We start from the raw sequence: 57,671 nt of genomic DNA, 5'->3' as shown, positions 1-57,671 counted from the left end.
AGACAGAGTGCGCGATTGGTTTGGCAAAAATGCGACAGAGCCCGCCAGCATCCAATACCGCGCCGTCAAAATTAAATTGGGCAATCCCGAAGGAATTGAAGCCGACAAAGCTATGTTAATCGCAGTGTTAGACGAAGCCCCAGCTAACATTCAAATCAGTGTTGATGCTAACGGTGGCTGGAGTTTAAAGGGCGCGATCGAAATGTGTCGCTGGCTGGAAAAATATAACATAAATTATGTCGAACAGCCGCTGTCACCAGTAGCAGATTTGGCTGAATTCGCAGAACTTTACCGTCAATCACCGCTGCCAATTTTTGCTGATGAAAGTTGTTTTAATAGTTCGGATATACCGAAGTTAGCACAATGCGTCCACGGCATCAATATCAAAATGATGAAATCCGGCGGATTGAGCGAAGCTATGCGGATGATTCACGCAGCAAAAGCCTGCAATTTGCAAGTGATGTTCGGCTGCTATTCCGATAGTGCGATCGCCAATACCGCAGCCGCACAACTTTCGCCCCTCGCTGATTACTTGGATTTGGACAGTCACTTAAATTTAATCGACGATCCTTTCACGGGTGCAAGCATAGAAAATGGGTGTTTGGTGCCAAACGGGCGATCGGGATTGGGAGTGCGGCGAATTGACATTGTAGAATAGAAGTATCGTTAAACAGTTGACAGTTGACAGTTGACAGTTGACAGTTGACAGTTGACAGTTGACAGATAAAAATAAATCTGGAGATAGTATGATACCAGTAGAATCAATTGGACAGGGAATCGATCGAGAAGCCAAGCTTTTCTTTGAAGAACACAAGCCGCCGACTGATTTAATTTTTGATGATGGTGCAGAAATGGAAAGCAACCGCCACCGTATAGCAATGACTGTTTTAATCCGTTCCTTAGAACAAGGTTTAGCTCACCGGAACGATTTTTTTGTCGGTGGTAATATGTTTATTTATTACAGCGTTAAACAGGTTCGGAATCAGGATTTTAGAGGGCCGGATTTTTTCGCTGTATTGGGTGTTGACGGCAATACTTCCCGACAAGGTTGGGTAGTCTGGGAAGAAAACGGACGTTACCCGGATGTCATTGTGGAACTGCTGTCGCCGTCAACGGCTAATCAGGATACAGGCAAAAAAAAGGATATTTACGAGCAGGTTTTTAGAACGCCTGATTACTTTGTATTCGATCCTTTCGATCCGAATTCTTTGCAGGGATGGCGTTTAGATGCCAACCTGCGCTATCAGCCGTTAGTGCCCGACGAGCGGGGTTGGCTGTGGTGCGAAACCCTAGGTTTTTGGTTGGGTACTTGGGAAGGAATTGTCGATCGAGAAACAGCAGTCTGGGCGCGTTTCTACGACGAGTCTGGCAATCTAATTCTGTTACCGGAGGAAGCTGCTCAACAGCAAGCGGAAGCTGCTCAACAGCAAGCGGAAGCTGCTCAACAGCGAGCCTCGCGATTAGAGGCCAGATTGCGAGAATTGGGAGAAGATCCGAATGCTTTAAACCAGTAATCGCAAATCATACATAGCGAATAATCAATTGTAGATTGTAGATTTAATCTACAATCTACAATCCCCGATCTTAAAAGTGAACCAATGACTCAAAACTATCCTATCAAAAATGGCAAAGTTGCTATCTTGCTGCACGAGGGAATTCTCGGCCATTCCGGCAAAACAGGCTTAGCCTTTTTACGCTACAGCGAAGCACAAATTGTAGCAGTAATTGACCGCCAATGTACAGGAAAATCTTTGTCTGAATTAACTGGCATTCCTCAACAAGTACCGATTGTTGCTTCCGTTGCAGAAGCACTGCAATTTGTGCCGGATATTCTGCTAATTGGTATCGCTCCATCTGGCGGTGTTTTGCCGCCGCAATGGTTGCCAGAAATTAATCAAGCGGTAGCAGCAGGCTTGTCGGTTGTCAACGGTTTGCACGCGAAACTTGCACCTTTGATAACGGTTCCGTTAACCGAAAATCAATGGATTTGGGACGTGCGTCAGGAACCGGAAAATATCGGGGCGATCGCCTCTGCGGCCGCTGCTAAATTAAGCTGTCGCCGCGTGTTAACTGTCGGTACAGATATGAGCGTTGGCAAAATGTCAACCAGTTTGGAACTCAATCGCACTTGTTTGCAGCGGGGTTTGCGTTCCAAATTTTTAGCAACTGGACAAACGGGTTTAATGATTGGAAATGAAGGCATTGCTTTGGATGCAGTGCGAGTTGATTTTGCCGCCGGTGCAGTGGAACAAGCGGTGATAAAATTGGGTTCTGAATGCGATATTCTGCACGTAGAAGGGCAAGGTTCGCTACTGCATCCGGGTTCGACGGCGACTCTGCCGCTGTTGCGTGGTACGCAGCCAACTCACTTAATTTTAGCGCACCGAGCCGGACAAATTCACCTTCGCCATCACCCGCACGTATCGATTCCGAGTTTGTCGAAAGTGGTTGAATTGTACGAAATGGTGGCTGCGGCTGCGGGTGCTTTTGTTGGGGCCAAAGTGAGCGCGATCGCCCTTAACACTCATCACTTAAATGAGGCAGATGCGCTGTTAGCAATAGCTGAAATTCAAGCACAAACGCGATTGCCTTGTACCGATCCGGTGCGGTTTGGCGCGGAGGTGTTGCTGGGGGCGATCGACAATTGATATGCTACAATAAGTTACAAATAGCTAAGAGCTACTGAAAATTATGACACAAACCGTTCAAGCAAAAACACTGACACTGGGTGATGTTCAAACTAAATTTAATCTACAGTTGTCTGAAGACGAGCAATTCTTTCGAGAATGGATTGATGATTTGCCTGAAATAGCAGACGCAGAAAAGCGATCACTCGACAAAGTAAAAGCAGGCTATATCAACAGTACCTCATTCCCTTTCCTAGAAGATACTGTAAAAATGGTGGTACTAGCTCCTTTGCTATTTGTAGCAGATTTTTTCCTGACTCCCTTTCACATAGAATGTGAAAAATCTGTTGAACTGATTGTCGAAGATGAAGATATAATTGTTAGGGGCAGCATAGATGTCCTATTATTGCTGCAATCTTTTTGGATCGTGGCGATCGAAGCCAAGCGATCGCAATATTCCGTTGAAGCTGGACTTCCTCAATTACTATCTTATATGCTGAATGACCCAAATTCAGAACAACCAACGTTTGGGCTTCTGACCAATGGCAGCAGTTTCCGATTCATCAAAGTGACTAAACAAGATACACCGCAGTATGCTTTATCTAAGTTGTTTGATATTCGGAACCCCGGAAACGAACTTTACGAAGTTTTTCGCATTTTCAAACGAATCGCTGCTGTAGTTTCCAGCTATAACTCATGATTGCAAGTTCTGTTTCTTTACCGTCAGAATGCGTTCTACGCCAAGCGTCGGAGCAAGATATCAAATCAATTAGAAAGTTAGTCTGGAGTGCCAAACTCGATCCTACTCAGTTGCGCTGGGAGCAATTCTGGGTCATCGAATGTGAGGGAAAGTTGGCTGCTTGCGGACAGTTGCGGAACTTTACGGGCGCGCAAGAGTTGGGTAGTTTGGTGGTGGCGAAGGATTGGCGCGATCGCGGTTTGGGCATTTATCTCACAAAACATTTAATTCAACAGGCTACAAAACCACTATACTTAGAATGTTTGGGGACGCGACTCGCAGCATTTTATACTCGCTTTGGTTTTGTAGAAGTTTCCGTGCAAGATTTGCCGCAGTCGCTTAAATTTAAGTTCGGTTTGTCTCAGTTAGCTAAAATTTTATTCAGAATTCCTGTAACAATTATGCAGTATCGAGAAAATTTTCTCTAATTATGACTTTTATGAATTTAAGATTCTGAATTTATGAATTGATTTTAAGTTCGACTTGTTCAATAATTGCGATTATAGGGTGCGATCGAGCTACATGGATCAAAAAATCCTACCGCTTCGTGATATCTGCGTCAGTCTCAGCGGGCATTTTCTAGGGCTAACTACCTCAGATTCCTCTGTAGTCAGGATATTCAGTCCTCATCAGACTCGATCGCACTTGCATTCGTCACTACAAACCCATAACGGGTACTTTACTGGAGATGGTGTCAGTGATGGACTAGATATATATGGATCTTCCTGATGGGGCTACAGAGATTGCGTAAGTTCAGAGTTCACAGCCTGCGGTAGTCCACTTTGCTAAATTGGCACAACCACCAGCCAAAATATTAGCCTCAAACTATTGATTAATCGTTGTTTTGCCGTTGCTTACTGTCCTGTGCCAGTACCAGAGACGGAAAGTGTCAGACCGATCGCACCACATACCTTCGACTTTTTATAAATTAGTAAGTGTAAAGCAAGCGAGTCACAACCGATTCAAAAAATCATCAAACCCAAAAATAAAACATTTTCACAGCAGCAGCAATGCGGAATCAGCCAAGCGCTAATGTAGCTAACAAAATCTACCAGTGAGACAAATTCCAGCAACTAAGCGACAGCTAAATCCTTAATTCAATACCTCGGAATTACTCAATTTAGACTCCCCGCAACCGCCGCTCAAATCCCCCAAAAAAATCAAAAAGTTTTGGTTTTTGATCCGGATGGAAGCACCCCAGACAAGAACAATGAAATATCTGGGAAATTAATCAATCTCAACCAGGAAATGCAGCCTCTCAAATAGCATAAACAGACAATTACACATCCATATATTTTAACACAACAGGAGTAAATATCATGTTCAACGTACTAAAAGCTTTCGGCTCGATCTTCTCTACTCAAGGATACAACACCGCCAACAATATGTTAATCAAAAATTACGTCAACACCAATTTCCACTATTTCAACGAAGAAGCCGTCGTCGATGAATCGATTTACCCGAATCAAACAGGTCGCGTCCGCTTCCAAGGTAGCTGGTGGCCCGCACGGTGCGATCGCCAAATCACTCTTACACCCGGAGACACCGTTTATGTCATCGGCGTTGACAGCATCACTCTGTTAGTTTCCCTCGCTCCAGCCGACTAATTCACAGCATCAAAAACCAGGAAATGCAGCCTTTCAAATAGCAGAAATAGCATCTAAAAATTCCATATATTTTAACACAAAAGGAGTCAATAAAATGTTCAATTTAGCAAAAGCTTTCGGTTCTATTTTTTCTATTCACACCTACAGCACAGCAAATAATATGTTAATCGACAACTACATCAACACCAATTTTCACTACTTCAACGAAGAAGCCGTCGTCGATGAATCGATTTACCCAAATCAAACAGGTCGCGTCCGCTTTCAAGGTAGCTGGTGGCCCGCACGGTGCGATCGCCAAATCACCCTCACACCGGGAGACACTGTTTATGTCATCGGCGTTGACAGCATCACTCTGTTAGTTTCCCTCACTCCCGCCGACTAAACTAGAAAGTAATCTCAACTTTTTCACTGTCTGAGCCCCGACTTCTTGAAAAAATCGGGGCTCAGACTATTCTGTTTTTTAGAAATTAGGAGACGGCAGTGCCGTGTCCCTACAATATTATCGAATATCGCGCTACAATAAAATGGCATTTTTGAGAGCTTGTTTGTTGAGGCGATCGCCAATTTGAGATTCACTACTTTCTCCGCTGACTGCTGCTTTTTCTGATGTTTTAGCCGGCGGTAGTGGTTCGAGCAGTTTGGCTTGAGCTTCCTGAATTGAAGGGTAATTTTCACCCCAGGATAAAATCGCTTCTGCAAGAACATCGCTGTCATCAGATAAAGGTTCAATTAGCTGCGCTAGTTCGGTTAATTGTTCGGCCCCGAAGAGCGATCGCTGCTGAGTTAATAGTTCGATCAATGAGTCGATATTTTGTTCGGAGACTGACATTGATTCGCGTTGGATTTTGTGAATTGTTTGCCGCACAAATTCTACTGACAAATCTAATAATTGCGCGATCGTCTCTAAATTCATTCCAAACGCGATCATCCGACGAATGGCTTCTAACTTCGCCTGCTGCTCACCTTGTTCGAGTCCTTCTTCTAAACCTTCTTGCTTGACTTCTTGATAAAATCTGGTTTGTCTGAGTTCGCTTAAATTCAACATGGCGGCAATTTCCTCGCGGCTTTTTTGGGGGAGTTTGTAGACAATAATTGTTTCGATGAGGCTGATTAAATCGCGTAGAACGGTTGGATCGGACAACTGTTGTCGGGCCATTGCGATCGACTGCCGTGCTTGTTCTGCCACTGTCTCTGCTGGCTCGATTACCAGTTTAACAACTTTCACTCAAGCGCGATCGATCTGCGGCTTCTGGCAATTCATCAAGGTAAATCCGTTGCACCCGCTGACTGGTTAATAGTTCCTGAAATTGCAGCATCTGTTCGTGTTCGATGCGGCGGCTGGGATAGATGACAACGACGCGCCAAGGATTGAGGGGTTTGTATTGTCGCAGATAGAGAAAGAGTTCGCCGAAGATGCGGTAGTACAAGTCGGCATCGGGTTGAAACTGAACTTCAGCTAAGTAAAATGGTTTTTCCGGTTCTTCGGTTGTGGGCAGAAATAACCCATCGATGCGGAATGCGAGTTGTTTGATTTCGCGGGAGGTGAATTCATAGGCGGCGGCTTCGTCTGGAGGGCGATCGATTAGTTCAAAGAAGAAGCTGGGGAATTCTTGAAACAGGCTGTAGAAAATGGTGTCTGTTTTCATGAGTTGTCGATGGGAATCGAAGATGGGTACTATACCATGCCAAGAGAGGAACAACCATGACACAAGAACCGATTTTTGAAGAAAGCAGTGGCAACGTATTCGCTGACCTCGGTCTGAAGGATGCAGATGAACTTTTTATGCGGGGTAAAATAGGGATTCAAGTAATCCGTATCCTGAAACAACGCAACTTGAAACAACGCGAAGTTAGTCAACTTTTTGGCATTCCACAGCCAGAAGTATCTCATTTAATGAACGGAGAGTTTCAACGCTTGGGCGAGGGAAAACTACTGCTTTTCCTCCAGCAACTCGATACGGAAATTACATGATATCATCTACCAGTACCGTTCCTCCTTCACAAAAATCAATACTAAGGTGATAGTCTTCTAGAAGTGCTGTCCCGATGAGAGGACGACGACCCATTGCTAAAACTGGAATCACTCGCTGCACTCCATTCCAAAGAATCGTGCCTTGATGAACGTTGGTTACAATGCTGGAGTTGTCAGCCAAATTTGCATTAATTGGTGCAACGTAAGGTAACTGAAGTTCTGCAACTACAGTAGGTGGCAAAGTTAAGAACCCTTCAAAACCTGTATCAATAACACATTCGATTTCTATTTCTGCACATCCCGGAGGGTAGAGAATAATTCCCATGCGTGCTTGCAGCCCAACAACTATTCCATTCATCACAATGCCGTCCTAACTAATGTCCCACCTATTGCGTATACAGCATCATAACCGATGCGCTCTGCCCAAGTGATGGTATTAGGCTGTTTAGCTTGCAGGCGATGACAAGCTGCTAGCAAGTCTTTGTCAATTTCATATTCACCAGTATTGAGATCGATGGCGATGATTTTACCGATATTCTCTGTTGTTTCAATATGGGTACGGATGCGCTGTTGGTAGATATCTTTGCCACGCTGAGCGATTTGTTCGCGGCTAAGGGCGGGATGAGTCATAAAAGTAAGTTCCTAGTTAAAGTTTCTCGGCTGCTTTATCCATCGTAGTGCAAAATCGAAATTCTGAAGCAGCTTTAGCATCAAAATGAAAATTTCTTTGATTATAAACGGGCGATCGCTCGATAGTTTGAGGAGCGATCGCACGTACAAATCGCGAGACTAACTTAACTTTTCCTGCTTGGTGGATTTAACTAGAGTATGAGGAAGCGATCGTGAGGCGGTTGCTGCCTCTCGATCGGATCGTTGGCGATCGCGCAAACACCTGGTTATTCGTTTTTCCTTTTCTGTTTCACTTTCCTCGTCTTTCTGCAACGCAGTCAGAATTTGAAAGCACAGCTTGAGCAGAAACAGCAGAAATCCTGCGTGGGGATTGAGGCAAGTGGCAATACCCACCACAGCAAACTCGGTTACTTTGAGCCATTTTTTCTTATTTGAAATCTTCATGTTGGTCATCTTTGTTGAAACTCTCAACAATCTGCCAAATGCAAGATAGGAGGCTGGTTTTAGATACGATCGCCTACCGCTCAGGTTATGTACAAGTTTGTCCAAGTTACGATCGCGTCGCTATAATTGGAGAAACCTGAAACCACTACATGACGGAACCTAGCGGACGATCTCTCAGACTATCGCCACCTCAACTGAAAAACGCGGACATCGCATTAGCAAAATTTGGTAGCAAATCAGATTTGGCTGCTGAATTAAAGATGTCGCGTACCACCATCAGCAATTTTTTTAAAGGTGAACCTGTTCAGCGCAAGCAGTTTCTTTGCATCTGCAAAAAGCTCAAACTGAAATGGGAACCTGACGATGAACAGGTTCAGGACAAAGGTAAACCAACGAATTCACCTTTAGATCCCCCTCTGGAGATCCTGAAAGATGATATCGATGCGTTAGTTCAGCAGGTACGATCGCGCCTCCACGATGACATCCAGCGCTTGCACGGCACCATGCCGCTTTGGGGGGTCGATCGTTGCGTGCCGTTGGGTGACTTGTTTGTGGATGTCAATCTTCTGGAGGAACTCAGTAGTAGTCGTAAATCCGAATTGGATGACTTGTGGCAGCACTTCAGCCAAAATCCCAGCTACCGCAGTTTGGATCGCATTGGTTTGGGCAAACACCTAAAACGGGTATCAGGTTTAGAGGTGCTGGCAAAGAATGCGAACCTGATGGTGGTGGGCAAACCGGGTTCGGGAAAGACTACGTATTTGCAGCGAGTGGTGATGGAGTGCATTGCTGAGAATTTACAAGCGCACCGGATTCCGGTTTTGATTAAACTGCGAGATTTTGTCGAGGATGGGCGTGAGGTTGCCTACTCGCTAGACGATTATCTAGAGGGATGCTGGCGGTTATCGGATGCCGAAACTCAATTGGTACTAGATCGAGGTCGGGCGCTGGTGCTGCTGGATGGGTTGGATGAGGTGACGGGAGAAGATGGGAAGAACATTGCGAAGGAAATCAAGCGGTTTGCTCGCACTTATCCGCAGGTGCAGGTAATTGTAACTTGTCGAACGCAGAGTCAGGAATCGCGGTTTGAGCGGTTTGATTATGTGGAGGTGGCGGATTTTAATGAAACGCAGGCGCGGGCTTTTGCCCAACATTGGTATAAGGCGGTGATGGGGGATGAGTCGGGGGGACTGGCAAAAGCCGAGGAGTTTCTGCGGCTGCTCTTTTTGGAGGAGAATAAGTCGATTCGGGAGTTAGCAATTACGCCGATTTTGCTGAGTTTGACTTGTGCGGTGTTTCACCACAAGGGAAAGTTTTACTCGAAGCGTTCCAAGCTTTATGAAGAGGGGTTGGAGTTGCTGCTGGAGCAGTGGGACAAGTCGCGGGAGATTGAGCGGGATGAGATTTATCGCGATTTGTCAGTGGAGCGAAAGCTAGAACTATTGAGCTTTCTGGCAGTGAAGAAGTTTGAAAAAGAGCAATATGTGCTATTTGAGCAGGCAGAAATAGAGGAGTATATTGCAGAGTTTTTGGGGATTGGGCAGCGGGATAGTCGGGCGGTGTTGAGGGCGATGGAAGCGCAGCATGAATTGTTGATTGAGCGATCGCAAAAAATATGGTCTTTTTCGCATCTAACTTTTCAAGAATATTTAGTCGCTCTCAACTTTAGCTGCAAAGACAAGCGAGGAGTAGGATTGATCGGGTATCTTTATGAAAAAAAATGGGAGCAAGTTATCCTACTGTTTTCTGAAAAGATATTGAATATCGATTATTTTACTCTCTTACTCAAGTTTAGGATTGATAAATCGATCTTCTGTCATGAAAGATTACAGCTTATTCTGAGGTGGGTATATCGAAAGGCTTCAAATACTTCTAGTTGCTATTCAAGAACAACTCTTCGTTGCTTTTATGTCAGCCTACTAACACTTATCAACACCATTGATGAATTAGAATTATTTTGCGATCCACTCTGGTTAATAGATGATTTGTGCCATCTCTTATCAAAATTGGATGACAGGATTGAGCTCTCTGTTTATCACAACTCTGGACAGGGATTGTCGCTGGGTAATTTCTTTGGTTCTCTAGAAGGGGAACCAGCCTTCGATCGAGACCTCTGCCATGCTCGTGCTCATGCTTCGCTCTTAGGGCGTGCTTTACGTTTAGATGACGTTAGGTATGCAGCAGAAAAGAATGACTGGATGTTGAACAAAAATGAGGAGGAGTTTGAGTTTTTTAATCGTCTTGATGATACAAACTTCTACGAACTTGCAGAATCTCTATATAGAGCGATAGAGTTTTGCAATAACAATGGCTGGGAAAACTTAAGCTTGGAGCTATCTCAGCTCTACGAGCAACTTCCTCAAGGTGTTTACAATTGTTGGGAACAATATCAACAATGGCGTAGGTATGAGAGTGAAGCTTGGGCAGAAAAACTAAGGAAATTTTCCCAAAAATATCGCAATATTGACTATCAATGGGAGCTGACAGAGCACGACTTTGGTGAACTTTTTGCCTACATTTATGCAAATCGAATTTTAATTGATTGTCTTCAAGGTAACTCTGAAAAAATTAGTAAGCCGGTTGAACAATTTATTATGGAAACTCTTTTGATTCCCTACTCGGAACTTGAAGCTATTATAGCTGATGCGACAAAGGCAATCGCTTAAATCGAATAAAAACGCAAACATGAAAAAGCGGAGTAGGTAATTTGCTGGCAAATAATTATAACGAGTGCGAGTATAAACGTTAATGCAAATTATCCTGGAATTCCCGATCGCCTCGGCGAAAAACTGCACGCATTGGGCGATCGCCTTTTTGATATACTAAGCTTGTTGATGAAGGGAGTGCAATCAAAAATGACGACTTGAGAATCAATGCTAAAAAAACGTGCGATCGTTGTCACTAAAACGACCCTAAAATCTTCTATGTCTGACGTAGCTTATTGGCGGAGTCGTCCCTATGCAGCGCGACTGGCAGCTTGAGAAACTATTCGTCGCGAGTTTAATCAAGGGAAGTATCATGCTGAACCAAGATTTCAAATAGTTTATACAATTTTTAAACGAGTATGAAGTTGGCTTCTTATCTAATTTCGGCCGGGTGTATTTGAATAAACCCTGCCTTGAGTATGCTTAAATAAGTTTAGACACCTACTAGCCATATTTAAACCAGTGAACTTTCAATCAATCATTGCCACCTTAAACAAATTCTGGAGCGATCGAGGCTGCCTGATCGCCCAATCCTACGACACAGAAAAAGGTGCAGGAACCATGAATCCCCACACCTTTCTCAGAGCAATTGGCCCTGAACCTTGGTCAGTAGCCTACGTAGAACCCTGTCGCCGCCCCACTGACGGACGTTATGGCGAAAATCCTAACCGCTTCCAACATTACTATCAATATCAAGTCCTGATTAAACCTTCTCCTCCCAACATTCAAGAAGTTTATTTAGACTCCCTGAGAGCATTAGGAATTCGCCCGGAAGACCATGACATTAGGTTTGTAGAAGATAACTGGGAATCCCCCACTCTCGGAGCTTGGGGTGTGGGCTGGGAAGTCTGGCTCGATGGCATGGAAATTACCCAATTTACCTATTTTCAACAGTGCGGTAGCATTGATTGTCGCCCCGTCTCCATTGAAATTACCTACGGGCTAGAACGCCTCGCAATGTATCTTCAAGAAGTTGATGCGATGACAAAAATTCAGTGGAAAGATGGTATAACTTACGGTGATGTTTTCCTGCAAGGGGAAATAGAACAATGTACTTATAATTTTGAAGCTTCTAATCCTGAATTGTTGTTTACTTTGTTTGGTTTGTACGAGCAAGAAGCTGAACAATTAACACAAAAAGGTTTGGTTTTGCCGAGTCTAGATTATGTGTTAAAATGTTCTCATACTTTTAATTTGCTCGATGCTAGAGGTGTGATTTCGGTGACGGAAAGAACTCGCTATATTACCAAGATTCGGAATTTGGCGCGCCGGGTTGCTCAGCTTTATTTGGAACAGCGCGAACATTTGGGTTTTCCTTTGGATAAAGCTGTGAAGGTTTGACAAAGAAGTTCGGTAACGGATTCTTTAATAGAGGGCGGGTTTTGCCTTGATACAGTCGATTGTTTCATAAATTATGAGCCACTACAAGCGTTGGGCGGGGGCGGGTTTTGCCTTGATACAGTCGATTGTTTCATAAATTATGAGCTAAACCCGCCCCTACAACAGACCAATAGTCATACCATATTTTAAATTAATTCAATGCCTAATTATTCACAAAATAATACAGAAACAATTCCTCAATTGCGTGTTGATAATGTAAGTTTGAAAACACCGATCGCCTCTAGCTACTTATTAGACAATATCTCGTTTGATTTGCACAAGGGCGATCGCATCGCAATTGTCGGCCCTTCGGGGGCTGGGAAAACAACGCTGTTGCGACTGCTAAATCGGCTCAGCAGCCCCACCAGCGGCTCGATTTATCTGGAAAATACAGAATACCGGCAAATTCCGGCGATCGATCTTCGCAGACAAATCACCCTGATTTTACAAGAATCCAAGCTTTTGGGGATGTCGGTGCGGGAGGCGTTGGCTTATCCTTTGAAGTTGCGGGGTGTGACTGCATCAAACATTGCTGAGAGAATTAGCGGGGCGATCGCAGAATTACACATACCTCAAGAATGGCTCACACGCACCGAATTTCAGCTTTCCACAGGCCAAAAACAGTTAGTGGCGATCGCCCGCGGCATCATTCTGGAACCGAAAATATTGCTTTTAGACGAACCAACATCCGCCCTAGACGCAGGAAAAGCCGCCCACATTTTGCAAGTATTAACACAGCTAACTAACAATCAAACCACAATTTTAATGGTCAATCACCAATTAGAATTGGCAGAGCAATTTAGCACGCGAGTCCTGCATTTACAGCGCGGAAAGCTCATCGCAGACTCGCCCTCCCATCAAATAAATTGGGCGCAACTGCGGGAAAATTTAATCCAAGCAGAAGCAGAAGCCCAACAAGAATGGTGAATAAGCTAAAAAACATTTAGTTTGCATTTTGAAAACTCTTAAAATTCTTGTGGGGTGGGCATCCTGCCCGCCCCAAAGATGCAGTGCACTCCGCGCCTACAAAATCAATGACCTCCCCCACCACCAGCACCCGGTTTCACCTTTTTAAAACCCAAAATAGCAATCCCACTTAACAACAAAGCAATTCCCACAAAATAAAAACAATCATTAAAAGCCATGACATAAGCTTCGCGGCGCACAAGATTATCAATGGCCTGAATTGCTTGGTTATGCGCCACACTTGCATCAGCACCGCGACTCACAAAATACTGAGTCATTTGATTCATTCTCTCCTGCGTTGCCTGATTGTACAAAGAAACAGATTCCCCTAATCGATTCGAGTGAAATTGCTCGCGCATCGTCACCAAAGTTCCTAGGGCCGCAATCCCCATCGAACCTCCCAGATTTCGCATCATATTAAACAAACCCGAAGCAGAACCAGCCTCGTGTTTTGCCATACCAGCCGTGGCAATACTTGACAGCGGCACCATAATCAAAGGCTGTCCCATTGCTCGCACTAATTGCGACCAACGCAACTGATCGATGCCCGTCTCGTGAGTCATGCTGGCATTCATAAAACAACTCACCGCAAACAAACTCACACCGATGCCAATCATCAGCCGCGTATCTATTCGCTGCATCAATTTCGGCACCATCGGCACGAGGAATAACTGCGGCACGCCGCCCCACATAATCACCTCGCCAATTTGCATGGCATTATACTGCTGAATCTGACCTAAATACAGGGGCAAAATGAACACCGAACCGTACAATCCCACCCCCAAAGAAACATTCACAACAGTTGCTAAAGCGAAATTGCGGCGAGTCAATAATCGTAGGTTAATAAACGGTTTTTTTCTAGTTAGTTCAATCCAGAAAAAAGCGCCGAGAAATATGGCAGAAATTATGCTTAAACGCAAAACCAAATCAGAACTAAACCAGTCTTTGCGGCTGCCTTCTTCTAACACAACTTGCAGGGAACCCAGGCCGATCGCCATTGAGGCAATTCCCCACCAGTCGCCCCCTTTTAGCAGTTCGAGCCGCATCGGCGTCGGGGCGACGGCATACCACACACCTGCTAGCAGCAGCAGCCCCGGAACCAAATTTAAATAAAAGACATATTGCCAGCCGTAATTCTCCGTCAGCCAACCTCCCAATGTCGGCCCGATGGATGGTGCAAAAGTAGCTGTGAGTGCAAACATCGCCATGCCGACTGGTTGCTTTTTGGGCGGTAAATTTGTCAGCAAAAACGTAAAAGCCATCGGAATTAAAATACCGCCGGTAAACCCCTGCAAAGCTCGAAAAACAATCATTGAATTCAAATCCCACGCCCAAGCACAGCACATAGAAAAGAATACAAAGAAAGCGGCATTTACCAAGATGTAGCGGCGGACTGAAAACACCTGCGATAGCCAACCCGTCAGCGGAATTACGACTATTTCTGCGACTAGATAAGAGGTGGAAATCCAAGAACCTTCTTCTAAAGTTGCGCCTAAAGCTGCTTGGATATCTTTCAGAGAAGCGTTGGTGATTTGGATGTCCAAAACCGCCATGAAAGCGCCGATCATTGTTGCCATGACGCCGATCCAAGTTTTTAATGGAACGTGATCGTCGCTTTGCTGTTGGGGAATTGCACTGGTATTTGCCATTGGTTTTGCATCTTGTGTAATTAATTTGGATGTTTTAACCGCAGAGGGCGCAGAGGGCGCAGAGAAGGAGAGGGGATTAGGAAGGAGGGAGGTTTATCAATTGTTTAGGAAATTAAACCCATTTTTTGATAAATTGGTATGACTAAGTGTTTTAAAGCGGGCAACTGTTTGCTAAAAACTACCGCTGCTAAAATACAAATTATACCGCCAAGTATGACTGTGTTGGGAGAGCCGATATAATTAGCCAATCCGCCGGCTACTAAATTGCCAAATGGTGTGACTCCAAAAAATGCCATTGTGTAGATGCTCATCACTCTGCCGCGTTTGTCGTCTTCTACAATTGTTTGCAAGAATGTGTTTCCGGCTGCAAATTGGATGATGAAACCCCACCCCACGAATAACATCATGATTAATGACAGCCACAAGACTCGGGATAAACCAAAACCGATCAGTCCGAATCCCATGACGGCGGGGGAAATAGCAATTAATTTGCCGATACCGACGACACTTTTTCGTCCAATTAAATAAATCGCGCCTGAAAATGCTCCGACTCCAGAAGCTGCCATCAAAAAGCCGAGGGTTTCTGCGTCGCCGTGGAGTATTTTTGTGGCAAAAATTGGGACTAATACTGTGTGTGACATTCCGGCGAAGCTGACTAATGATAATAAGAGGAGAATTGCTCTGATCGGCGGAAAGCCGAAGGCGTAAACGAATCCTTCTTTTAATCTTTGTAAGGGTTTTGTATTAGTTTCGGGAATTTGGCGCGGCTTGATTTTCATCGCTAATAAGCCTGCAATTACGGCGATGTAGCTGAGTCCGTCAATCAGGAAACAATAACTAGAGCCGATTGTAGCTATTAGCAAACCTGCAATTGCTGGCCCGATCAATCGGGCTCCGTTGAACATGGAAGCGTTGAGGGCTATCGCATTTGCTAAGTCTGCTTTTTTGTCTACGATCTCGGGCACGAAAGCTTGTCGTGCGGGTGCGTCAAAGGCGTTAATTGCCCCTTGAAAGAAACTCAATACTAGGATTTGCCAAATGTTCACGACTCCTGTTAGCGCTAAAAATGCTAGGGCTAAGGATTGAACCATTGCTAATATTTGAGTGGCAATTATGACTCTGTGCCGGTTCCAGCGATCGATTAAAACTCCTGCAAAAGGCAGTAAAATTAATGTGGGAATTTGACTGGTAAATCCCACTACGCCCAGCATCCAAGGTGAATCACTCAAATTGTAGACAAGCCAAATAGTAGCGACTTGCGTCATCCAATTGCCAATGAGTGAGATGCCTTGTCCTGCAAAAAATAGGCGATAATTTCGAGATTTGAGGGCCGGAGGAAGTTTTATGGATTTGATTTTTGCTTGTAGATTCATGTATCAGTACGGATCGATCAATCCTATTTGATTGGTAAACATTTTGTAGGTAGCGCCTCTGGGCTATTGATTTTCACAAGCGCCTAAAAACCTTTGTATTTATTGTTTATAGCGGAGTCTCCCTCGCCCTCGCATCCCCCAATCGAATGGGGAATTTAACTGTGTTGTGGGCTCCTTCTTAAGGTATAGAGGATGCTCGTTGATTTTGGAGTCCGATCGCCCAAAAATAATACTTTTGACGTATTTGTGGAGATTTGAGTATTCAGGATTTATGCACTCCCATCACAGAAACCGGGTTTTTTGGGGAATTTGCGGGCTGTTACCGCCTATTTTTCGACAAAAAACCCGGTTTCTGGCCGATCGCGGGTTGCTCAGAAACCGGGTTTTTTGGGGAATTTGCGGGCTGTTACCGCGTATTTTTGGACAAAAAACTCGGTTTGTGCCCTTTTCCTTACTCAATGCTTAACAGCCAAGTCCCCAGGTAACGCATCAATGGAACGTCCCCTGGGGTGCGGATGCGGAGGTTGAAATTGTACATTCCGCCCGGACTTGGGTTTCGGACGTTGGAGAGCACAACTTCAACGTTGCTACCTGCTGGAATTGGTTCTGCGGGATAAATTTCTATGAATCGATTTTCTTTGTCCCAGATTACTTCTTGCAATTCTATTGTTTTGTCTTTGACGCGCACTTTAATGTCTTTTTGGTCGAATTCGCCTTTGTAATAGTCTGGATAAGTGATGTTGAGTTGGGCGATCGCCAAACTTACTTTTTTGGAAGGAATTCGCAGCCGGTATCTGTCGCCATTCATCCCGGCTTTGCCGTAATCCAAGCGATAGTTTAATTGGTTGGCGCGTTCGGGACCGCCGAAAATCGTGAATCCGGGCATCGACTGGGCTAAACTGATGGCGGGTAAGCCTGTCAGCAAAAAACCTGTAACTGCTAGTGCTGAAAATAATCGTCTCATAATCGCTCCTCTGACCAAAATTACAATGGAACCTTAAATATTTACTGCGGGCAATTTGCAATGAATGCCTTTAATATAGCGACTGTTTTGGCAATTTCATGAGTGCGATCGCCCGAGTTCAATCAATTTTTTTTGTGTAATACTGACAACTGACATTCAAACTACAGAATTAGGCAGCGTTTTATTTTATCATGCTCGGCTGCAAATTTAACAATTTAGCGAATTTGAATCTATAAGACAAGTTAAAGAAGCGAGTGTATTTTTGGCGATCGGCTTTACTATCAACGTGAGAAGCCAGAAGCGATTTCAACCGCGGACTGGGAAAAACAGCCAGCGATTGAAATCGCGCCTACACAAACGATGTCCGCCTCCGCGGACTGGGAAATTTGAATTTCAACCTGCGTCGGCAGGTTTTGTCTGACTTTCTGGCGGTTTCAACCGCCCTGTCTCGTCCAGGCGCGGTTTCAACCGCCATGTATGCGTGCGGTTTCAACCGCCCTGTCTATGTCTAGAGTAAAGGAGAGTTAATGAAATTAGCGATCGCCAAAGAAGTCCAAGCAGAGGAACGCCGGGTAGCCTTAGTACCCGACGCTGTAGCCCGATTAGTCAAACAGGGCGTGGAAGTTTGGGTTGAGGCCGGTGCCGGGGAAAAATCCTTTTTCTCGGATCTTGCTTACGAAGAAGCCGGAGCTCGTGTTGTCGGTGATACCGCTACGCTGTGGGGCGAAGCCGATGTCGTCGTCAAAATCGGGGAGCTCCAAGAATCTGAAGTTCATCAACTTCGCGAAGGAGGCGTTTTCATCGGATTTTTGAATCCCTTGGGAAATCCGGCTTTAGTGCAGCGGTTGGCCGATCGCCAAGTAACGGCATTCAGCATGGAAATGATCCCCCGCACCAGCCGCGCTCAAAGCATGGATGCACTGTCATCCCAGGCCAACGTCGCCGGTTACAAAGCCGTACTGATTGCAGCTTGTGCATTGCCGAAATATTTCCCAATGCTGACAACTGCGGCGGGTACAATCCGCCCCGCGAAAATATTGGTAATGGGTGTAGGCGTTGCGGGCTTACAGGCGATCGCGACAGCGCGACGTTTGGGCGCAGTCGTCGAAGCCTTTGACATCCGCCCGGAAACCAAAGAACAAGTACAAAGCTTGGGTGCTAAATTCGTTGATGTCGAACTCAAGGAAGAAACAGTCGCCGCCGGTGGTTACGCAAAAGAGTTATCAGAAGCCGCCAAAGAATACACCCGCCAAGTCCTGACTCAACACGTCAGCGCTTCCGATGTAGTGATTACAACTGCTCAAGTTCCTGGCAGAAAAGCACCTATTTTAGTTACTAGAGAAATGGTTTCTCAAATGAAGCCCGGATCGGTAATTGTTGACCTCGCGGCCGAACAAGGCGGTAATTGCGAGTGTTCTGAAGCGGGGAAAGATGTTGAATGGAACGGCGTTAATGTCATCGGCCCGATTAATGTGCCCTCGTCGATGCCAGTACACGCTAGCGAAACTTACTCGAAAAATATCTCGGCTTTAGTTCAGTTGATGCTGAAAGATCAGGAACTAAATTTGAATTTTGAAGATGATATCATTGCTGGTTCTTGTGTCGCCCGCGATGGCGAAATTAGCAACCAGCGCGTGCGAGATGCTTTGGCTGCTCAAGCATCCGTAGTCAATTAGATGGTTCATGAAAATATCCCGGCGATTGAAATCGCGGAGTTTACGGGCACACAAACAAAAATATCCCGGCGATTGAAATCGCGGAGTTTACGGGCACACAAACAATGTCCGCCTCCGCGGAATAATCAGATTCTCTTGTTATTTCTTAGTCTGCCTCCGCAGACTTCGTTTGTGTAGTAGCGGTTTCAACCGCCGAATCATAAAGGGATGACTGGCGGACACAACCGGAAACGAGTTATTTCCAATTACCAATTACCAATTGTTATGGCAGAAGGATTGATTGCAGGTTTAGTGGTGTTTACTCTAGCGTCTTTTGTGGGATTTGAAGTAATTAACAAAGTCCCTCCGACGCTGCACACACCTTTGATGTCGGGATCGAATGCGATTTCGGGAATTGCGGTTTTAGGCGCAATTCTGATTTCGGGCCAGGGAAATGTGACTGTTACTTCGATTTTGGGGACGATCGCGATCGCCCTAGCCACAATTAACGTTGTTGCCGGTTTCTTAGTCACCGATCGAATGCTGCAAATGTTCAAGAAAAAAGAGGTTAAAGCGTGAGCGATTTTCTGCCCAGTGGCATTCAGCTAGGCTATCTAGTGGCCGCATCTTTATTTATCGTCGGTTTGAAACAATTGGGTTCCCCGGCTACTGCGCGTCAAGGAAACGTGTTAGCTGCGATCGGGATGTTTATTGCGATCGTCGGTACTTTACTCGAAAGGCAAGTTATCAGCTACGAATTGATTGCTGTCGGCATCATCATCGGTTCCATTGTGGGAACAATTATGGCGAAAACCGTTGCAATGACGGATATGCCGCAGATGGTGGGTTTGCTTAACGGTTTCGGGGGCGCGGCTTCTGCACTTGTTGCTGTGGGCGAATTCTGGCGCTATCTCAGCATCTCGCAATCGCCTGCGCCCGATACGACGATTACGATCCTTTTGGGCGTGTTAATCGGCGGAATTACGTTTACTGGTAGCCTTGTGGCGTTTGCAAAACTGCAAGAATTGCTACCGGGTGCTCCGATTTCGTTTCCGTTTCAACAGCCGTTTAATGCGATGCTGGCGATCGCGCTTTTAGCCGGCAGCGGTTATATGGTGTTTCACCCGGAGGATGTGCCGGTATTCCTAGGTTTGGTGGCTATTTCTAATATCCTGGGGATCATGTTTGTGCTACCGATTGGTGGTGGTGATATGCCGGTGGTGGTGTCGCTGCTTAACTCTTATTCGGGGATTGCGGCGAGTGTGGCTGGGTTCATTTTGATGAACAATATGCTAATCATTGCTGGGGCACTTGTGGGCGCGTCGGGAATCATTTTGACGCAGATCATGTGTAAGGCGATGAATCGATCGATCTCTAGTGTGCTGTTTGGCGCATTTGGTGGCGGTGGCGGTAGTGCGACTGCTGGGGCTGTTGCTGGTGGGGCGATCGACAAAACTGTTCGCAGCATCAATCTCGAAGAAAGTGCGATGATGTTAGGCTATGCGCGATCGGTGGTAATTATTCCGGGTTACGGGATGGCTGTAGCGCAAGCCCAGCACGCAGTACGCGAGTTAGCCGACGGTTTGGAAAAAATGGGTGTTGACGTGAAATACGCGATTCACCCGGTGGCTGGGCGGATGCCGGGGCACATGAATGTGTTGTTGGCGGAAGCAAACGTGCCTTATCCGCAGTTGTACGATATGGACGATATCAACCCGCAATTTGACGAAACCGATGTTGCTTTGGTAATCGGGGCGAATGATGTGGTGAATCCGGCGGCGCGCCACGATACGGCGAGCCCGATTTACGGGATGCCGATTTTGGAGGTTGATAGGGCTAAGCATACGATCGTGATTAAGCGCGGGATGAGTGCTGGTTTTTCTGGTGTTGACAATGAGTTGTTTTATAAGGATAAGACGATGATGTTGTTTGGTAGCGCTAAGGATGTGGTGGCGAAGTTGGTTGCTGAGGTGAAGCAGTTGTAGGATTGCGAGGCCGAGAAACCGGGTTTTTTTACGAAAATATTTCGCTGTAGTCGATAGATTTGATGAAAAACCCGGTTTCTTTAGAGATTACTCGGCGGTTGAAACCGCGTCTACACAAACAAAGTCCGCCTTCGCGGACTAAGGAAATAAGCGGGTATTTAAGCCTAATTTGGTATCAATATTCTTCAGTCGGCGGAGGCCGACTTCGTTAGTGTAGTCGCGATTTCAATCGCCGAGTCTTCGTTATTCTTCAGTCGGCGGAGGCCGACTTTGTTTGTGTAGTCGCGATTTCAATCGCCGAGTATCTGCCGATTCTTTACTTCAGAAGGATCTGCTGTCTCAAAAAATAGTTCTAGCGCCTCAATCAGATTCCGTCGGGCTTCTTCTATATTGTCACCTTGGCTGGCAATATCAAGTTCTGGGCAAAGGGATACATATCCGTCACCTTCTCGTTCAATGATTGCTGTAAACTGTTGTGTTGACTTCATAATTTGAAGTGGCGGACGGCTAAGCTCAAACAATTATAGTTTTACTTGATATTATATCGCATCTCTACAGGACTTACGCACTCCGACGAAGAAACCGGGTTTTTACCTAATCTGTCGGTAGCAACGAAGTATTTTCCTGAAAAACCCGGTTTCTGGGCGCCCATCTCCAGGACTATTCTATATACTATAATAGCATTAAACCAATTCAGGAAACATTTCCATGAACAGGCAAAAAATACTCCTAGATCCGGTTTTACCGACAGAAGAAGAAACCATAGCTATCAAATTGTTGGATAAAACGCTATCTCTCAAGATAGAAAATGATGATTCTGAGACATTAAAAGTGAACGTTGTGCAAATTGGCGGGGAAGAAATCACACTTCCTGAATCGCTCTATCAATTATTGTGTCAAGCTGCACATTTAATGGCTGCTGGTAGAGCCGTGTCTTTAGTGCCGATCGAGCCAGATATGACTGTTGAAGAAGCTGCTATTTTGCTGAATGTATCGCAAGCATTTTTGATGAAACTGTTAGCAGAAGGGGCGATTAAGTATGTGAAAGTAGGCTCTGAACGGCGAATTTTTTTAGGAGATTTAATGGCATATAAAAAGCAGCGTACTGTTAAACGCCGCGAAATTTTGAGAGAATTAGCCGAGTTTAGCCAAGAAGAGGAACTCAATGAGAGTAGAGTATACAGCTAGCAGGCTGACTCCCTATCCTGTTGTCTTGGATTCCTGTGTAATTTTTCCTATGTACTTGCGCGACACGCTATTTCGCGCTGCCGAAGATGGGTTATACGATCTATATTGGTCGGAAGAGATTTTAGCTGGTGCAACTCGCAATCTTGTTAATACTGGAAGGATGACGAGTCAGAAGGCTGCGCGTTTCGAGGCTGCACTTAAGGAAGCTTTTCCAAATGCAATGGTTGAAGTCCCGGAGGATTTGATTCTGCAGATGACTAACGATCCGGGCGATCGCCATGTCGCGGCGGCTGCGGTAATTGCGAAAGCTCAAGTTATTGTTACGTCTAACCTCAGAGATTTTCCTCCAGAGTCTCTCAATTCTTGGGGTATTGTGGCGCTGCACCCTGATGTTTTTCTGAATCGACTTTATGAGGTTGCGCCGGATTTGATGGCTAATTTGGTCTCGCAGCAAGCTGAGGATTTGAAAAATCCACCGCTGACGGTTGATGAATTACTTGTCAGGTTGAGGGAGGAAGTTCCGGTTTTTGCTGATAGGATTCAACGTTATTATGAGAATATTTTGTAGAGGGATGATGAAAGGGCGATCGCCCTATGCCATGCTAGCTTGGTTTAAATAGTCACGGGCGACCGGTGCTAGTCAAATATACCTGCGAACAGAGATATTTAAATATAATAAAATCCTAAAGAATTAATAGATCGGCAAAAATTGTACTAACCTTAGAGCTAAAGTCAATTAAATTAAAAACTTTTCAACTATGTCAGATAAACCTTTTAACATCCGCCAACTAGACGGCCTAGATTATGACGATGCAGAACCGCTCCTGGAAGATTATCAGGAAACGCTAATCGAGCTATTTGTCAATTCTCCCGAAGGAGAAGAATACTGTAAAGCTTATCCAGACGTTGGATTTTGGATCTCGCAGTTCATTTATTACGGTTTCGGCTATGAAGGTTTTACGCTGCCTCGCATGAAAGTGGAAGATGTGGCAACTGTAGTCGAAGAGTTGTTTCCCAGGAAAGTGAGTTTGCTTTCGCCGGAAGAAGGTGAAAATGCTATCCCAGAATTATTGGCGTTATGGCAATTTTTGAAGCGAGAATTTAAACTGCGAAATGCCACTTCAATTATCAAATACCTGCGGGATATCGAGTCGGAATTTAAGGAGATTATGGAAGATTCCTCTAAATTTGGATTTGCCAAATCCTTTGTAACGCTCGGTCATCAAGCAGGGTTTGATATGAGTACGGGGGAAGGTCTCACACAATTTCAGGAGATATATAATGCTAGCATTGCTCCTATAATGGCAGCTAAAAACTCCGATACATCGGGATTTTCCAGCCAACCGATAAGTGTTAGTGCTGTCAATGACTCTAAGGCAAGTAAAGAAAAGCAAAAAAAAGCAAAAAATACGGCGGCTGAATCGAGAAAACGCAACCGCACTAAGAAAAAATGAGGTTTAGCAAGTATCTATTCTCATTTTACTCTTCTGATTCTTCTCAGCATCCTGTTAGCTTCTTCCCTCCCGCGAAACTTCCAAACTAATAAATAACACATCAAACAAAACCCGAAAATTCCTAACACGATCGCACTTTCTTCCGGTGAGTTGGTAGTTCGATCGAACTTCCCACTCTTCGGACTTGCTTGGATGTTGTTAGTTCGATCGACCGTTCGATCGTCCGCTTGCAAGTTAAAATTGTGTTGTTCGATCGCATTACTCTTTTTAAATGTGCGATCGACTTCTTGAAATAACTTCGGTTGTCCGCAGCTTGTTAAGGACAATCCAATAATGGTAAAAATTAGGAAATAATAGCGCGTTTTCACGATATTTACCTCCCTGTTAAGGAGAAAGGGAATAATTGAATGAGAAGCCAGAAACCGGGTTTTTTGCGAAATACTTCGTACACAGCCACAGATTCCCTGAAAAACCCGGTTTCTTTGGTTTGAGTGCGTAATTCCTGCGAATAATTTCTACAATAGCGGTGTATGATTTTCCCGATCGCACATTAATACAATAATACCATTTTTTTCAAGTCGCAGCTACGGGTAAGGAATCAGTATTGCCGAGATGTGGCAGCGAAACCGGCGATCGTACTGATTCAAGCGCTATAATCGAGCTAATAAATAGCTAGACATGAAGAAAGTTGCGAGCTAAAATATTAAACAGACCTTCCTATAAAAACGAGGTGTTAACTGTGACAATAACCGAATTAAAAGTCAATTTAGCATCTTTAAATTCAGCAGACAAAGCAGCAGCTATAGAATTTTTACTTCAAACAGTAAGCAATAGTTCGCTAGGCATTAAAAAAACTCCTGGCGTGTGCGGCGGCGGTGATGCTTGTGTTGGCAATACTCGCATACCCGTTTGGTCGTTAGTAAATTATCGCCATCTGGGTGCAAATGATGGGCGAATTTTGCAAGACTTTCCCCATTTGAGTGCAGCAGATTTAGTCAATGCTTGGGCTTATGCTGATGCTTACCCAGAAGAAATTGAAACAGCAATAGCTAGAAATGAAGCAGCATAAAACATGGCGCAAATTTCCCATAACAGAACTTACCGACTCCGACAAAGAAACCGGGTTTTTTATCTAATCTGTCGGTAGTAACAAAGTATTTTTGCGAAAAACCCGGTTTCTCGGCCCCATGCTAAGTCCTATTCGCCCAAATCACCGTAAAATCTGACTAAATGCACCAAGATTAGGTAGAATTATCTGGGAGTCAGAGGATTAACTATATGCGCTGGGTTAACTATATTACGATCGCCATTGTGAATACTTTCGGTGTCGTCATCGGTATTATTTGGGTTGCTGTGCCCGCAACAGTCGCTCAACCTTCCCTAAATTACCAACTCACACTCTCAGGGCGACAGACAGACGGCGACACTCCGCAATCGCTCCCGGAACTCTACAAATTGCGCGATCGCCTCAAGGTAGAATTAGATAACAGCGCGAAAAATCCCGACAGCAACCTGTTTTCCCCAGAACATTGGTACCGCCAGGAATCCAAAAATCTGGCTGAGAAACTCCAAAACGCTCAAAGTCAGATTGAAACAGAAGAAAGAGCTAAAAATAATTGGGACGATGCTGCTAAAATAGCGGCCAGAGCTGTTGTAATTGGACGCACTTCTAAAGCCGACCCTGCTACTTGGGAAGAGTCACAACGCCTGTGGCAAATCGCACTCGACCACCTGCGACTCATTCCCCACGGTTCTTTTTTGGCTGAGCGGGCGATCGACAAAACCATCGAATATCAAGGAAACCTCACTGTCGCTACCTACGAATGGCAAGTAGCACGTTCTGTACAGAAAATTAGAGCCGAGGAAGAACGGGTAAGAGAAATCGCCCGCAAAGAGCAAGAGAAAAAAGAATTCGCCCGCCGAGAAATAGAGAGAAAAGAACAAGAGAAAAAAGAGCTCGCCCGCCAAGAATTAGAAAGACAAGAATTTGCTAGACAAGAAGTAATCCGCCAAGAACGAGAAAAACAAGAATTAGCCCGCCAAGAACTCGCCCGCCAAGAACGAGAAAAACAAGAATTAGTCCGCCAAGAACTCGCCCGCCAAGAACAAGAAAAACAAGAACTCGCCCGCCAAGAATTAGAAAAACAAGAACTCGCCCGCCAAGCACAAGAAAGGCAAGAATTAGCACTAAAAGAACTCACCAGACAAGAATTAGAAAAGCAAGAACTCGCCCTAAAAGAACAACAAAGACAACAATTAGAAATAAATCAGCAAGCAACTCCTCAACCAACTCCTGAATCAACCGCAACAGCAACTCCAGCCCCTGTAGCGCCCGCAGCCTCGCCGACAAACTTCTTTTTTGCGGGAGATACTAACAGAGACGGCGAAATTAATCAACTAGACGAAGCCGGAAAAGAACAATGGTCATTGTCTAGTGGCGCGCTCATTGTGTTTAACGATCCCAAAAGCGAGCGCACAAAAATAGCCACTTGGAAACAAACCAAAGTTAGCGTCCCCCGCCGCGCAGCCATGCTTTCTCAAGTTAACTTAAGTTTATCTGAAAGCTTCAAAACCTCTCAATTATTTATCACTGCTGATAGCATTGCTAGCCCTCATATCAACGTTTTTCAGAAAATAGGTGAGGGATGGCAAGCTGTAGATATATCCGGTACAAAACCACTCGTTTTTAGCACGAATATTGTTTTAGGTGTCGAAGCAAAACAATTTGCCGATCGCAATTGGAACGGTAAAGTCAATCTCAAAGCAACTGCCGAAAATAACGGTCAACAAATCGCCGCCACCACCATCCAAATGGGTGTCAGTCCTTGGATAATACCAGCCAATACCGCACCAGTAACAGAAGTTCAAGTCAGCGACAGAGGCGCGGCCAACAGTGAATTCATCTCGCAGCTAAAACAAGCAGTAGAACCTACTGGCGCTCAATTAAAAATTATCCAGGGCGATAATGCTTGGATGCAAAATATTCAGAAAAACGGCTACATTCAACTTCCCGAAAAATCTGATGTACGCCAATTGAATGTCGCTCTCAAAAGCAATGACGAACCCGACAAAAACCCGCCAGATAAATCAAATCAAGAGCGTAATTTGAGAGTGATTAAAATTGGTAACTCTCGCGACGATAACCCTGTAAGTCAGTGGTCAAATGGCTACGGAAATTTGCAGGTGACACCGCCGATTCCCGGATACCCAATGGGTCGAGTTTATTACGGGAATTCGGGGAATGCGAGTTTTAATCCAGAGGTACTTGATTTTATTCAAGCTCAAAGAATTCAAGGGCCTGCGGTGGATATTGATACTTCTTGGCTTTTGACTCGCCAAGTCGATGAAATTATCAATTTTATTCCCAGTCAAATTCCCGGAAAATATCTAATGGCGATCGCCAGTCCAGAAGCCGGAGTAAAGCTGTTAGAAGAATTGGCGGGGAAAGGTTACGGCGAGGTTATTATCAATCGCGGTTTGAGCAATGAAACTACAGTCAACGCCGCCTTGAAAAATCAAGCTTTAATTCAACACAATCTCAATTTGCAAAGGCAGAAAATTAACCCGATTTTAGACAAGTTGAAAAGAGAGTTTTCACTGACAGACGACCAAATCGTTCAAGTTCCAGCGATGTTTGGCTACAGCGGTTATGCTTGGTGGCCGAATATGGTCAATTCGGTACCAGTCAACGGCAAATTGTTAGTTTCTAATCCCCGCGGCCCGATGATTGACGGTCTAGATTACACTCAAGAAAGATTGCGTCAATTGCTGCTGACCGCTGGTGTTAGTGTGAGTTTTCTGGATGATAGCTATTATCAAGAATTGAAAGGAAACGTGCAGTCGGCGACGAATACTGTGAGGAAGCCTGAACTGCAGCCTTTTTGGCAGTCTTTACCTAATAATTGAGTGTTTTGCGGTAAAAGTAGGGTGCGTCGCTGCGATAATCCCGGTAATGTACGACAATATATGAGCGACGCACCCACCGCGAGTAAAAGTAGGGTGCGTCGCTGCGATCGTCCCGGTAATGTACGACAATATATGAGCGACGCACCCTACCGCGATTTTTTACTCCGTTTGACATGGACTTTGTTTGTCGAGTTAGAGGTCAAAAAAAGCGGTTGAAACCGCCCGATAGCTATAATAGAGATCTGAAATTCCCAGCAGCCCAATCCCTAATTAACTATGACACTAAAAGAATTAGAACCACAACTGCTTTCCCTGACTCCGCCTGAAAAAGCTCGCGCAATACAGATATTAGCTCAAAGTTTAGCTAACGCTTGGCAGGGAATTGAAAAAACTCCCGGTGTAGTCGGCGGTAATGCCAGGATTGCAGGGACTCGAATTTCTGTTTGGGGATTGGTAGAGTCTCGTCGATTAGGCGCGACTGACGCTCAACTTTTAGCAGATTATCCACACATTAGTGCTAGCGACTTGAAGAACGCTTGGGCTTATGCTGAAGCATTTCCTGACGAAATTGAATCAGCAATTAAGTTGAATGATATAGACTAATATTATGGCACTTTTGTACGCAGATGAACAATTCCCTAGGATAGTAGTTGAATTACTTCGCGCCCTAGGTCACGATGTGCTGACTGTACAAGAAGCGAGGAATGCAAATCTGGGCATTCCTGATGAAGATGTCCTGGCTTTTGCCGTCACAAACGAACGGGCAGTTTTGACACTCAATCGTATCGATTTTATTCGACTTCACGCTTCACTACCTAATCATGCTGGTATCATTGTCTGTAAAGACGATCAGCAGAATAGACAGAGGATGGCTACACGAATTTCGGACGCTATTTCTAATTTGGAAACATTAAGAGGGAGGCTGGTTCGAGTCAATCGTCCATCTCGATAAATATCATATATTTACCTAAACTTCGCAAATGGCGATCGAACGCACAAATAACGTAAAATGCTCAAAAGCAATCTTTATACTAGAATTTTATCCCCATGAGTGACCAACCGGAAAATAATCAAATTCTGACTCAGCAACCGGAAACGATTGCCAGTTTCGATGCAGATTCCGAACCAGCAGAAACTCCGATGGAAATTGCCCCAGCCGAAGATACTTTAACTGCTAATCCCGAACCAGCAGAAACTCCGACTGAAATTGCCGTCAGAGAAGATATTATAGCCACAACAAGCGAACCAGAAACTTTTCCAATAGCTGCCGAAATCACACCAGCAACTATTGATTATGAAAATCACCCAACTCAATTAAATCAGACAGCAAATTCCGAACCGAAACCAACTCGAATTTGGCAAATTTTGGCTGTTTTTCTCAGCGGAATGTTAGTCGGTTCCGTGCTCAGTCTCGGCAGTTTCCTCGCGTGGAAAATGTATCAGGAAAGAGCGAATATTCAAATCAGACTGCCCGCTGACGTACCACTGCGGGAAAGCCCTCCACCTGTCCCGGCAGCGCGCCTCAACCGCCGGCCCGGACTTCCCCCAGCACCCCAGCAGACACTGCCCCTCACCATCCCTCCGTTGGGCACTCAGACTCCAATTCCCTCGCTCTCAGGCGTTCCGCCACTTGCTTCGCCGTTGCCGAACCCTTCTCCCTCTCCTTCTCCCGCTGCGGTGGAAACCCCTGTAACTGAGCGAGTTAACTTTCCAGCAGGTGCTACGGGAACTACTCTCAACAATAGTTTGCGAGCCAATATATCCAAGCGCTACTTGGTAGAATGCAATAGCGGCCAAAGCATGACAATCAAGGTTCAAGAAAGTCAAGTTAACGCGGCAATCATTGCTCCTAACGGTGAAACAATCGGCACGGCAGATAGCACGAGTCAGTGGCAAGGTCAGCTACCAAGCAGCGGCGATTATACTATTGAAATTTCGGGCGATCGCCAAGCAAACTACGTTGTTCAAATAGAAGTAAAATAGTAAGTATAATCGTATCGGGCGGTAGTTGCCAAATATATCAACCCGCCCCGCCAATTACCAATTACTAATTACTAATTACCAATGGTCGCACAAGTATCTCCAAGCATCTACGAAGCAAAGACTCAGGAAATAGCTAAAGAAATCCTGAAGGCGACTCAAGACAAAAAGCGATCGTTTTTTGGTCAACTGCAAGACCAAATGCGCTGGGACGACAAACTGATGGATTGGGCAATGGCTAGCCCCGGACTGCGGGTGCAATTGTTTCGATTTATTGACTGTTTGCCCGCCCTCCGCAGCAAGCCGGAAATTGCCCGCCACTTGCAAGAATACCTGACTGTGGAAGAGGTAGAATTGCCGGAAGCATTGAAAAAATTGCTCAGCTTTGCTAACGCTGATTCGGTTCCCGGCCAATTGGCTGCGACGACGGTTGCGCCTGCGGTGGAAACTCTGGCGCACAAGTATATTTCTGGGGAAAATATCAAGCAGGTAATTAAAACCTTAGAGCGACTTCGCAAAGATAAAATGGGTTTTACAGTTGACCTTTTGGGGGAAGCTGTAATTACCGAAACTGAGGCGCAAGTTTATCTGAATCGCTATTTGGAATTGATGACGGAATTGACCAGTGCAGCAAAGAATTGGTCGCAGGTAGATGCAATTGACAAGGCTGATGGCGAAACTCTGCCGCGAGTGCAAGTATCTGTCAAATTAACTGCTTTTTATTCTCAGTTTGATCCGCTGGATGCTAAAGGCAGCGAGGAGAAAGTCAGCGAGAGAATTCGCTTGTTATTGCGGCGCGCGAAGGAATTGGGATCGGCTGTTCATTTCGACATGGAACAGTACGCATACAAGAGTTTAACTCTCAGTATTCTGAAAGACTTATTGTTAGAGGAAGAGTTCCGCAGTCGCACAGATGTTGGAATTACAATGCAGGCATATTTGCGCGATAGCAAACAAGATTTGCAAGGCATTATTGCTTGGGCAAAAAAACGCGGAAATCCGGTAACGGTGCGTGTGGTAAAAGGTGCTTACTGGGATCAGGAAACTATCAAGGCGATGCAGAAAGATTGGCCGCAGCCTGTCTATAATGATAAAGTTGCTACGGATGCAAATTTCGAGCAGATGACTCAGTTGCTGCTGGAAAATCACGAATATTTGTATGCTGCAATTGCCAGTCACAACGTGCGATCGCAAGCCAGGGCGATCGCCATTGCCGAAACTCTCAACATACCACGTCGCCGCTTTGAAATGCAGGTGCTCTATGGTATGGGGGACAAATTGGCCAAGCTTTTGGTCGATCGAGGTTATCGCGTCCGAGTCTACTGCCCCTACGGCGATTTGCTCCCAGGCATGGCTTATTTGATCCGCCGGTTGCTGGAAAATACCGCCAACAGTTCGTTTATTCGGCAAAGTTCCGAAGAAATGCCGATCGACCAATTATTAGCCGCCCCAGTAGCCAATGGCAACGACCAGCTAGTTTACAGCAAAGTATTCCCCAACGTCGCCGATACCGACTACGCCAATACCAAATTGCGGCAACAAGCAGAAGCAGCCATCAAATCAGTGCGCGCCAACCTAGGTAAAACCTACTTACCGCTAATCGATGGCGAATACCAAAACACCGAAACAACCGTTAATTCGCTCAACCCTTCCAATCCCGAAGAAGTAGTCGGTAAAATCGGATTGCTATCCGAAGCACAAGCCAAACAAGCCCTAGAAGCAGCCAAAGCAGCCTCCACAAGTTGGCGGAAAACCCCCGTCCGCCAGCGCGCCGGAGTCCTCCGCAAAGCCGCAGAATTGATGGAACAACGGCGGCACGAACTATCAGCTTGGATGGTGTTTGAAGTCGGCAAACCAGTCAGAGAATGCGATGCCGAAGTCTCGGAAGCCATTGATTTCTGTCGCTACTACGCCGACGAAATGGAACGGTTGGAACAAGGGCAAAATTACGATGTAGCCGGAGAAAACAACCGCTATACTTATCAGCCTCGCGGCATTTCTTTGATTATTTCCCCTTGGAATTTCCCCCTCGCAATTCCCGTCGGCATGACAGTTGCATCGCTAGTTGCAGGTAACTGTACTTTGCTCAAACCTGCGGAATTTTCCTCAGTAATTGCGGCTAAAATAGCGGAGATTTTGCTAGAAGCGGGGATTCCTAAAGGCGTATTTCAATACGTGCCTTGCAAAGGTTCAACCGTCGGCGCTTACATGGTAAAACACCCAGACGTTCACATGATTACCTTCACCGGTTCTCAGGAAGTTGGCTGTCAGATTTATGCGGATGCTGCGATTTTGCAACCTGGCCAAAAACACCTGAAGCGAGTAATTGCGGAAATGGGCGGCAAGAATGCCATTATTGTTGATGAAAGTGCGGATTTAGACCAAGCAGTTGCAGGCGTAGTTTATTCGGCATTTGGATACAGCGGCCAAAAATGTTCTGCTTGTTCGCGAGTAATTGTGGTCGAGTCGGTGTACGATGCTTTTGTGGAAAGATTGATAGAAGCCACGCGATCGCTCAATGTCGGTGCAGCCGAAAATCCCGGCACTCAAGTCGGGCCTGTAATCGATGCTACCGCCCAGTCGCGCATCCGCGAATACATCGAAAAAGGCCGCGCTGAAGCTAAAATAGCCTTAGAAATGGCCGCACCAGAAACTGGCTATTTTGTCGGCCCAGTCATTGTTACGGAAGTATCCCCGACTGCAACTATCGCCCAAGAAGAAATTTTTGGCCCGGTTTTGTCGGTGATTCGGGCAAAGAATTTCAGCGAAGCGATTACCATTGCTAACGGCACAAATTTTGCTTTAACCGGCGGATTGTATTCTCGCACACCTTCGCATATCGATCGCGCCCAAGCTGATTTTGAAGTCGGAAACCTGTACATCAATCGCGGAATTACTGGCGCAGTGGTATCGCGCCAACCTTTCGGAGGATTCAAACTTTCGGGTGTTGGTTCCAAAGCTGGCGGCCCGGATTATTTGCTGCAATTCCTCGAACCGCGCACTATCACCGAGAATATTCAGCGGCAAGGTTTTGCGCCGATTGAAGGAGTAGACGATTAATCATTGGTGTTAACTTAACGTCAAACGTACTCATAGACTGCTGTTTACCGCCGAGGCCAGATCCCCCCTAGCCCGCCTTCTTAAGGGGGGAACAAGATTCTGATCAAAGTCCCCCTTGCTTTCGAGGGATTTAGGGGGATCTAGCCTCGGATAAAAGCGAGATTTTTCAATTGTTTCAGTTTTTGTATGGTGCTCTTCGGCGCACCTTACGGCTAGGGTAATAACAAAAAATTTCTGCGAGATTAGCTAGTTATAAAATGGAAGTTGAAAATCGCGATCGACTAAATTCTCACAATTTTTTACTTAACAAGTGGCTGAAATTTTTAATTATAGCAGTATTGGCGATCGGCATTTTATTTCGCTTCGGAAATCTCGATCGCAAATTTTACTGGATTGACGAAACCTATACTTCTTTGAGGGTTTCTGGCTACACCGAAGCCGCAATGCTCAAACAAATTTCGTACCAGAAAATAACCTTGCCCTCCGATTTACAAAAATACCAGCAGATCAATGCCGAAAAAACTTTAACTGACACACTACATTCTTTAGTAACCGAAGACCCCCAACACCCGCCACTGTATTACATACTAGCGCGATTTTGGGCGCAATGGTTCGGCACTTCGATTGCAGCAATGAGAAGTTTAGCCGCCGTGATTAGCTTGCTAGTATTTCCCGCTATTTATTGGCTGGCTTGGGAGTTGTTTGAATCATCAGCAGTAGGGTGGATGGCGATCGCAATTTTCGCAATTTCTCCCTACCACATCCTATTTGCCCAAGAAGCCAGACAGTACAGTTTGTGGACATTAACTACCATTTTATCCAGTGCAGCGTTGCTGCGAGCAATGCGCCCTGACTTAACTCAAAATTCAATTTTGCTGGTTTCTCGCTGGGCACTTTACGCAGTCACAGCAGCAATGGGACTGTACACCCACTTGTTATTTGTCTGCGTCGCCGCCGCCCATGCAATCTACGTCGCAGTCATTGCCAACTGGCGCGACGTTAAAACATTTATTGCCTATTATGCAGCAGCAATGGTGGCCTTAATCGGCTTCATGCCTTCTCTCGTAAATACTGTAGAAAACTTCAATCAAGTTAGAAGTACAACAGTATGGGCAGAACAGAAAAATCTCTTAAGATTAGTTAGCAGGTGGGTTGGTTCAATCAGCATAGGATTTTTTGATATTGGCATTGATGGCACTGCCAACGTCACACAACTAGCCTTGGTAATTCCAGTTGGCATAATGATTGTAGCTTTAGTCGGCTATGCGATTTATTTTCTGTACCGACATACACCAAAACGGGTTTGGTTACTGATCTTGTTAATAATTGCCACAACCGCTTTGTTTTTAGCAGTGCCTGATATACTAAAAGGTGGAAGGCGATCGACAAATCCGCGATATTTAGTTCCATGTTATGTGGGAATTCAGCTAGCAGTTGCTTACCTGCTGTCTGCCAAAATTAGCAACAATTTGGCTAGTTTCCAGCAGCAAAAACTGTGGAGAGTAGTGACAATTGCACTGTTTTCGGTCGGAATTATATCGGCGGGAATTAGTTCTCAAGCCGATAGTTGGTGGAATAAAGGCAGCGGTTGGTTGCGCGCGGAATTGGAAGTAGCTAGCACTGTGAATCAAGCTAGAAATCCCCTGATGATCAGCGATGCGAATATCGCATACATCATGCCTTTGAGTTATCGCTTGCAACCACAAGTCAAATTGCTAATAGAACCGCGCTGTTATACTTCTTGCTACAAAAATCGAGAATTGGCACGGAAAAAACCTGAACCACCGAAAATTCCCGGCGGTTTCGGCGACTTGTTTTTATACAGACCGTCCTCAACTTTGCGATCGGCAATTGAACAGCAAAACTATCAAATAGATCCGGCGGTTGGTAATGTCGAGCTCAATCTATGGAAAATTACTAAAAAATAATCTGCAAGGATTAAGGCGAAAAACTGGTTGATTTCCAAAAATGTCTGGTTCACCGCGACAGACTGCCAAGAAACTGAATTTTGGGAAGTATGTCTAGAGTAGAGTTCAATATGGCTGCGTTTCGCGGTAGACTAGAAATTAAGAATAACAAAAATAACATCAAAAATCTCAAATGACAGTCACTGAAACATCGAATATTCGCAGACTGCTGTGCGATCCAGACTTAGGGCTGATTCCTCACCTAGAAAAATCCCTGAAAGACTTACACTCGTCTGCGATCGCCAATGGAGAGAAATTTAAGGTAGAACCTTACGATATCGAACTCAAAAGCTGCCACACTCAGAAGCATCCCAACGACCAAAAACCCCTTGTCACTCAGTCAGTGTTAATGAAAATTCCCCTGACTGGGAAAGTTCAAGACAAGATGCACCTCTATCTGATCGCAAGTGAGTTGCAGAACCAAATCGACTTCAAAATTATCGACTGGAGTGCCTTAGAACGCCGCCAATACGACATTCACGGCATCCCTTTAAAGCAGCCGATTACCAAAATAGATGGCGAGATGAATTACGAGTTAGTATTCGATCGACCAAATTATTGCTGCATCACTCTGTGCCGCCAATTTGACTTGACTTACGCCGCCAATTATTAAGATCGGACTCGGCTACACAAACGAAGTCGGCGGTTGAAACCACCCCTACACAAACGAAGTCCGCCTTCGCTGACTCAAGGTGCGCATTGCGCACCTTGTGATGGTGTTGCACGTCGCGGGTAGCACAAATGGAATTTAAACCGATCGATTGGCAGTTTCCGCCAGAATCTGCTTAATTTGAGCAGGAGTCAGACTCGGATTGGCTTGCAACATCAAAGCTATCACCCCAGATACGTGTGGCACTCCCATCGAAGTACCAGCAAAATATCGATAGGGAACCCCAGGTTGAGAGAGTGGCACAGTTGAATAAACGTCCCCAGCATCGGCCCTGCCACCATCGCCGCCCGGAGCCACAAAATAACTAATTGTGTCTGATCCCGCCCGGTTAGAATAATCTGTAAACAAGCCGTTGCGGTTAACAGCACCGACAGCAATTCCTACCTCATTCGCAAACTTAGCCGGATAATCTACCTCCGGGCGCGCATCATTTCCTGCCGCCGAAATCACTACCACACCTTTAGCTTCCGCCGCTCGAATTACACTCAATTCGCGATCGTTGATCTGTTGACCGCCAAAACTAATATTAATGATTTTCGCACCATTTGCCACCGCGTAATTAATCGCGTTAATTTCATCTGAAATTTTGCCTACTCCTGTGCTATTGAGTATTTTCAAAGGCATAATCTTCGCAGTCGGAGCCGTTCCAGTTATTCCCACTCCATCTCTTTTTGCAGCAAGTAAACCAGAGATATGAGTACCGTGGCTGTTATCATCCATCGGGTCATTATCGTTGTTGGCAAAATCCCATCCCCGGAAATCGTCAACAAAGCCATTGCCATCATCATCTACGCCGTTGCTAGCTTTATTTCTACCAGTCGGATCTACGCCATTTTCCCCACCATTACTCCAAATATTCCCCGTTAAATCCGGGTGATTGTAGTCAACTCCGCTGTCGATAATTGCTACAACAATGCCGTCTCCAGTCAAGCCCTTCGCCCAAACTTCTGGAGCCTTAATTAAGTCTCTGCCCCACTCGTCGCCGCCCAAGTCGGGAACATCAGGAAAAGTTGCAACACCTTGAGCTTTAGCAACTGCCGCCGCCGCATTCACCAAACCGAACCCAGAACGAGAGTCAAAATCCGGTGAGTTGCTGGGATTTTCAGGAACAATATTGGCAGGAGTTGCAGATAAATTTAGGGTAAAATTTGTATTACCTTGGTTTTGATAAACTCGGACAAAGTATGTTCCGGGTGCCAAATTTTTGAGATCGATAGATTCTGGCGATAAACCCGATTCTTTAGCAGAAGCAATAATATCGGTAAAGTCAATAGAATTGTCGCCATTAATATCTTTAATCACGGCCACGTCAACATCGGCACTAAAACCGCTGACAGTTAATTGAAAGTCGTTATTTGCAGGCAAAGTAAAGCGGTAAAGGTTGTCTGGGCGAGCATTGCTAACCGAGTCGGCGATGGTTTGAGTGCTGCTCAAAACGCCTAAATCGCGGGCTTGGCTGAGTTGGTTGCTTAATACGGTATTTGCAGAGATGAATTTACCGCTGAGGTTTTGTGGAGATGTGTTGGCGACTTCGCCTAAAATAGCACCGGATTGACGAATTTTAATTACTGTATTGGGAGTGTCCGCAACTGCTTCCAAAGTGAGGTCTGCTTCGGTAAGATTGTCGGTTAGTCCGATCGCATCCTCAAAACTGTTAAAGTCAGTAATCAGGTCTGCAACAGCCGGATCGGAGACTGGGGAGTTGCTGCGGAGGACAAAGGTATCTGCGCCCAAACCCCCTGTCAGCGTATCTTTGCCCCCATCGCCCACTAAAACGTCGCTACCGTTGCCGGCGTAGAGGGCATCATCTCCCCTACCTCCCTGCAAGGTATCGCTGCCCTTGCCGCCAAACAGCAAGTCGTTGCCGGTACCGCCGTTAAGCAAGTCATTCCCGACACCACCGAAGAGTGTATCGAAATTGCCACCGCCGAGGAGTCTGTCATTACCATTATCACCGTTGAGGCGATCGGCATCCGAGGAACCGACAATAAAATCGTTACCTCCGAGGGCAAAAAGTCCGTTAGGATAAGGAGTCAAAAAGCCCGGAGTTAATGCGAAACTATTGGGGCTATCATCTAAAAGATAGGAAAGACCGTCAGGGCTCGGGCCGGGCATAGAAATTTACTCCTTAGATAAAATCAATCTAAATTTTAGATTTAAAACATGAAATTGTCTTTAAGTAATCTACCATCCCAAATTCACTAATCAGGAGCGGAAAATGGGAAAAGAACACTTGCATCGAATTCAGAATTTTTTCAACCTCGCCAAAGCGCGTTTAAAGCCTTATTTGCGCTATGTGATTCTGGGCGGAACGTTTTTATTTATTGCCAAAGCTTTTTTAACTCACTGGCGAGAAGTCGCGAATATTCAAATTCGATCCGAAAGTTTTCCGTTATTGGCGATTGCGCTTGGCATCACTTTACTGTCTCTAATTTTTGTCGGCTGGGTGTGGATGTTAATTTTGCGGGAATTCCGTCAACCTGTAAATGCCGCCTGGGCGATTCAGGTTTTTCTCAAAACTAATATTGCCAAGTATTTGCCGGGGAATATTTGGCATTTTTGGGGTCGAATTTTGGAAGCAAAAAATGCAGGCATTGCGCCGAAAGCTGCTACTCTCAGCGTGTTGTTGGAACCGCTGTTAATGGCTTCTGCGGGCGGGCTGATTGGGTTAATTTGTTTTGAGCGGATCGATGGTTTTTTGCGAATAGTCGGCTGTGCTGCTATTTTGACGGCGATTCATCCCCGAATTTTAAATCCGATCGTCCTGTTTGTAGAGCGGTTGAAGTTATCTAAGAAGAACGGGGAAAATTCCGATGTTGGAGAGGCTGCGGGCGATCGACTAATTTTGCGTTTAGGGTCTAGCTCCAGTCTAGCTAAAAAAACATCTAGCGTCAAGTCCCAACGCCAAAATAATTTGCCAATTAGACGCTATCCTTTAGTGCCGTTAATCGGACAAATATGTTTTATCGGATTGCGGGGTAGCGGATTTTTGCTAACTGTAATGGCTTTAAATCCGGTGAATTTTCTCGATATTCCGAACTTGTTCGGTGCTTTCTGTTTTGCGTTTGTTGTGGGTTTAGTCGTACCGGGTGCGCCCGGAGGCATGGGAGTATTTGAAGCAACGGCGATCGCGCTATTGTCCGATCGCTTTTCTGTAGCTATAATTTTGAGTGCGGTGGCGTTGTATCGGATAGTTAGTATTTTGGCGGATGTTGCGGGTGCTGCTGTGGCAAAGATCGATCGATCGCGCGGGCACAGTTAAAAATGGTGAGTTTAACTGTTTCGGCGTAAGTGCGATCGAACTAGAAAAAAGGTTTGTAGTGAGGACTTTAGTCCTTCTTCATAAAACTATGAAGAAGGACTGAAGTCCTCACTACGAATCCGAACTGATAATTTTATCAGGCAAAATCAGATTAGAGAATTGAGCGTTTTATTTTGATATCGAGCAATTGGGCCGCAGGTATAGCTGCTGAACCCAATTGCATAGATGGCTATTTCTAAGATTTGAAGAAAACGCTAGCATTCAGGACACTTTGAGCTACCCCAGAGACTATAGCCAAATAATTGTCACCCACTTTGATAGCCGTAGAAGCGACGGGATTCGCGCCGTCAAGCTGCAAATTTACAGGTTCAAAGATGAGATGTGTTCATCTGCCTGAAATCTGCGATCGCTCTATCAATCAACAATTTATCTGGTGAAATCAACAAAGTTTCTTCCAATCTTGTTAAAAAATCCTCTCTAAAAAAGAAGTATTACCTATTGACTTTCCTAGGATTCTTGTGGTATATTTTAGATAATGGGAGTGGTAACATTAATTTTAAAATTGCCAGCACTCCCATTATTAAATAATACATTATTGAATGGTCAAAGTCAAGCGTTTGACCCGAAAAAAAAAGGCGATTTTTTTTAATTCATTCAACTAAAATTAATCAATGCCTATGATCAATTCACCGTTCCCGTCAATCACTTCGCCGATCGCCCAAGCACCAATTCCCTGAGACTCAAACCACTTAACAGCCTGTTCAACTTCCCGGCGATCGAGCAACAGCACAAAGCCAATCCCCATATTAAAAGTATTGAACATATCGGCCGTCGCCACAGAACCAGCTTCAGCAATCCAGTCAAAAATCGGCAAACTCGGCCAGCTACTGGTGTTAATTTTCACAGATTGATTCGCTCCCAAACAGCGGGGCAAATTTTCCGGCAAACCGCCGCCCGTAATGTGAGCCATACCGTGAATTTCCAAGCCGCTCTTCAGGGCTTCGAGGACTGGTTTCACATAAATTGTAGTCGGACTCAGCAGCACTTCTCCTAAACTTTGGCCACCTAACTTTTCCGGTTGGGAATGCCAATCAAAACCTAAATCGCCCGCAATTTTCCTTACCAAACTAAAACCATTGCTGTGCACGCCGGAACTAGCCAGCCCCACAGCCACATCTCCCACCCGCACCTGGGAAGCGTCCAACAACTTGCTCTTTTCGACAATTCCCACGCAAAAACCAGCCAAATCGTACTCGCCGGCTTGGTAAAAACCGGGCATTTCTGCGGTTTCCCCTCCAAGCAAAGCACAGCCCGCTTGTTTGCAACCGTCAGCAATTCCTGTCACCACCGCAGCTAATTGTTCGGAATTTAACTTTCCCGTAGCTAAATAATCGAGAAAAAACAGCGGTTCCGCGCCGGATGTCAGCACGTCGTTGACGCACATCGCCACCAAGTCGATACCTACCGTGTCGTGGCGATCGAGATCGTGGGCCAATTTCAACTTAGTCCCCACACCATCAGTGCCCGAAACCATCACCGGCTCTTTTAAACCCTCCGGGACGCTGAAAAACCCGCTAAATCCGCCGAATCCGCCCAAAACTCCCGATCTGTGGGTGCTTTTGACTGTATTCTTGATGCGATCGACAAAAGCTCTGCCCGCCTCAACATCCACACCTGCTGCTCGATAATCCATAAGTCCGCAAGTCCGCCAAATCTATTTGTAAGTTTTAGTTTATGCCGATAACGGGCAACAGTTGAATCTAGGAGCTGGAACCTTAGTCTAAAATTTGAGGCCGATGGCGACGAGTATCGGAAACTTGTCTCCGTTTTTTAGCGGAGTCAATCGTTAAACACTTGACAAATAGATTTTTTTAGACTAGCCATTTGGCAGCTCATAAAATAGGCTAATTTATTGTAAATTTTTGTAAATTTTTCAGGAATTCCGAAAACGGCTGCAAGCACTGCAATTAAAGGATTTTATCATACAGAGCTCTGAGAAGATTTGATGAAGATTGCGTGAAATGTTTCGGCACAGCGATCCCCAAGCGCAAAAGTTTGTGGTAGTCTGTTGCAGTTCGTGAACAAAACACAAATTGCGGATCGAGTATGAGTTGTCAAGTATCAGGGAAGTTTCCGCCAAAATTTTTTGGGCTGAAGCATTAAAGCAAAAACGCACCCCGATACTTTGCTTTGACTCACGGAGGAATGGCGAAGGGCAAGAGAGAAATCCTTGACGCCTGCCGCCAAAAGGCCAATCCTCCAATCTCGGTTAGCAATGGCTATTCACAAAATTGGACGTATGAAGGAAAAATTTGTTGGTGGTTTACTCGCTGTCCTGTTAGTTCCTGTTGTAGGAACGGCATCGTCTTGTCACGCACAAGCCACAAGCGCCGTCAACCAAAACTCTCAGGGTTCCAAGCAGCAAGTAATTGCCACCCAACCGTCCCCGCAGTTAAACGCGACTCGGGCCGAAGTACAAAAAGTCGGACAGTATCAGTACCAAGCAAGAGCTGAAATTGTCCAAGACTCGATCGTCAAAATTCAGCCCCACGACTTAGACGGGCGACAAGCAGCGACAGTCTACGTGCGAAACATTCCAGTCATCACATTTCTCAACGCCAGTCGGGAAACAAATACCAAAATTGGAGCGACTGGCGACAGCAAAGCCGATTCTCGCAGTGATTCAAAAGTAGCCGGCGCAAAAGAAAATCCCAAAGCCGGAAACATTGCCAGCAATTCTAGCAACCAAGAACCAGATCCAGTGTGGCGGGCATCCAGCCTAGCAGCAAGACTCAACCAGCTAGCCCGCAACAACATCGATCCCAACAGCATTACCGTTAAGTGGGAAAAAGGCGATCGCTACCTGATCCAGGTAAACGGCGAGGACTTGGTAAATATCAACGCCGAAACCATCCTTCCCGACACCACCAGCGACTTTAGCCGAGACGCCCTGCAAGTAACCAATCGCCTCCGCCGACTGCTGGGCAACGCCCCACCCCTGGAAGCAGTCGCTGGCAAACCCCAACCAGAAGCCCCCGTGCTATCTTTGGGCCCAATTCAAGTGCGGCTCAGCGGCTGGGCTTCCTGGTACGGCCCAGGATTTGACGGCAACCTCAGCGCCAGCGGCGAACGTTTCAACCAAAATGATTTGACTGCTGCCCACCGCCAATTGCCCTTCGGCACTCTAGTCATGGTGCGAAATCTCGACAACGGCCGATCTGTAGTCGTCCGCATTAACGATCGCGGGCCCTACGTGGGCGATCGGCTGATTGACTTGTCTGCTGGCGCGGCTAACGTGCTGGGAATGATGAGCAGCGGCGTTGCGAGAGTGGAAATCGAAGTAATCGAACCGAAACAGTAAACAACAGTCGGACGGTGACAGTTGACAGTTGACAGTTGGCAGTTGGCAGTTGACAGTTGACAGCTTGCTTAGAGAAGGGTTGACAGCGACCTCTACCTTGAAGGAAGAAGATTGGAGTAATGAATAGTCTGATTTTAATTTCTCCCTACAAGGGTTCCGGCTTTAAACCAATTCTTTCTGGTAAGGCAGAATACAAAAGTTATCCGAAGTGTAGAAGGCAGAAAGTAGAGTGACATGACTCCGACTGTCAAGGCACGGAGCTTCTTTGAATTACTTCAAAAATTTCCTAGTTGCTCCCTTGCGGTTTTTCGACTTTGACCTAGACTGAGATATTTCAGTCCCCGGCAAACCGTCTGCATAGGCGTTTTGGATTCCGACGTGTCCCGCCGTATTAATTGATTCTATTCCTCTATTTCTGATGACTTGACCACTAGCCACATCTCTGTCGGCAAGGAATCCACATTCTTGGCAATGATGTACTCTAACACTCAAGTCTTTTTTAACTGTTGCACCACACTCAGGACACTCTTGAGAAGTTCCCCTAGCGTTAACTTTCCCAAAAAACTTACCACGCTTCCAACACACGTACTTGGTGATAGCTCGGAATTGTCCAAAGCCCTCCGCAAGCATCTGTTTGCCAAGCATCCCTTTGGCAAGAATTCGGTAATCCAAGTCTTCCATGAAGACCATATCACCAGCGTCGCAAAGGGCGTGAGATTGCTTGAAGTGAAAATCCTTGCGGGCATTATCAATTGTGTGGTGAATTCTAGCAACTTTGATCCGTTGTTTTTCGTAATTCTTAGAGCGCTTCTTTTTCCTAGAAAGTCTGCGTTGCAGCAATTTCAGCTTGCTTTGCATCACTTTAAAGAACTTAGGCGACTTCACAAGAACTCCGTCGCTAGTTGCCAAAAACTTAGAAAGTCCAACATCTACCCCAATTGGATGACCATGAGGCATAGGATTGGGAACACTAACATCGCATTGGATATTAACGTTAGCGTACCAAATATCAGCCTTGTTGATTATCCGAACCTGCTTAACTACAAAGCCACTCGGTATCGGGCGATTGCCCGTGTTAATTGGAATGGGCCCCAACTTGGGCAAGGCGATATGTACTCCCTGCACTGGATTCTGTTTAAATTGGGGAAACAACAAAGACTTGAATTGTCCAAACTTTTTAAATCTGGGGAATCCATGCCCAACTTTTTGAAACCCATCCCAGGCTCGGTGCAGTTGTTTAATAGCCTGTTGCAAGACTTGGCTTTGGTACTTCGCCCAAGGAGAGGAAATACCTTCTTGGCGCTTGGCAAAGCATTAAGCTGATTCACTTCGCTAGGAAAAGGACTATCAGCAGCCATGATATATTCATGACTGATAGAGCATCTGTCAACCATGCACTTCCGGCTATTACACCAATCCTTAATTTCGCGCAGCCCATAGTTGTTTGTAGGCAACGCGACAAACATCCATCCACTCTTTGAGTGACTGCTCTTGAGTGATGCTGGGATAGATTCGATAGCGGTAATTCATGGTTAGCATTCCACTACCTTAACATATTTAGTGGCAGATGCAATGCTAGTAAATATAAAGCCGTCAAGCTTATGATGGGGTTTTAAACCCAACTTTCTGATAAAAATGACATCTTCCACTCGTCGAGTCCCGATGCGGGCGCGCGAGTTTATTGCTAACATCGCTGCAAGATGTCCGATCGAACAAATTCAGACAAATAATAAATTCTGCATTCTGCCGAATGCCTTCAGGAGAGTCTACCGGTGCGCCTGTTTACGACAATTGCAGCACTTCGCTGCTACTTAAATTTACAAAAGTCTGCTGTACCTGATTTGACAGTCGGTTTAGTGCCGACAATGGGAGCTTTGCACAGCGGACATCTCAGTTTGATCCAGCGAGCAAGACAAGACAATGCGATCGTCCTAGTCAGCATTTTTGTCAACCCGCTGCAATTTGGGCCGACAGAAGATTTTCAAGATTATCCCCGGAATTTCGAGCAAGACCGGCTGCTGTGCGAACAAGCTGGCGTTGATTTCATTTTTGCTCCCTCAGCAACAGAAATGTTTGGCAACCCAGCGAGCGATTCCCTACGGGATAGCTTCGCCGCGCGTGCCCAAACACAGAAAACCGCCCAAACACAGATTCAACTTTCATCCTTAACTCAAGTAGTGCCACCGCCGGCGATGACATCGGTGTTGTGCGGCAAGTCTCGGCCAGGTCATTTTCAGGGCGTCGCGACAATTGTTACCAAACTTTTGAGTTTGATTGAGCCGACAAAAGCTTATTTCGGGCAGAAAGACGCGCAGCAACTAGCAATTATCCGCAAGCTGGCCTTGGATTTGAACTTGCCTGTAGAGATTGTTGCTTGCCCGATCGTCCGCGAAGAGTCAGGACTAGCAATGAGTTCTCGAAATCAGTATTTAACAACAGAGCAAAAACAGCAAGCCTGCGCCCTCTACCGCGCGCTGCAACAGGCCTCAAAAAGTTTTGCATCAGGCGACCGCACCTCTGCTGCTGCACTTGCTATTGCGCGCGCAGAAGTCGCTGGAGAACCCGAAGTTAAGCTCGAATACGCCGAACTCGTCGATCCCGACACTTTGATGCCGTTGCAGGTTGTGGAAACAGCGGGACTTTTAGCCGTAGCAGCCAGAGTAGGCTCTACTCGCTTGATTGATAATATAATTCTCAGGAACCGGAGGCCAATTGTGGCGATCGACGGCCCGGCGGGCGCTGGCAAATCTACGGTAACTCGGCAAGCAGCAAAAGCTTTGGGCTTGTTTTATTTGGATACCGGCGCGATGTATCGGGCGCTGACTTGGCTGGCTTTGAAAACAGACACGCCGATTTCTGACGAATGTGCGATCGCCGAATTAGTCAGTTACAGCTATTTGGAATACAATCTCGATCCCGCATCTTTCATAGTGAAGATTAACGGCGAAGACGTAACCGAGGCAATTCGCAGTTTGGAAGTCACATCTCGCGTCTCGGAAATGGCGGCAATTCCTGCTGTGCGCCAGTTTCTAGTAGATGAACAGCGGCGCTGTGGTACAAAAGGTGGGATTGTGGCAGAAGGCCGCGATATCGGGACTAACGTGTTTCCCGATGCGGAATTGAAGATTTTTTTGACGGCTTCGGTACAAGAGCGATCGCGTCGGCGGATGTTAGAGCTTAAAGACACCGATCGGGCTAATATTAGCTTGGAACAGTTAGAAAAAGACATTGCTCTGCGGGACGAAAAGGACAGCACCCGCCTGGTTGCGCCTTTGCGGAAAGCTGCCGATGCTGTGGAAATTCAAACAGATAATTTGAGTGTTGACGAAGTTATCGATCGGATTGTCGGCTTGTACAAACAGAGAATCCGCCCTAAAAGTTAATTTTAGGACGCTGCGATTCCCCGCAGCATCAGCTAGGGATGCGGGCCCCTAGCCTGAGCCCCTAACAATATAAACCTGCGACTAACGGGATTTGATCGCCATAGGGAAATTTTCTACTAACTATTTCCCGTTGAGATGGGTTATAGGATTTCTCGCGTACAAGTCTTAATTTTTTTGATCCGGGCGGACTTCCCTGCGATCGGTTACTTGGAGTAACATTTCTAGGGACAATCTGATTTAAGATTATGCCCTAAAGTGAATTAACTGATATCAAAATAAAATCTAGAATTAATTGTGCAAGGTGTGAAGGAGAGAATGACGTGACAAAAATGAAACGGCTTTTGAGGCGGCGACAAAAATTAATCGTTGCTTTTCTGGCCGCAGCGGGCAGTTTTTTGCTGGGTGTGACGTTACCGATGAACTTGCGGGCAACTCAACCAGCGCCACCGATGCAGCCACAAGTCTTGGCCGTATCGTCCCAAGAACCAAAACTGATATCTAATGTTAGTGGGATTAAAGGAGCGATCGCCCATCGAGTTGAAGTTGCCCAAAAAGCCCTAACTCAACAGCAGGAAACCCGTTTTCAATCACCCCTACCATCCCAGTTTAAAGGTATCATGCTGCGTCAGGCAAAACTGGATGAGCAGCACAAGGCGATCGCCCTGACATTTGACGACGGGCCCTGGCCGACAACTACTACACAAATCCTAGATATCCTCAAGAAAAACAATATTAAGGCGACATTCTTCTGGGTAGGAAGATACCTGCAAACATATCCCGAACTTGGCAAACAAGTCGCGGCGGCCGGTCACGCGATCGGCAACCACACTTGGAACCACCAATACATTAAATATAACGAAGACGGTGCGGCTCGCGAGATCGATCGCACATCATCATTAATTGAGAAAGTGACCGGGGTAAAAACATTAATGTTTCGGCCGCCAGGAGGCATTTTAAACAATGGATTGGCAGCTTACGCACAGAAGAAAAATTATGCAGTGATCATGTGGTCTGCGGATTCTTTAGATTGGCGGACTGCGACGCAATCGTTGATGGACAACGTGATGCGACAGGCCAATTCGGGCGGCATTGTGTTGATGCACGATGGTGGTGGCAATCGAGCGAGAACAGTACAAGCATTGCCCGATATTATTGCTAGACTGAGAAAAGAAGGGTACAAATTTGTAACAGTTCCAGAGTTATTGCAGATGCAAGAACAAGCTTTAAAGAAGCAGCAGACAGCACGAAAATAAAAAAATGGGAGAGTGGAATTAAGCGCCATCTTCCCACTTTTTACAACAACTCGTGATCGAAAAAATAACTCCCTCGCACTCAATAAATCAGCCAGATAGACCACAATTAAAAGGGTTATTATTGAGGAATTTAATCCCACTAATAACCCTTTTAATTCAGTCAGTTTGAATTAAATTAAAAGGCAAATTCTGCAATTGAAAATTCACCCAAGCAGCCGCCGCCACTCCCGATCGCAAAGCAGCATCAATTTGACCATCCCCGCACAAATCCCCCGCACAAACCAGCGGCAAAGTCCCCTCAGCGGGCAAACAAGAAACAGGCAAAGGATTTCGACAAAAAGCATAGCGCCAGCGGTGAACCTGCAACCATTCCGGCTGATTCAGCCAAGGCATTAAATGTTCAGAAGTGCGATCGAGCAATTCTTGACCGATAATATTTAAATCAGTAGCTTCTAAATAGCGATCGGCAAAATTAGCAGTGCTGTGAACCACAAACACAGGCTGCTGCGGATCGAATCGCTTGCTGCTGTCGAGGCCAACCCAAGCTAAATCAGAATCATCGGGAAAAGAAACCGATTTCCACTGCGGATTGAGATTGCTCAACTCTGAATTTCGTTCCGCAGGATAGCCAGCCATAACTGTAATGCAAGGGTCATATTCTACAGAACGCAATTTGTCAATAAAATCTGGCGACAAACCGATTTCCGAATCCAAAAACATTAAAGCTTGAGGAGCAGGAATTGCTACAACCACAGCCTTAGCAATCAATTCTTGAGGTATCTCTAAATTGTCGTCGGTAACTTCTAGGGAAAGTTGCCACAATTGGTGATCTGTAGCAGACATAGCTTGGACTCGACGGCCATACCAAATGTCTAAATCCTCAGCCAGATACTTACCGACAGCATTCATCCCAGCAGGTGCGACATAACAGGAAGTGGGAATCGATAAAATTTCTCCTTGTCGGAATTCTCCCACACTATCCGTCCAGAGTTTCAGAATGTGGCGATCGAGCAAAACCTCAATTAACCCCTGCACCGCATCTCCCTGCGGCTCCAAATAGCGAGCCCCGTGATCTGCCCTAGTGCCGTGCACACGGCGAGTAGCGACTCGTCCGCCGGGGCCGCGAGATTTCTCCACAACTACCACAGAATAGCCCGCGAGGCGCAACTGCCGAGCACAAATCAGCCCCGCCATCCCCGCACCGATGACCGCAACATCGAACATAGTTTAAATTTCAGTTGTTTAGATTTAGTTGAGTCTTGGATACATCAATGCCCAATAAACCTGGTTTTCTACCACACTTAAAGGCCTTAATGCACTTTTTTTGTTTAGGAAAACCAGTTTCTGCGTCCATGACTATAGTTATCAGCTTGAAACTAGATATCAAGACGCGGAATTTTTAGACCAGGTTTTGGCGAACAAAAAACCTTTAGCAAACCCCTAAACTTGGAGTTAGTTTGCGATAGCAACGAGCCGTGATTAAGTGAGGATGAAAAACTTCGATAAAATTAGACTGAAGTTTATAAAAAAATGTGTCTATTGCTTCCCGATCTTCTAGGTGAAAAGGAAATTCTTGATTAAAACCTTTGAAAAAATACCAATTAAGGATCAGTTGTCCTGACGGGGACAGCATCTTGTGAAAATCCAACAACTGCTGACTGGGATTTGGTAAATGTTCAATCACATCTAAACAAATAATCGTATCAAAAACTTCCGTGGGGGATATTTCCAGACAACAGGAAATTTTGTCACTCAATCCTAACTTAGCAGCTCGGCTTTGAACTAAATTGCAATTTATGGGGTTAATATCGCAATAAACTACTTGTTCTACTTCAGGGCAAAGGGCGGCTGCAATAGCATGAGTTCCAATACCGCCGCCAAAATCTAATACCCGACCGCGAGCGATATCGGAGATCAATGTTAAAGTACCTCCTATGTACTCCTGACTTGACAAATGCCAAGCCCCAAGATCGAACAGGTAAGCTTCTCCTACTCGATCGCGATAAAACTCGCTAGCTTCTTCCCAGTCAAAATCCCGATGACCTAGTTCTGCCAAGGATTGTTGACTAAATTCCATCCTTTGTTCAATTGCTTCTGCATCTAAGTTTAAAAAATCCTGTAGATGCTGCTTTAAACTGAAAGCATCTTGCCAATATCCCTGTAAAAAAGACGGTGCGACAGCAGAAGACATAATTTACTAGCTCACAAAAAATCCCCATCTATTATATGATTAACTGACATTCTTTTACAGAAACACACTCCCCAAAAAATCCTTCGTTGATAACTAATAAAATAGTGTGGGTTCACGGTGAATTTGGGAGTCCTGAAGAGGCTGGGTTGTAGCTAGCCAGAGGCTGTGCTGCTATGGGGGTTTGGGTGACAAAGCCGATCGATAAATGTTGAGTTGAAAACGAATTATCTCGATCGCGATCGCAAAATCTACGCACAAAAACTAAAGCTTTCCGGGTTCGGCAAGCGGGGCGATGGCTGTAACGATGTTTTTTTGTACAAAAAGCAGGTTTCTGTGCAAGTCCTAATTCTGCCTTGATGCCGAATGCTTTGCCTGCGATCGGCGATCGCCCGTCGCGCCAGGTAGTAGAATAGGGAACAGCACGAATCTACAGGTAAGATTAGTTGAAAAAAAAAATGTAGCGCTCGGCAAGTTCCAAAGTGCGCTACTCAGCGACAATCTAAATCTAAAATCTAAAATGGTATATGGGAGGGCAAAATCTTGGACGAACTAAGAGCAGCACTAGAATTGACAACAGAAGAAGAATTGCAGCAACTAACCGAACTGTTGTTTAGCCGCAAGTTTAACCCTTTAGATTACGTGCAAACCCCCGCACCGATAGACGTACAAAGTCGCGATCGCGAAGCATGGCTAGACGCCGTAGAACAGCGGTTTCGGTATCTTGCGGCCGACGGGTTGACGGTACTCAGAGGGCGAACCGAACAAGTAACTTACAGACAAGCACTAATTCAAGTTTGCCGCTATCTCAAAATCCCTTATCCCAAACAATTGTCAACCACCGACTTAGAAGCCGAAGTATTTCTGCACTTAATGGGCCGCGCGTGGAAGCGTTTGCCGGCAGATGAACAGCAAGCGCTGACAGTGCGCGTACAGCGAGCAATTGTTGATTCTAAACTCTCTGAACCCTTGCCAATTTCTGCTGAAAAAGACCCGCTGGGTTTGCTGTTCAAAGGTGGTAGCGCTTTAGCTGTGAGTTCCATCTTAAAACCCATGTTGCTGAAAGTGATGGCGAATCAATTTGCGCTGCATTTTGCCACCTATCAAATGGCCAGACAAGGAGTGCTTGCAGGGACTGTAACCGCAGCAACCCAGTTTCAAAATTATGTCGCAATTCAGACGGCGCGGCGCGGTATGGCCGTGAGTGCGGCTCGTTACGGTGCGACGCGGAGCGTGTTTTCGTTGCTCGGCCCGGTGATGTGGACTTGGTTTTTAGCGGATTTGGGTTGGCGATCGATTTCCACGAACTACGGGCGCATTATCCCGACCATTTTTGCCTTGGCTCAAATTCGATTAACGCGATCGGAATGCGCTTGGGAATTAGCTTAACAATTTTAGATTTTAGATTTTAGGTTTGGAGTGTGAGTGAATATCGAAAATCGGTTTAAATTAGCTGCCAAACAGACAGCCAAAAATCTTAAGTCTCGCCTGCAAAAACATCCCGATCGCCAACTGCAAATCCCTTGGAATTGCACTCAATTGGGGACGCTGATTTTTCCGATAGTTCCGATTTTGGGAGCATTAGGTTTATTCCTGGGATTGGCGGGCACTTGGAAGCAAAAGTTCCGCCAAATTAGCCGCCGCCCGCTGCATCAAGGATTCGCAATTCTGAGCGCACTGCTAGTCATCACTGTGGTTTTTGCCAACAACCGCATCGAGGCTGTTTTAGGCTTGTTTAATTTCTTACCATATTTCATATTGTTTGCTGCTTTCAGCAGTTTAATTCAAACTCCGGCTCAGTTGCGACAATTGTCTTGGATGATTGTAATTAGTTCAATTCCCGTGATAATTTTGGGTTTGGGACAGCAATTTTTAGGTTGGAGTGGCATCGATCAATTGCAGCCTGTTTTTGGCTGGGTACTAGAACCTAAAGGCAATCCCCCTGGCCGCATGGCTTCTGTATTTATGTATGCTAATATTTTAGCTTGCTATCTGACAATTGCTTTTATTTTAACACTGGGATTGTTGATGGAAGAAGGGTTCAGAAGGAAGAAGGAAGAAGGAAGAAGGAAGAAGGAAGAAAGAGGGAATAAGGAAATAATTAATCAATTCCCAATTACCGATTCCCAATTACCAATGCCCAATGCCCAATGCCCAATGCCCAATGCCCAATTCCTATTTTTAAGTTTGGCTGTGCTGGGAAATGCTGTTGCTTTGATTTTTACTAATTCTAGAAATGCGTGGGGATTGGCCGTTTTAGCAGTTTTGGCTTTTGCATTTTATGCGGGTTATAAAAAAATATTAGCTGCGGTATTTAGTGGGGTTGGTGCAGTGTTTTTGTCGGCGTTTGGGCCGGAACCGCTGCGGCAATATTTACGAAGAATTATCCCGGCTTTTTTCTGGGCCAGACTTACCGATGAGATGTTTCCAAATCGGCCGACTGCTACTTTGAGAACTACTCAATGGGAGTTTGCTTGGTCGATGACTCAGCAGCGTCCTTGGACTGGTTGGGGACTGCGAAATTTTACGCCTCTCTATCAAGCTCAGATGCACGAATGGCTGGGTCATCCTCACAGTTTGATATTGATGCTGACTGCGGAAACTGGAATACCCGCAACGCTTTTATTTTTGGGTTTAGTTGGCTGGGTTTTGGCTAGAGGTGTTTTGTTGTTGATGAATTGGCCTGTTTCTGCGGCGGACATCCAACAAGAGCAAATAGCAACAGAGAAAGTAGGGGAAAATGCTTTATTGCTCAATCAAAACTCTCTAGTAATTAGCACAACTCAGGTATTTTGTCAAGAAAAACAAGCGGACGATCGCCTAATTTTCTTCAGTTATTTATTAGCCTTCGCCGCCTGTACGCTGTTTAACACTATAGACGTGACGCTGTTTGATTTCCGAGTCAATACAATAAGCTGGTTGCTGTTAGCGGCGATTTGCGGTGTTGGCGATCGGGCATCGGGAATTGGGCATCGGGCATAGGGTATTGGTTATTGGTTATTAGAGCGAACAACCAACAACCAACAACCAACGAATAACTAATGACTAATGACTAATGACTAATGACTAATGATTAATGACTAATGACTAATGACTAATGACTTCCTTTATTCCACCGTCACCGACTTCGCCAAATTGCGCGGCTGATCCACATCCAAACCCCGACGCGCCGCAATGTGATAGGCCAACAATTGCAGCGGAATCACTGTCACAATCGGCGACAACAATTCATCCACCAAAGGCACCGGCAAAACGTGGTCAAAAATATCGGCTTCCGCTTCGCCCTGCTTCGGGGTAACGCCAATTAAACGGGCGTCGCGCGCCTTGGCTTCCTGAGCGTTGGAAAGGACTTTTTCGTAGACGCTTCCGGGCATCGCGATCGCCACTACAGGCACTTTAGCATCCAAAAGGGCGATCGGGCCGTGTTTCATTTCTCCCGCCGGATATCCTTCAGCGTGAATGTAGCTAATTTCCTTCAATTTCAGCGCCCCTTCCAAAGCAATCGGAAAGTTAATTCCCCGCCCCAAAAATATAAAATCTTGGGTTTCGGTAAACTGGTGGGACAATTCCTCCACATACTGTTCTTGAATCTCCAAAAACTTCTCAATTTGGCCGGGCAAATGGCGTAAACCAGCAATAATTTCTGCCAATCTCTCGGTGCTGATTGTTTGCCGCTGGTGTGCCAAATCCAAAGCTAAGAAATAGAAAGCCATCAACTGACTGACAAAAGTCTTAGTTGCAGCCACGCCGATTTCTATACCAGCGTGGGTATTTATGACGTGCGGCATCATGTGGGCGATCGAGCTTTCTGTCCTGTTAGTAATGCCCAACATTCGCGATCGAAATTTATCGGTAAAACCCGCGCGGCGCTGCTGTTCCATCCCCAAAGCAGCCAACGTGTCCGCCGTTTCTCCCGACTGAGTTACCCCAATAATTAAAGTATTTGCTGTTAGTGGCGCCGGTGCGTAACGGTACTCAGAAGCGTACTGCACCGCAGTAGGAATATTCGCTAACTGTTCCAACAAATATTTGCCAATTAGCGAGGCGTGCCAGCTCGTTCCGCAGGCGAGAATTGAAATTTGTTCGACATCGGCGCAAAGTTCATCTGGCAAGTTGAGATTGATGGGAGAGCGCAGATTTCCCGGCTGCCAATCGCTGTCTAAATAAGCATCCAAACAAGCTCGGACTACGGCAGGCTGTTCGTAAATCTCCTTGTGCATGAAGTGTTTGAAGCCTTGTTTTTCGACTAAAACCGGACTCCAACCAAGGATGCGCGGGCTTTTTTTGAGCCTTTCCCCTGTAAAATTGTAAACTTCGACTCCCATCGGAGTTAGCCTAGCCAATTCGCCATTTTCTAAAGATAAAACGGCGCGGGTGTGAGATATTAAGGCTGGCGTGTCGGAAGCGCAGAAAAATTCGCCGGCACCAAACCCAATCACCAAAGGAGCTTGCTGTCTGGCAAGAATTATTTCGTCTGGAAAGTCGGCGCAAATAACGGCGATCGCAAAAGCTCCTTCTAACCGATTTACAGCCTTAGAAACCACTTCCAAAAACGACAAATCTGCAAGTTCATCGGCTGTTTGATCTTTTCCTTCTTCCTTCTTCCTTCTTCCTTCTTCCTTCTTCCTTCTTCCTTCTGCAAAAAATTCAGCGATTAAATGAGGAATAACTTCTGTATCCGTATCCGAGACAAATTTATGTCCCTTCGCTGTCAATTCTTGCCGCAACTCGCGATAATTTTCGACAATTCCATTTTGAACTACGGCAATTCGCCCGCTATTATCCATGTGAGGATGAGCGTTATATTCCTCTGGTTTGCCGTGAGTTGCCCAGCGGGTGTGCCCGATGCCGATGGGAGCCGGAGAGTCTATCTCTGCTAGCTTTTCCCGGAGGTTGTGCAATTTGCCCTTGGCTCGGATGCAGGTAATTTCTCCTTCGGAGATGGTAGCGAGGCCCGCTGAATCGTAGCCCCGGTATTCTAGTTTCTCCAATCCTGCTAGCAAAATCTCGCTTGCTGCTTGCGTGCCGATATAGCCAACGATTCCGCACATTTAAGATAAAACTCCTGCTTAGCGATCGTAATTAAAACCCAGTTTTATTATTGAGGACTTATGGGCGATCTGCCAAAAACCTGTTTTTTTTGCTGACTCTTGGTGACTCCACAGACGATTTTTGGTAGAAAAACCAGGTTTCTGGGTAAGTCGTAAATCGAGATTAACCCAGAAAATCTATTTTTAGGGCAAGCTCCATCTTACACAAAGGCCTAGTCCCGCTGGCTGGATGTCGCAGCAAAAAGAGAGGGGGCGATTAAATTGCCCCCTCTCTTGTGCCGGTAATTCGATCGACAATTCGATCGATATTTAGTAAGCTAGACCCATACTGCGAGTGGTTTCGGCTCCCAGGTAAACCCGGATGCTCAGAAAATCGGTAGGACAAGCTGTTTCGCAACGTTTGCAACCTACACAGTCTTCTGTGCGGGGAGAGGAGGCAATCTGAGCTGCTTTGCAGCCATCCCAGGGCACCATCTCCAAAACGTCAGTCGGACAAGCGCGGACGCACTGAGTGCAGCCGATGCAGGTATCGTAAATTTTGACTGAATGAGACATTGAATAAAGGCTCCCAACGAGTCACTAAAAATTTGCTGATTCTGTGAGTTAAAAGATTTGACGGCTTGATGCCACCGCTATAACCTGCACAGAGAATTAAAGGCTAGTCTACCGCAGTGGCTGGAAGCACTTCGCCAAAAAGCGACAAAACTTCACAGTTATTCACGCTTCCACTCCCATAGAAGTAGCTTGAAGAGCGCTGTCCCGGCTCGGATACGCGACTGGGGACAGCACTAGGGTATGATTTCGATCGCCGGATTCGGTCTTAACGCGAGATCCCGATGGCACTAGGGTATGATTTCGATCCGCCGGATTGGATCTGAGCAAAAACTCAAATTCTGACTGCAAAACCGCGCCAATCGATCGACTCAAAGCCGAATTCGTCGAAACTTGTATCCGTTTTTAGGCGGACTCGGCGGAAACAGTGGCTTTTGTGCAGATAAAAAACCGCAAACTGACTAATATCAACGGCAAGATATTGTTTGATGCAAACAGTCCATTTGTAATGGCATAAACCTTGAAGCCTTGAGACTCTACACTCGCAATTTGCAAGCATTGCTTACCGCTACATGAGCTATTAGAGGAATTTTACCCGTTTGTCAATCTACTTTACGCTGTGAGGCAATGAAGGGAGATCGGGGAGCCAAGAAGAAACCCACGAGACTAGCAAATAGAATCGGTGTAAAAGTGCTTAACCCTGTCAACTTCGCGAGGAGCAGAGTTGTACTAATTGGAGTGCGAGTAACCGTTGAATTAAGAGCAGCCATTACACAAATCATTGCCAAAGTCTCATTCGATCCGACGGGATTAATGATAGTGATTGCCTTTCCCAAACAGGCTCCTATAAAAAATAGCGGAATGATTATTCCCCCTCGCCAGCCCCCATTGATAGTCACACTAATGGCCAATACTTTAACAACAACTAAAGTCAAGAGAAATGCAAAAGAAAATTTTCCATCAACAATTTTTTCTATTTGATGTTCCCCAAAAAAACGAGTGAGCGGAAAGTAAGCTGATAAACCACCAAGTGCTAGTCCGGCTAAAGTAGTTCGCACATAGATGGGACTGCGTATCGAATCAAACAAGCGACCAACACTGCGAAATACAGCGATAAAAAACCACCCCATCATCGCCCCTACGATTCCATAAGCAATCGCTGCGCCAAAGTCATAAAGGCTGTCCACATTGTACTGAGGAAAATTCCAGGTAGGCCCAAGTCCAAGCTGAGTAATTGCGACAAAGATGGTGTAACTTGCACAACTTGCCACTACCGCAGGCAATATTGCTTCAAAATACTCTACAACATTCTGATGATGCAGGATTTCTAAAGCAAAAAAAGTACCGCCTAAAGGAGCACCGAACAAAACTGTAAACCCAGATGCCATACCAGCAAGACTCAAAGTTCGTAGTGCTTCTCCGCTTAAATTAAAGCGATCGGCCAACCAGGTACCAATTGAACCTGTGACTTGCACCATTGGCGATTCTGGGCCAGCACTGCCTCCACTGGCAATACTGAGTAGTGACGACAGAATCATTGAAGGATTTTCATTCATTGGTAATCGCCCACCTTTGAGATGAATATTGTCAATAATCAACCCAATTTCCCCAGGATTTCCCAGCCAATGAATGATCAAACCGATGAGCAAACCAGCAAGGGGCATGATGATTAGTAGAGAAACTCCACTAAAACTTTCAAATCCCCGCATCATGTAAGACAAACATATCCAATAACTTGCAGCAAATAAACCACAAATTATTCCTAACATTGCCCATATTAATACCGAACGTGTGAGATTTATTGGGTTTCGTTTCATTGCTTGTTCCTTGTCTCTAACTAGGAAGTTAGGAAGTCTTGACACTATTTTGTATAATAGTATACAGCTTTTGTGGTCTGCATATGAACCTACTAACCACACTTGCTTTTGAGTGTCAATCTGGCGATCGAATGCGCTCTAGCAATCGCAGTCGCACAAGGGCTTGTAAGGGAACTGAGGCATAGTCGATCGCTCAATTGGTTCGTAGTGCGGACTGCACTCCGCTCCGGGATTGCGGACACCAGGATGCACGCGCGAACCAATTTTAGATCGGTCAATTGACCGAACACGATATTAAACCCACTTCAACTCTTAGCGGTGTCAATATAATAATCATTGCAGGATTTACTCGTTACCAAGAAGAGCATGGTAACGAGTAGCCAGTAGTCCCACAAATCCTGCAAGGATTGCTATACAAGTCCTAAATTACCAATAACTGAAAATCCCAGCCTACCCAATTTTTCGCTCGAAAGGCTATATATCTGCTGCATTCCCAAGCTCTAAATTCCTGAAATTATCTGCGTTAATCTGTGTTTATCTGCCTGAAATCTGCGGTTAAAAGTCCTTACTACAAAACCGCGCCAATCGATCGACTAAAAGCCTAATTTTTCTAACACCGGCTTAGTGGAAACAATATGCCGATCGAGTCCTAATTTTTTGGGCTCCACACCCAAAGCCAAAGCCACCAATTGCGGCAAATGCAGCACTGGCAAACCCAATTTGCGATCGATCGCTTTTTCCACCTCCGGCTGCCGCGAATCCAAATTTAAATGACAAAGCGGACAAGGAGTTACCATACAATCAGCGCCATTGTCAAGAGCATCTTGAATATGTTTTCCAGCCATCTGAAAAGATTGGTTAGTGGCATAACTCGCCAGCGGCCAGCCGCAGCACTGCGTCCGCCCTCGATAGTAAACGGGAGTTGCGCCGATCGCCCGAAACACATTTTCCATCGATTCGGGTTGGTGCGGGTCATCGTAAAGCAGCTTATCCTGAGCTCGCAGCAGATAGCATCCGTAAAAAGAGGCGCACTTCAAACCGGAAAGCTTGCGGGTGACTCGCTTCTGCACTTCCTCCAGGCCGTAATCTGCAACGATCGCCCACAATAGATGTTTCACCTCGGTAGTGCCTTGGTAAGGCGAACAGCCTTGTTTTTCCAGCAAACCGTTGACTTTTTCGAGGTAAGGTCGATCGGTCTTTTGGGATTCCTTGAGGCGATCGTCCACATGACCGATTACCCCTTGACAAGTGCTGCAATGCGTCAGCAAAGGCAGATTCAGTTGCTCGGCCAAAGCAATATTGCGGGCGTTAACAGTATCTTCCAGCAACTGCGAATCTTCCTTGAAAGTGCCAGAACCGCAGCAGGAAGCTTTTTTGAGTTCCACCAGTTCAATGCCCAAAGCTTGAGTTAGCGCCATTGTAGACAGGTAAAGTTCGCGGGCCGCCCCTTGGGCTACGCAACCGGGAAAATAAGCATATTTGAGAGTTTGGGATGGCATAGTCGTTTTTGCTGGGGAGACAAGGTTCAGGACAATGGACAAGAGCGATCCTCTTCGAGGGCTGCGCTAACGGATTTCATCTCTATAATTACCGTATCAGAGCCTAGCTAGCGGTGAATTGTCAGCTTTTCTCAAGAATTTTGAGACCGATTCACCCAAAAAATGCAACTGTATAAAAACTTAAAACCCATATCCAGCAAGTAATCCCAATCTCAAATCTCAAATCTCAAATGGTATGAGTAAGTTGCTACTACATTGAAATTGTATATTTCGATGACTTGAGCAAAAATCCTCTTCCCATCTCCCAATCTCCCAATCTCCCCCTCTCCCAATCTCCCAATCTCCCAATCTCCCCCTCTCCCAATCTCCCCATCTCCCCCTCTC

Annotated in this window: 53 protein-coding genes (1 of these 53 running past the window's edge); 32 read left to right on the top strand and 21 right to left on the bottom strand. The window is 45.7% G+C overall.

Annotated elements, in window-relative coordinates; translation table 11 throughout:
- The 7 genes from K4039_RS06910 to K4039_RS06880 all read left to right on the top strand — a co-directional run.
- Positions 1 to 658: the 3' portion of a dipeptide epimerase gene (locus tag K4039_RS06910; RefSeq protein WP_265234405.1), read on the top strand. The gene continues 422 nt to the left of window position 1, outside the view; the window shows 658 of its 1,080 coding nt (coding positions 423-1,080); its start codon lies beyond the left edge, outside the window; the stop codon is at positions 656 to 658.
- 88 nt (positions 659 to 746) lie between these two features.
- Entirely contained in the window at positions 747 to 1,514 is a 768-nt protein-coding gene (locus K4039_RS06905) for a Uma2 family endonuclease (RefSeq protein ID WP_265234404.1), read from the top strand.
- Positions 1,515 to 1,598: 84 nt separating this feature from the next.
- Positions 1,599 to 2,648: a DUF1611 domain-containing protein gene (locus tag K4039_RS06900; protein WP_265234403.1), complete on the top strand. Its 1,050-nt coding sequence runs from the start codon at positions 1,599 to 1,601 to the stop codon at positions 2,646 to 2,648.
- 43 nt (positions 2,649 to 2,691) lie between these two features.
- Entirely contained in the window at positions 2,692 to 3,327 is a 636-nt protein-coding gene (locus K4039_RS06895) for a type I restriction endonuclease (RefSeq protein ID WP_265234402.1), read from the top strand.
- Entirely contained in the window at positions 3,324 to 3,794 is a 471-nt protein-coding gene (locus K4039_RS06890; RefSeq protein WP_265234401.1) for a GNAT family N-acetyltransferase, read from the top strand. Before K4039_RS06895 ends, K4039_RS06890 begins: the two co-directional genes overlap by 4 nt.
- Positions 3,795 to 4,685: 891 nt before the next feature.
- Entirely contained in the window at positions 4,686 to 4,973 is a 288-nt protein-coding gene (locus tag K4039_RS06885) for an NfeD family protein (RefSeq protein WP_194067885.1), read from the top strand.
- A gap of 94 nt (positions 4,974 to 5,067) precedes the next feature.
- The gene (locus K4039_RS06880; protein WP_265234400.1) at positions 5,068 to 5,355 is read left to right on the top strand and encodes an NfeD family protein; all 288 of its coding nucleotides are present in this window, start codon (positions 5,068 to 5,070) and stop codon (positions 5,353 to 5,355) included.
- Positions 5,356 to 5,487: 132 nt separating this feature from the next.
- On the opposite strand, the gene K4039_RS29780 is transcribed toward K4039_RS06880, so the two are convergent.
- Positions 5,488 to 6,198: an Rpn family recombination-promoting nuclease/putative transposase gene (locus tag K4039_RS29780; protein ID WP_321161580.1), complete on the bottom strand. Its 711-nt coding sequence runs from the start codon at positions 6,196 to 6,198 to the stop codon at positions 5,488 to 5,490.
- On the bottom strand, positions 6,185 to 6,619 hold the full coding sequence (locus tag K4039_RS29775) for an Rpn family recombination-promoting nuclease/putative transposase (RefSeq protein ID WP_321161579.1): 435 nt from the start codon (positions 6,617 to 6,619) through the stop codon (positions 6,185 to 6,187). Before K4039_RS29775 ends, K4039_RS29780 begins: the two co-directional genes overlap by 14 nt.
- A 56-nt stretch (positions 6,620 to 6,675) precedes the next feature.
- On the opposite strand from K4039_RS29775, the gene K4039_RS06870 reads away from it, so the two are divergent.
- Positions 6,676 to 6,945 (top strand): helix-turn-helix domain-containing protein, encoded by a 270-nt coding sequence (locus K4039_RS06870; protein WP_265234399.1) that lies wholly within the window; start codon positions 6,676 to 6,678, stop codon positions 6,943 to 6,945.
- Here K4039_RS06870 and K4039_RS06865 read toward each other — a convergent pair.
- The 3 genes from K4039_RS06865 to K4039_RS06855 form a co-directional block, all read right to left on the bottom strand.
- The gene (locus K4039_RS06865; RefSeq protein ID WP_265234398.1) at positions 6,938 to 7,303 is read right to left on the bottom strand and encodes a clan AA aspartic protease; all 366 of its coding nucleotides are present in this window, start codon (positions 7,301 to 7,303) and stop codon (positions 6,938 to 6,940) included. The two genes, K4039_RS06870 and K4039_RS06865, sit on opposite strands and share 8 nt — an antisense overlap.
- Positions 7,303 to 7,575: a hypothetical protein gene (locus tag K4039_RS06860; protein ID WP_265234397.1), complete on the bottom strand. Its 273-nt coding sequence runs from the start codon at positions 7,573 to 7,575 to the stop codon at positions 7,303 to 7,305. The genes K4039_RS06865 and K4039_RS06860 overlap by 1 nt, the downstream gene beginning before the upstream one ends.
- Positions 7,576 to 7,734: 159 nt before the next feature.
- A complete protein-coding gene (locus tag K4039_RS06855; protein ID WP_265234396.1) occupies positions 7,735 to 8,019 on the bottom strand; it encodes a hypothetical protein in 285 nt (94 codons plus the stop codon).
- 149 nt (positions 8,020 to 8,168) lie between these two features.
- Here K4039_RS06855 and K4039_RS06850 point away from each other — a divergent pair, with 149 nt between their 5' ends.
- The 3 genes from K4039_RS06850 (at position 8,169) to K4039_RS06840 (ending at position 13,031) form a co-directional block, all read left to right on the top strand.
- Positions 8,169 to 10,685 (top strand): NACHT domain-containing NTPase, encoded by a 2,517-nt coding sequence (locus K4039_RS06850; protein ID WP_265234395.1) that lies wholly within the window; start codon positions 8,169 to 8,171, stop codon positions 10,683 to 10,685.
- A 501-nt stretch (positions 10,686 to 11,186) separates the two neighbouring features.
- Positions 11,187 to 12,065, top strand: coding sequence for a glycine--tRNA ligase subunit alpha (glyQ, locus tag K4039_RS06845; RefSeq protein WP_265234394.1), 879 nt, complete (start codon positions 11,187 to 11,189; stop codon positions 12,063 to 12,065).
- A 198-nt stretch (positions 12,066 to 12,263) separates the two neighbouring features.
- A complete protein-coding gene (locus K4039_RS06840) occupies positions 12,264 to 13,031 on the top strand; it encodes an ATP-binding cassette domain-containing protein (protein WP_265234393.1) in 768 nt (255 codons plus the stop codon).
- A 104-nt stretch (positions 13,032 to 13,135) separates the two neighbouring features.
- On the opposite strand, the gene K4039_RS06835 is transcribed toward K4039_RS06840, so the two are convergent.
- The 3 genes from K4039_RS06835 to K4039_RS06825 all read right to left on the bottom strand — a co-directional run bounded on the left by K4039_RS06835 (position 13,136) and on the right by K4039_RS06825 (position 17,056).
- Positions 13,136 to 14,719, bottom strand: coding sequence for an MDR family MFS transporter (locus K4039_RS06835; RefSeq protein WP_265234392.1), 1,584 nt, complete (start codon positions 14,717 to 14,719; stop codon positions 13,136 to 13,138).
- A gap of 104 nt (positions 14,720 to 14,823) precedes the next feature.
- Positions 14,824 to 16,092, bottom strand: a complete 1,269-nt coding sequence (locus K4039_RS06830; protein WP_265234390.1) for an MFS transporter — start codon at positions 16,090 to 16,092, stop codon at positions 14,824 to 14,826.
- A 451-nt stretch (positions 16,093 to 16,543) separates the two neighbouring features.
- The gene (locus K4039_RS06825; protein ID WP_265234389.1) at positions 16,544 to 17,056 is read right to left on the bottom strand and encodes a DUF2808 domain-containing protein; all 513 of its coding nucleotides are present in this window, start codon (positions 17,054 to 17,056) and stop codon (positions 16,544 to 16,546) included.
- Between the two features lie 527 nt (positions 17,057 to 17,583).
- Between K4039_RS06825 and K4039_RS06820 the strand changes: the two genes are divergently transcribed.
- The 3 genes from K4039_RS06820 to K4039_RS06810 all read left to right on the top strand — a co-directional run bounded on the left by K4039_RS06820 (position 17,584) and on the right by K4039_RS06810 (position 20,696).
- Complete coding sequence (locus tag K4039_RS06820) at positions 17,584 to 18,732, top strand: Re/Si-specific NAD(P)(+) transhydrogenase subunit alpha (protein ID WP_265234388.1); 1,149 nt, start codon at positions 17,584 to 17,586, stop codon at positions 18,730 to 18,732.
- A 264-nt stretch (positions 18,733 to 18,996) separates the two neighbouring features.
- A complete protein-coding gene (locus K4039_RS06815) occupies positions 18,997 to 19,290 on the top strand; it encodes an NAD(P) transhydrogenase subunit alpha (protein WP_106150865.1) in 294 nt (97 codons plus the stop codon).
- Entirely contained in the window at positions 19,287 to 20,696 is a 1,410-nt protein-coding gene (locus K4039_RS06810) for an NAD(P)(+) transhydrogenase (Re/Si-specific) subunit beta (protein WP_265234387.1), read from the top strand. Before K4039_RS06815 ends, K4039_RS06810 begins: the two co-directional genes overlap by 4 nt.
- Before the next feature lie 290 nt (positions 20,697 to 20,986).
- Here the strand turns inward: K4039_RS06810 and K4039_RS06805 are convergent, their stop codons facing one another.
- Entirely contained in the window at positions 20,987 to 21,184 is a 198-nt protein-coding gene (locus tag K4039_RS06805) for a type II toxin-antitoxin system HicB family antitoxin (protein ID WP_265234386.1), read from the bottom strand.
- A 220-nt stretch (positions 21,185 to 21,404) separates the two neighbouring features.
- On the opposite strand from K4039_RS06805, the gene K4039_RS06800 reads away from it, so the two are divergent.
- The 3 genes from K4039_RS06800 to K4039_RS06790 all read left to right on the top strand — a co-directional run bounded on the left by K4039_RS06800 (position 21,405) and on the right by K4039_RS06790 (position 23,338).
- On the top strand, positions 21,405 to 21,884 hold the full coding sequence (locus tag K4039_RS06800; RefSeq protein ID WP_265234385.1) for an excisionase family DNA-binding protein: 480 nt from the start codon (positions 21,405 to 21,407) through the stop codon (positions 21,882 to 21,884).
- The gene (locus K4039_RS06795; RefSeq protein WP_265234384.1) at positions 21,862 to 22,452 is read left to right on the top strand and encodes a PIN domain-containing protein; all 591 of its coding nucleotides are present in this window, start codon (positions 21,862 to 21,864) and stop codon (positions 22,450 to 22,452) included. Before K4039_RS06800 ends, K4039_RS06795 begins: the two co-directional genes overlap by 23 nt.
- Before the next feature lie 190 nt (positions 22,453 to 22,642).
- A complete protein-coding gene (locus K4039_RS06790; RefSeq protein WP_265234383.1) occupies positions 22,643 to 23,338 on the top strand; it encodes a hypothetical protein in 696 nt (231 codons plus the stop codon).
- A gap of 20 nt (positions 23,339 to 23,358) precedes the next feature.
- On the opposite strand, the gene K4039_RS06785 is transcribed toward K4039_RS06790, so the two are convergent.
- Complete coding sequence (locus K4039_RS06785) at positions 23,359 to 23,706, bottom strand: hypothetical protein (protein ID WP_265234382.1); 348 nt, start codon at positions 23,704 to 23,706, stop codon at positions 23,359 to 23,361.
- Between the two features lie 371 nt (positions 23,707 to 24,077).
- Between K4039_RS06785 and K4039_RS06780 the strand changes: the two genes are divergently transcribed.
- Together K4039_RS06780 and K4039_RS06775 are read left to right on the top strand one after the other, a co-directional pair.
- Complete coding sequence (locus K4039_RS06780) at positions 24,078 to 24,407, top strand: DUF433 domain-containing protein (protein WP_265234381.1); 330 nt, start codon at positions 24,078 to 24,080, stop codon at positions 24,405 to 24,407.
- 209 nt (positions 24,408 to 24,616) lie between these two features.
- On the top strand, positions 24,617 to 27,244 hold the full coding sequence (locus K4039_RS06775; protein ID WP_265234380.1) for a protein-arginine deiminase family protein: 2,628 nt from the start codon (positions 24,617 to 24,619) through the stop codon (positions 27,242 to 27,244).
- Here the strand turns inward: K4039_RS06775 and K4039_RS06770 are convergent.
- On the bottom strand, positions 27,234 to 27,419 hold the full coding sequence (locus tag K4039_RS06770; RefSeq protein WP_265234379.1) for a hypothetical protein: 186 nt from the start codon (positions 27,417 to 27,419) through the stop codon (positions 27,234 to 27,236). The two genes, K4039_RS06775 and K4039_RS06770, sit on opposite strands and share 11 nt — an antisense overlap.
- 101 nt (positions 27,420 to 27,520) lie before the next feature.
- Here K4039_RS06770 and K4039_RS06765 point away from each other — a divergent pair, with 101 nt between their 5' ends.
- The 6 genes from K4039_RS06765 (at position 27,521) to K4039_RS06740 (ending at position 34,864) form a co-directional block, all read left to right on the top strand.
- Positions 27,521 to 27,847 carry a DUF433 domain-containing protein gene (locus K4039_RS06765; protein ID WP_265234378.1) on the top strand — a complete coding sequence of 109 codons (327 nt, stop codon included), beginning with the start codon at positions 27,521 to 27,523 and terminating at the stop codon, positions 27,845 to 27,847.
- Positions 27,848 to 27,851: 4 nt separating this feature from the next.
- A complete protein-coding gene (locus tag K4039_RS06760; protein WP_265234377.1) occupies positions 27,852 to 28,196 on the top strand; it encodes a DUF5615 family PIN-like protein in 345 nt (114 codons plus the stop codon).
- Between the two features lie 95 nt (positions 28,197 to 28,291).
- Positions 28,292 to 29,227 (top strand): hypothetical protein, encoded by a 936-nt coding sequence (locus tag K4039_RS06755; RefSeq protein ID WP_265234376.1) that lies wholly within the window; start codon positions 28,292 to 28,294, stop codon positions 29,225 to 29,227.
- Between the two features lie 81 nt (positions 29,228 to 29,308).
- Positions 29,309 to 32,284 carry an L-glutamate gamma-semialdehyde dehydrogenase gene (gene pruA, locus K4039_RS06750; RefSeq protein WP_265234375.1) on the top strand — a complete coding sequence of 992 codons (2,976 nt, stop codon included), beginning with the start codon at positions 29,309 to 29,311 and terminating at the stop codon, positions 32,282 to 32,284.
- A 257-nt stretch (positions 32,285 to 32,541) separates the two neighbouring features.
- Complete coding sequence (locus K4039_RS06745) at positions 32,542 to 34,212, top strand: glycosyltransferase family 39 protein (protein WP_265234373.1); 1,671 nt, start codon at positions 32,542 to 32,544, stop codon at positions 34,210 to 34,212.
- Between the two features lie 172 nt (positions 34,213 to 34,384).
- Positions 34,385 to 34,864: a hypothetical protein gene (locus tag K4039_RS06740; protein WP_265234372.1), complete on the top strand. Its 480-nt coding sequence runs from the start codon at positions 34,385 to 34,387 to the stop codon at positions 34,862 to 34,864.
- A gap of 135 nt (positions 34,865 to 34,999) precedes the next feature.
- On the opposite strand, the gene K4039_RS06735 is transcribed toward K4039_RS06740, so the two are convergent.
- Positions 35,000 to 37,036 carry a S8 family serine peptidase gene (locus K4039_RS06735; RefSeq protein ID WP_265234371.1) on the bottom strand — a complete coding sequence of 679 codons (2,037 nt, stop codon included), beginning with the start codon at positions 37,034 to 37,036 and terminating at the stop codon, positions 35,000 to 35,002.
- A gap of 103 nt (positions 37,037 to 37,139) precedes the next feature.
- Between K4039_RS06735 and K4039_RS06730 the strand changes: the two genes are divergently transcribed.
- A complete protein-coding gene (locus K4039_RS06730; protein ID WP_265234370.1) occupies positions 37,140 to 38,183 on the top strand; it encodes a UPF0104 family protein in 1,044 nt (347 codons plus the stop codon).
- Between the two features lie 664 nt (positions 38,184 to 38,847).
- On the opposite strand, the gene purM is transcribed toward K4039_RS06730, so the two are convergent.
- Complete coding sequence (purM, locus tag K4039_RS06725; protein WP_265234369.1) at positions 38,848 to 39,876, bottom strand: phosphoribosylformylglycinamidine cyclo-ligase; 1,029 nt, start codon at positions 39,874 to 39,876, stop codon at positions 38,848 to 38,850.
- A gap of 606 nt (positions 39,877 to 40,482) precedes the next feature.
- On the opposite strand from purM, the gene K4039_RS06720 reads away from it, so the two are divergent.
- Positions 40,483 to 41,544: a septal ring lytic transglycosylase RlpA family protein gene (locus tag K4039_RS06720; RefSeq protein WP_265234368.1), complete on the top strand. Its 1,062-nt coding sequence runs from the start codon at positions 40,483 to 40,485 to the stop codon at positions 41,542 to 41,544.
- A 270-nt stretch (positions 41,545 to 41,814) separates the two neighbouring features.
- On the opposite strand, the gene K4039_RS06715 is transcribed toward K4039_RS06720, so the two are convergent.
- Positions 41,815 to 42,798 carry a transposase gene (locus K4039_RS06715; RefSeq protein ID WP_321161578.1) on the bottom strand — a complete coding sequence of 328 codons (984 nt, stop codon included), beginning with the start codon at positions 42,796 to 42,798 and terminating at the stop codon, positions 41,815 to 41,817.
- Positions 42,799 to 42,963: 165 nt separating this feature from the next.
- Positions 42,964 to 43,083 carry a helix-turn-helix domain-containing protein gene (locus tag K4039_RS29770; RefSeq protein WP_321161577.1) on the bottom strand — a complete coding sequence of 40 codons (120 nt, stop codon included), beginning with the start codon at positions 43,081 to 43,083 and terminating at the stop codon, positions 42,964 to 42,966.
- Positions 43,084 to 43,316: 233 nt separating this feature from the next.
- On the opposite strand from K4039_RS29770, the gene K4039_RS06710 reads away from it, so the two are divergent.
- Positions 43,317 to 44,927: a bifunctional pantoate--beta-alanine ligase/(d)CMP kinase gene (locus tag K4039_RS06710; protein ID WP_265234367.1), complete on the top strand. Its 1,611-nt coding sequence runs from the start codon at positions 43,317 to 43,319 to the stop codon at positions 44,925 to 44,927.
- A 329-nt stretch (positions 44,928 to 45,256) separates the two neighbouring features.
- Positions 45,257 to 46,180 carry a polysaccharide deacetylase family protein gene (locus K4039_RS06705; RefSeq protein ID WP_265234458.1) on the top strand — a complete coding sequence of 308 codons (924 nt, stop codon included), beginning with the start codon at positions 45,257 to 45,259 and terminating at the stop codon, positions 46,178 to 46,180.
- Positions 46,181 to 46,336: 156 nt separating this feature from the next.
- On the opposite strand, the gene K4039_RS06700 is transcribed toward K4039_RS06705, so the two are convergent.
- A complete protein-coding gene (locus K4039_RS06700; RefSeq protein WP_265234366.1) occupies positions 46,337 to 47,404 on the bottom strand; it encodes an NAD(P)/FAD-dependent oxidoreductase in 1,068 nt (355 codons plus the stop codon).
- Positions 47,405 to 47,609: 205 nt separating this feature from the next.
- Positions 47,610 to 48,371 (bottom strand): bifunctional 2-polyprenyl-6-hydroxyphenol methylase/3-demethylubiquinol 3-O-methyltransferase UbiG, encoded by a 762-nt coding sequence (locus K4039_RS06695; RefSeq protein WP_265234365.1) that lies wholly within the window; start codon positions 48,369 to 48,371, stop codon positions 47,610 to 47,612.
- A gap of 213 nt (positions 48,372 to 48,584) precedes the next feature.
- Here K4039_RS06695 and K4039_RS06690 point away from each other — a divergent pair, with 213 nt between their 5' ends.
- The 3 genes from K4039_RS06690 to K4039_RS06680 all read left to right on the top strand — a co-directional run bounded on the left by K4039_RS06690 (position 48,585) and on the right by K4039_RS06680 (position 51,350).
- Entirely contained in the window at positions 48,585 to 48,728 is a 144-nt protein-coding gene (locus tag K4039_RS06690) for a hypothetical protein (protein WP_265234364.1), read from the top strand.
- A gap of 183 nt (positions 48,729 to 48,911) precedes the next feature.
- The gene (locus K4039_RS06685) at positions 48,912 to 49,757 is read left to right on the top strand and encodes a YaaW family protein (RefSeq protein ID WP_265234363.1); all 846 of its coding nucleotides are present in this window, start codon (positions 48,912 to 48,914) and stop codon (positions 49,755 to 49,757) included.
- Between the two features lie 36 nt (positions 49,758 to 49,793).
- Positions 49,794 to 51,350, top strand: a complete 1,557-nt coding sequence (locus K4039_RS06680; protein ID WP_265234362.1) for an O-antigen ligase — start codon at positions 49,794 to 49,796, stop codon at positions 51,348 to 51,350.
- 125 nt (positions 51,351 to 51,475) lie between these two features.
- On the opposite strand, the gene glmS is transcribed toward K4039_RS06680, so the two are convergent.
- The 4 genes from glmS to K4039_RS06660 form a co-directional block, all read right to left on the bottom strand.
- Positions 51,476 to 53,419 carry a glutamine--fructose-6-phosphate transaminase (isomerizing) gene (gene glmS, locus K4039_RS06675; protein ID WP_265234361.1) on the bottom strand — a complete coding sequence of 648 codons (1,944 nt, stop codon included), beginning with the start codon at positions 53,417 to 53,419 and terminating at the stop codon, positions 51,476 to 51,478.
- Positions 53,420 to 53,728: 309 nt separating this feature from the next.
- A complete protein-coding gene (gene psaC / locus K4039_RS06670; protein WP_015175986.1) occupies positions 53,729 to 53,974 on the bottom strand; it encodes a photosystem I iron-sulfur center protein PsaC in 246 nt (81 codons plus the stop codon).
- 599 nt (positions 53,975 to 54,573) lie between these two features.
- Positions 54,574 to 55,788, bottom strand: a complete 1,215-nt coding sequence (locus tag K4039_RS06665; RefSeq protein WP_265234360.1) for a chloride channel protein — start codon at positions 55,786 to 55,788, stop codon at positions 54,574 to 54,576.
- Between the two features lie 593 nt (positions 55,789 to 56,381).
- Positions 56,382 to 57,287, bottom strand: coding sequence for a CoB--CoM heterodisulfide reductase iron-sulfur subunit B family protein (locus K4039_RS06660; RefSeq protein ID WP_265234359.1), 906 nt, complete (start codon positions 57,285 to 57,287; stop codon positions 56,382 to 56,384).
- Between the last annotated feature and the right edge of the window lie 384 nt (positions 57,288 to 57,671).

It is taken from the genome of Lyngbya sp. CCAP 1446/10, assembly GCF_026130175.1.
GTDB lineage: Bacteria > Cyanobacteriota > Cyanobacteriia > Cyanobacteriales > Microcoleaceae > Microcoleus.
This window is presented reverse-complemented; position numbering and strand designations above follow the sequence as displayed.

What these genes read in the sequence shown, in the direction of transcription:
- K4039_RS06905 (WP_265234404.1), top strand. Translation starts at nt 747, where the DNA reads ATGATACCAGTAGAATCAATTGGACAGGGAATCGATCGAGAAGCCAAG.
- K4039_RS06900 (WP_265234403.1), top strand. Translation starts at nt 1,599, where the DNA reads ATGACTCAAAACTATCCTATCAAAAATGGCAAAGTTGCTATCTTGCTG.
- K4039_RS06895 (WP_265234402.1), top strand. Translation starts at nt 2,692, where the DNA reads ATGACACAAACCGTTCAAGCAAAAACACTGACACTGGGTGATGTTCAA.
- K4039_RS06890 (WP_265234401.1), top strand. Translation starts at nt 3,324, where the DNA reads ATGATTGCAAGTTCTGTTTCTTTACCGTCAGAATGCGTTCTACGCCAA.
- K4039_RS06885 (WP_194067885.1), top strand. Translation starts at nt 4,686, where the DNA reads ATGTTCAACGTACTAAAAGCTTTCGGCTCGATCTTCTCTACTCAAGGA.
- K4039_RS06880 (WP_265234400.1), top strand. Translation starts at nt 5,068, where the DNA reads ATGTTCAATTTAGCAAAAGCTTTCGGTTCTATTTTTTCTATTCACACC.
- K4039_RS29775 (WP_321161579.1), bottom strand. Translation starts at nt 6,619, where the DNA reads ATGAAAACAGACACCATTTTCTACAGCCTGTTTCAAGAATTCCCCAGC.
- K4039_RS06870 (WP_265234399.1), top strand. Translation starts at nt 6,676, where the DNA reads ATGACACAAGAACCGATTTTTGAAGAAAGCAGTGGCAACGTATTCGCT.
- K4039_RS06865 (WP_265234398.1), bottom strand. Translation starts at nt 7,303, where the DNA reads ATGAATGGAATAGTTGTTGGGCTGCAAGCACGCATGGGAATTATTCTC.
- K4039_RS06860 (WP_265234397.1), bottom strand. Translation starts at nt 7,575, where the DNA reads ATGACTCATCCCGCCCTTAGCCGCGAACAAATCGCTCAGCGTGGCAAA.
- K4039_RS06855 (WP_265234396.1), bottom strand. Translation starts at nt 8,019, where the DNA reads ATGAAGATTTCAAATAAGAAAAAATGGCTCAAAGTAACCGAGTTTGCT.
- K4039_RS06850 (WP_265234395.1), top strand. Translation starts at nt 8,169, where the DNA reads ATGACGGAACCTAGCGGACGATCTCTCAGACTATCGCCACCTCAACTG.
- K4039_RS06840 (WP_265234393.1), top strand. Translation starts at nt 12,264, where the DNA reads ATGCCTAATTATTCACAAAATAATACAGAAACAATTCCTCAATTGCGT.
- K4039_RS06835 (WP_265234392.1), bottom strand. Translation starts at nt 14,719, where the DNA reads ATGGCAAATACCAGTGCAATTCCCCAACAGCAAAGCGACGATCACGTT.
- K4039_RS06830 (WP_265234390.1), bottom strand. Translation starts at nt 16,092, where the DNA reads ATGAATCTACAAGCAAAAATCAAATCCATAAAACTTCCTCCGGCCCTC.
- K4039_RS06825 (WP_265234389.1), bottom strand. Translation starts at nt 17,056, where the DNA reads ATGAGACGATTATTTTCAGCACTAGCAGTTACAGGTTTTTTGCTGACA.
- K4039_RS06820 (WP_265234388.1), top strand. Translation starts at nt 17,584, where the DNA reads ATGAAATTAGCGATCGCCAAAGAAGTCCAAGCAGAGGAACGCCGGGTA.
- K4039_RS06815 (WP_106150865.1), top strand. Translation starts at nt 18,997, where the DNA reads ATGGCAGAAGGATTGATTGCAGGTTTAGTGGTGTTTACTCTAGCGTCT.
- K4039_RS06805 (WP_265234386.1), bottom strand. Translation starts at nt 21,184, where the DNA reads ATGAAGTCAACACAACAGTTTACAGCAATCATTGAACGAGAAGGTGAC.
- K4039_RS06800 (WP_265234385.1), top strand. Translation starts at nt 21,405, where the DNA reads ATGAACAGGCAAAAAATACTCCTAGATCCGGTTTTACCGACAGAAGAA.
- K4039_RS06795 (WP_265234384.1), top strand. Translation starts at nt 21,862, where the DNA reads ATGAGAGTAGAGTATACAGCTAGCAGGCTGACTCCCTATCCTGTTGTC.
- K4039_RS06790 (WP_265234383.1), top strand. Translation starts at nt 22,643, where the DNA reads ATGTCAGATAAACCTTTTAACATCCGCCAACTAGACGGCCTAGATTAT.
- K4039_RS06775 (WP_265234380.1), top strand. Translation starts at nt 24,617, where the DNA reads ATGCGCTGGGTTAACTATATTACGATCGCCATTGTGAATACTTTCGGT.
- K4039_RS06770 (WP_265234379.1), bottom strand. Translation starts at nt 27,419, where the DNA reads ATGTCAAACGGAGTAAAAAATCGCGGTAGGGTGCGTCGCTCATATATT.
- K4039_RS06765 (WP_265234378.1), top strand. Translation starts at nt 27,521, where the DNA reads ATGACACTAAAAGAATTAGAACCACAACTGCTTTCCCTGACTCCGCCT.
- K4039_RS06760 (WP_265234377.1), top strand. Translation starts at nt 27,852, where the DNA reads ATGGCACTTTTGTACGCAGATGAACAATTCCCTAGGATAGTAGTTGAA.
- K4039_RS06755 (WP_265234376.1), top strand. Translation starts at nt 28,292, where the DNA reads ATGAGTGACCAACCGGAAAATAATCAAATTCTGACTCAGCAACCGGAA.
- pruA (WP_265234375.1), top strand. Translation starts at nt 29,309, where the DNA reads ATGGTCGCACAAGTATCTCCAAGCATCTACGAAGCAAAGACTCAGGAA.
- K4039_RS06745 (WP_265234373.1), top strand. Translation starts at nt 32,542, where the DNA reads ATGGAAGTTGAAAATCGCGATCGACTAAATTCTCACAATTTTTTACTT.
- K4039_RS06740 (WP_265234372.1), top strand. Translation starts at nt 34,385, where the DNA reads ATGACAGTCACTGAAACATCGAATATTCGCAGACTGCTGTGCGATCCA.
- K4039_RS06735 (WP_265234371.1), bottom strand. Translation starts at nt 37,036, where the DNA reads ATGCCCGGCCCGAGCCCTGACGGTCTTTCCTATCTTTTAGATGATAGC.
- K4039_RS06730 (WP_265234370.1), top strand. Translation starts at nt 37,140, where the DNA reads ATGGGAAAAGAACACTTGCATCGAATTCAGAATTTTTTCAACCTCGCC.
- purM (WP_265234369.1), bottom strand. Translation starts at nt 39,876, where the DNA reads ATGGATTATCGAGCAGCAGGTGTGGATGTTGAGGCGGGCAGAGCTTTT.
- K4039_RS06720 (WP_265234368.1), top strand. Translation starts at nt 40,483, where the DNA reads ATGAAGGAAAAATTTGTTGGTGGTTTACTCGCTGTCCTGTTAGTTCCT.
- K4039_RS29770 (WP_321161577.1), bottom strand. Translation starts at nt 43,083, where the DNA reads ATGCTAACCATGAATTACCGCTATCGAATCTATCCCAGCATCACTCAA.
- K4039_RS06705 (WP_265234458.1), top strand. Translation starts at nt 45,257, where the DNA reads ATGAAACGGCTTTTGAGGCGGCGACAAAAATTAATCGTTGCTTTTCTG.
- K4039_RS06700 (WP_265234366.1), bottom strand. Translation starts at nt 47,404, where the DNA reads ATGTTCGATGTTGCGGTCATCGGTGCGGGGATGGCGGGGCTGATTTGT.
- K4039_RS06695 (WP_265234365.1), bottom strand. Translation starts at nt 48,371, where the DNA reads ATGTCTTCTGCTGTCGCACCGTCTTTTTTACAGGGATATTGGCAAGAT.
- glmS (WP_265234361.1), bottom strand. Translation starts at nt 53,419, where the DNA reads ATGTGCGGAATCGTTGGCTATATCGGCACGCAAGCAGCAAGCGAGATT.
- psaC (WP_015175986.1), bottom strand. Translation starts at nt 53,974, where the DNA reads ATGTCTCATTCAGTCAAAATTTACGATACCTGCATCGGCTGCACTCAG.
- K4039_RS06665 (WP_265234360.1), bottom strand. Translation starts at nt 55,788, where the DNA reads ATGAAACGAAACCCAATAAATCTCACACGTTCGGTATTAATATGGGCA.
- K4039_RS06660 (WP_265234359.1), bottom strand. Translation starts at nt 57,287, where the DNA reads ATGCCATCCCAAACTCTCAAATATGCTTATTTTCCCGGTTGCGTAGCC.